The organism is Dyella flagellata (assembly GCF_030160275.1).
Classification (GTDB): Bacteria; Pseudomonadota; Gammaproteobacteria; order Xanthomonadales; family Rhodanobacteraceae; genus Dyella_B; species Dyella_B flagellata.
The window spans coordinates 57,672-115,342 of sequence record NZ_BSOA01000002.1 but is presented as its reverse complement, the minus strand read 5'-3'; the positions used below and the strand labels follow the sequence as shown (position 1 = coordinate 115,342).

Here is a 57,671-nt window from a genome sequence, read left to right as displayed (position 1 = left end):
TTTGCCATCACGTAGATGGGATGTTGCGCTAGCGCGCGTTCGGCATAGATGTCCACCAGGTTCACGATCGCGCCCCGAGTGGTGCGCAACGCTGGCAGCGCAGACTGAGCAAGGAAGAAGGGCGCTTGCGCATTGGCGGCGAACAGTTCGTTCCACTGGGTGGGCGTAGCCGTTTCCAATGGCGTGCGATAGAACGAGGAGGCATTGTTGATCAACGCATCGAGCTGGCCGTAGTGCGACAGCGTGGCATCGATCAGCCGCGGGAGTTGTGGCAGGTCGGCAAGGTCGGCCTGCAACACGATGGCGCTGTTCGCACGCTGCGCGCAAAGTTCAGCCGCGAGCGCATTCGCCTCGCTGGTGGAATGGCGACAGTGCAGGGCGAGGTCGAAATCCGCGGCATGCAGGGTACGGGCAATCACTGCGCCTACGCGTTTGGCGGCACCGGTGATTAAAGCGACTTTTCGCTGCTGAGATGGATTCATGTAACGGCCCCTGCACGTCGTTAATGCTCAATTTTGCCATGCCGTCGTTCCTCGCTCCTCAAACCCAAGCACGTCCATGTGCTTTCCCCGCGTACCGCCGAAGCCGGAAAGACGTCGCGCAAGGGTTGCAACGATAACAGTCAATGCAACCGCGTTGCCTCCACCTCTTGCGTGGCAACCACAGTGGCATCGTCACTCTCGGCCATGCCGAACTCGCTCTTCAACATGGCAATCGCCGTGGCCGCCACCTGCCGCGTGTCGTAATACGCATAGCCGCCCACGCCGATTGCACCGATCACCGGCATCCAGCGTGACAAGCCCTCGCCCAGCGCGCGCTGCGTCACCTTGACGCCGATCTGCTTGGCGACGCGTTCGATTACGCCATAGGACACGCGCCGGAAGATCAGGCGGTCGCCAAGTCGCACCACCAGGTCGCGGAAGGCTTGGGCGGAGGTGTGGCGGAACAGGCACCACAGCATTTGTTCGCGGCCCAGTTCCGCGTGCTTGCCGTAGGCAGCGGCGATGTCACTGACCAGCTGGGCCTGGATTTTCCAGATCGAAACCAGTTCCGGCAGGATGGTCAGCCAGCCCAGTGGGCCTGGCGGCAAGGCGAGTGTGGCGGCGGTAAGCGCGGCGCGCTGGGCGGCGCGATGCGCCAGCCGCCGTGCTTCGGTGTCCGGGTTGCCATGGCTATGCACCTTGCTGTCAGGGATCTGGCTGACGAAATCCAGGATCGCGCGGGTCACCCGGCTGCTGGCTTCGTCGTGCGTGACCACGGCAGGAAGGTTGCTGCTGCTGGGCTGCGTATCGTTGCGCTCGGTCATGCCGCGCTCCGTAGGGAACAAACAGACCCGGCGATCATAGTCCGCCGCGGTGCGGCACTGATGAGGGCGGCATGAACTGCCCGGCGGTATGACTTCTGGGAGGGTCGTTTCGATAGGATGGAAATGTTATAACATTTCGACATTCCCCTAACGCTAAACCGCCCCGGATTCCCTTGCGCATGAAAGTATCGCCACTTGCCCTTGGCCTCAGCCTGGCGTTGTTCGCTGCCGCCGGTCATGCCTCCACCGTGCTGACCGTGCCCGGTGCCGAAAAGCTGCCTGCCTCCAGCAGCTCGGCCGCCAACACGGAACAGCCGGGCGATAGTTCCACCGATCCGGATTCGCGCAACCGCCATGCGAACAAGGCCAAGCAGCTGGGCGAAGTGAACGTTACCGCTGCACTGGATGTGGCGCGCAACAATCTGTCCCCCGACACGGGCAGCAGTGAGTACGTGATCAGCGCGCAGGACATCCAGGCGCTGCCGCTGGGCGCTTCCGCCCCGCTGAACCAGATACTGCTGCAGGCCCCCGGCGTGGTGCAGGATTCCTATGGTCAATTGCACGTGCGCGGCGACCACGCCAACCTGCAGTACCGCATCAACGGCATCATGCTGCCCGAATCGATCGCCGGCTTCGGCCAGACCCTTGATCCCCACACGATCCAGAGCGTGAAGTTGCTCGACGGCGCCTTGCCGGCGCAATACGGCGAACGCACGGCCGCCGTGGTGGACATCACCACCAAGAGCGGCGCCGACCTCGGCAATGGCGGCGTGGTGGGCATCACTGGCGGTTCGTTCGGTACCGTCAATCCCTACGCCTCGTTGTGGGGCAGCAGCGGCAACTGGAGTTATTTCTTCAGCGGCAACTACCAGGAGAATAACGTCGGCATCGAGAATCCGACGCGCAGCCGCAACCCCATCCACGATCGCACCAACCAGGTGAAGGGCTTCGGCGATATCTCCTATCTGGTCAACAACGATACGCGCTTGAGCTTTCTGTTCGGCGTGACCAATAACCGTTTCCAGATTCCGAACAACCCGAGCCAGACCCCTAATTTCGGTTACCTGGATCAGACGGCCTTCAATTCCACCCTCTTGAATGAGCGTCAGAACGAACAGACGCGCTTCAGTACGCTGGCGCTACAGGGCAAGCTGGGCGCTACTTCGTACCAGGTTTCGCTGGGACAGCGTTACAGCGGCCTGCAGTATTACCCGGATGACATCGGTGACCTGATGTTCAATGGCGTCGCCGGCCAGATCACGCAGGGCGACCGTGCGTCCACTTTGCAGGCCGATTTCGCCACCCCATGGGGCGGTTCGCACACCTTGCGCTATGGCGTGTATTACGAATTCGATCGCGCTTTCACCCATACCAACTCGCTGGTATTTCCGACCAATCCGGACGGCAGCCAGGCCAGCACGGTGCCGTTCAATATCTTTACCGGCGATCGCATCCTGGCCAAGACCGCAGCGTTCTATTTGCAGGACGAGTGGGATATCAGCGATTCCTTCACCCTCAACTACGGCTTGCGTGGCGATCGCTACACGGCGTTCCGCGAAGAAAGCCAGCTGAGCCCGCGCGTCGGGCTGGTATGGCAGGCTACCGATAGCACCACCGTACACGCCGGTTACTCGCGCTATTTCACGCCTCCGCAAACGGAGTTGATCTCCAACGAAAACATCAATGCGTTTGCCAACACCACCAATGCGGTGAAGAACTACGGCAACAACACGCCGTTGACGGAGCGCTCCAACTATTTCGACGCAGGCGTGCAGCAGAATGTAGGCGATTGGACGTTCGGCCTGGATGCGTACTACCGCAAAGTGGAGCGACTGCAGGACCTGGGTCAGTTTGGCACGGCGCTGGTGTACTCCACCTTCAACTACAAGTACGGCCGGGTGCGCGGCACGGAATTCACCGCCTCTTACAACCACGGACCGCTGTCGGCTTACTTCAATGCCGCATACAGCCGTGCAATGGGCAAGGACGTGATAACCGGCCAGTACAACTTCGGAGTGGATGAGCTGGCGTACATCTCCGACAACTACATCCATCTCGATCACGATCAGAAGCTGGCTTCATCCGGTGGCGTGAGCTACGCGATCACCGACAACACCAAGGTGGGCGCCGACTATCTATTCGGTAGCGGTTTGCGCCAGGCAGGACTGGTGCCTAACGGCCTTTCGTTGCCGTACTACTTCCAGCTCAACCTCAATGTGGCGCACGACTTCAACTTCGACGGCTTCGGCAAGCTCCACACGCAGCTGGCGGTGATCAACGCGCTGGATCGTTCGTACCGGCTGCGCAGCGGTACCGGTGTGGGCGTGGGAGCGCCGCAGTACGGGCCGCGGCGTGGCGTGTATCTGACGCTGGAAAAGCCCTTCAGCTTCTAACCTCTAGGCAAGTGCGTAGGCTGGGATGACAATCCCAGCTTACATGGCCGATTCCGATGCTGGGATTGGCATCCCAGCCTATCCCTCAATGCGCTGCCGGTTGGCTGCCATCCTTGCGTAGAGCCAAGCCTTTCAGAATGTTCAACGCCTGCGACAAGGCATAGTCGCTGGTCGCCAGCTTGGCATTCTCCGCACTACCGTCATTGTTGATCCCGTCACCGCCGGTCGCTGCGATTTCATTGGCCAGGTGGTGCGGCAGGTCGGCCTCGGAACTGATCGGCACCTGCGAGTCGTCCACCTTGGTCACCGCCAGATCGGCCAGGGCGATGTCCGGTTTGATGCCTTCGGCTTGGATCGAAGTGCCGTTCGGTGTGTAGTAGCGCGCGGTGGTCAGCTTCACCGCGTGATCGGAATCGAGCGGCAGCACGGTCTGCACCACGCCTTTGCCGAAGGTGCGGCGGCCGACGATCAGGGCGCGATGATTGTCCTTGAGCGCGCCGGACACGATTTCCGCGGCGGAGGCGGTGCCGTTGTCGGCCAACAGCACCATCGGCGCGCCGTTCAACAGGTCGCCGGGATGAGCGCTGAAGGTGAGATTGGAATCAGGCAGGCGGCCGCGCGTAGTGACGATGGTGCCCGAATCGAGGAAGTCGTCGCTCACCGATACCGCCGCCGTCAGCAGGCCGCCAGGATTGGAGCGCAAGTCGAGAATCGCGCCCTTCTGCGCACCATTTTTCTCCAGCAGCGCGCCTAGCTTCTTTTCCAGGTCGCTGGCGGTGTCGTCCTGGAACTGGCTGATGCGGATGTAGGCATAGCCGGGCTCCAGCTCGCGCACCTTCACGCTGGTCATCGAGATGCGCTCACGGGTGAGCGTCATGGTCACCGGCTGTTCGGCCTTTTCGTGCAGGATGCCCAACGTGATCTTGCTGCCGGGGTTGCCGCGCAGGGCGTCGAACATGCTGTCGATATTGTCCGGCGTGATCACTTTGCCGTTCACGGCGGTGATCACGTCGCCGGGCTTGATGCCGGCGCGCGAGGCCGGCGTGTCGTCGATCGGCGATACGATCTTCAGCAGGCCGTTGTCCTCCATCACTTCGATGCCGAGGCCGCCGTACTGCCCGGTAGTGTCCTCGCTGAGTTCCTGCAGGCCGGACTTGTCGAGGTAGGCGCTGTGCGGATCGAGGCCGGCCAGCATGCCCTTGATCGCGTCGCTCATCAGGGTCTTGTTGTCGACTTTTTCGACGTAGGCCTGGCGAATGATCTGGTACACGTGGGCGAAGTTGCGCACATCGTCCATGTCCACCTGATCGGCCGGCGCCGCACTACTGGACGCCTTGGCCGGCGCGGCCGTGCTGGCGGCCGATGCCACCTCTGGCGTCGCCTGCGCATGCAGCAAGGGCGTCGCCAGCAGCAGGGCGAGCAGGCAGGGGTGGGGGAAACGCATGGGACAAAACTCCACAAGAAAGGATGTGACGGCTTCGTAGAGATCGTTGTCGGCCGTCGGGGATTCAAGCAAAGGATACGCCGAACCCGGTTGGAGATAGTTTTACTCGCTCTCGCTTCGGGCTTGTGAAAAAAACCTCAGACGATCGGCCGGGCGGCGTAGGCTGGGATGCCAATCCCGTGGGATTTAACGCCGCTGGCTTAACCAAGTGCGCGGATCCACCGGCTTGCCATTTTGCCGCAGCTCGAAATACACCCCGGTGCTGTCGCCGGTGCTGAGCATGGCGGTGCCCAAGGCTTCGCCGGCGTTCACATCGTCGCCCACCCCGTGCAACAGGGTTTCGTTGTTGCCGTACATGCTGAGCCAGCCGCTGCCGTGGCTCAGGATGATCAGCTGGCCGTAGCCACGCAGGAAGTGGGCGTACACCACCCGCCCGCGCGCCACCGCGTGGACTTCGGCGCCGCGCGGCGCCGCGATCAGCACGCCATTGCCGAACGTGTGCACCGGGCCGGGGGCCGGCCAGGGCAGGTTGCCGCGGATGTTGGCCAGCGCCTTGCCGCCCCCGCTCGGTACGGTGGGATTGGCGCGGGCCTTGCGCTCCGCTTCGCGGGTGGCTTCGTCGATCGCCTTCTGCAATTTCGCCAGCAGGTCGTTCAAGGACTGCTCGTTCTGCTTCATCGCCGCCAGCTTCTGGGCCTGGCTCTTGTACTGCGTGTCGATCTGGCTGGCCAGCTGCTGCTGTTGCTTGCGCTGCTGCTGCAGGGTGTCGGCCTGCTGCTGGCGCTGGGCTCGGGTGGCTTGCAGGGCCTGCTGCTCGGCGGTGATCTGGTTTTCCAGGTCCTGCAGCTTGGCCAGCTCGGTCATCAGCTGCTGTACCTTCTGCAGACGGTCCTGCTGGAAGTACTGCGAATAGGCCAGCGAGCGGGCGATGCGCGCGATGTCCTCGTCGCCCAGCAGCAGGCGCAAGTCGGAACCGTGGCCGACTTCATAGGTGGCACGCAGCAAGTCGGCGATCGCCGCGCGCTGATGGCTCAGATTCTGGTTGAGCGCCGATCGTTGCGTTTGCAACTGATCGAGTTGCTGCTGCTTGGCGGCGATCTGCGCATCGGTATCGCGCACTGCCCGGGAGGCGCTGGCGACTGCGTCCGATTGCTTGGCCAGCTCGGCATTGACGCTGTCTCGCTTGGCGGCGGTGTCGGCCTGCTCCTTGGCCAGCGCCTGCATCTTGCTGCGCAAGTCGGTCAGCTGTTGCTTGGCCTGGGCCTGTGCGGCTTCGGCTTTGCTGTCCTGAGCGGCTCTGAGGTCGGTGGGAAAGCCGGAAGAAAGGGCGATCGCCGTGGCGAGGACAGGAAAAAGGAGTAGGCGGGGAACGCGGCTGTGTGTCGGCATACGTGGATTATCTACGAGCTGGGCTATTCCCGCGAGACAGCGCAAACGGCGCCCCCATGCGCCTTGGCGGACACCGGCGCAGGACTGGTCTGTTAGCGCGCGCTGGTACGCCTGGAGGCAAAATTTCATTTGGACGTCTAGCCGGCTTTGACGCGACGCACAAGTTGTGCTTAAAGTCGGGTTGCAAGCCTTATTCGCATGCGTTTGCCGCTGATCCAGAGCGGCAGGCTTTTTGCGCCCTAGCGAGCCGGGAGGAATAGCAAACATGTCGTCGGTGTCACCGCGGTTGTACGACCCCAGTTTTGAACACGATAGCTGCGGCTTTGGTCTGGTCGCCCAGATCGACGGCCGTGCCAGCAAATGGGTAGTCGATACGGCGTTCGCGGCACTGGCCAAACTTTCCCACCGCGGCGGCGTGAATGCCGACGGTGTTACCGGCGACGGCTGCGGCGTGCTGATTCATCATCCGCATTCGTGGCTGCGTGCACTGGCCGTGCAAGCAGGCATCCCACTGGGCGAGCGCTTTGCCGCGGGCCTGGTCTTTCTTGAGTCGGCGGATTGCGAGGCGGCCAGGACACTTGAGCGCTATGTATCGGAAGAGCGCCTGCATGTAGCCGGCTGGCGCGATGTGGCGGTGAATGCGGAAGCCTGCGGTCCGATTGCCTCCGCGGCCAAGCCGCTGGTGCGGCAGATCTTCGTCAACGCTGCGGACGACATGGGCGATGCCGGCTTCGAACGCGCGCTGTTCCGTGCGCGCCGCCGTGCCGAGCACGCGCTGGCCAACGACGCGCAGTTCTATGTGGTGTCGCTTTCCTCCCAGGTGATCGGCTACAAGGCGATGGCGGCGCCGGGACGCCTGCGCGACGTGTTCGACGATCTGCGCCATCCTGCGCTGGCCGCTGACGCCGTCGTGTTCCATCAGCGCTTCTCCACCAACACGACGCCACAGTGGCGCCTGGCGCAGCCATTCCGCTTGCTGGCGCACAATGGCGAGATCAACACCATCCGCGCCAATCGCCGCTGGATGCAGACGCGCGCACAGGTGTGGCGCTCGCCGCAGGTGGATCTCTCCGACATCGGCCCATTCGTACGCCAAAGCGGCTCGGATTCGGAAAGCCTCGACAACGCGCTGGAGTTGCTGCTTGCCGGCGGGCTGGACATGCTCGCCGCCATGCGCGTGCTGGTGCCGCCGGCGTTCGCCGCACGCGAAGGCATCGACGAAGACCTGGCTGCCTTCTACGAATACTACGCACTGCATAGCGAGCCTTGGGATGGCCCGGCGGGACTGGTGATGTGCGATGGCCGCTACGCCGTGTGCACGCTCGACCGCAATGGCCTGCGTCCCGCGCGTTGGGCCTTGTCGGACGACAACCATCTGATCGTTGCTTCCGAAGCCGGCCTGTGGGATGTACCCAGCGCGCGCGTGATCGCCAAGGGCCGCCTCGCCCCAGGCGAGATGATCGCGGTGGACTTTCAGTCCCGTCGCCTGCTGTGCGACGCCGACATCGACGAAATCAACCGCAAGCGTGCGCCCTATCGAGACTGGCTGCGCGCCGGCGTGAGCTACCTGGAATCGGACCTGATCGATCCGTCGCTGGCCGCCGAGCCGCTGCCGACGGATGAATTGCACTGTTATCAAAAGCTCTACGGCCTCTCGCGCGAAGAGCGCGAGACCGTGCTGAAGGTGATTGCCGAGCTGGAAGCCGAAGCCACCGGCTCGATGGGCGACGACACGCCGATTGCCGCAATGTCGCGTCAGCTGCGTCCCCTGTTCGATCGCTTCCGCCAGGCCTTTGCCCAGGTGACCAATCCGCCGATCGATCCGTTGCGCGAAAAGCTGGTGATGTCGCTGGTGACCCAGATCGGTCCCGAAGGCAATGTCTTCGACCTCAAGCCCGAGAACGCCAAGCAACTGCTGATCAACTCGCCGGTGCTTTCGCAGCGCAAGCTGCGCCAGTTGGTGGCGATGCCGCAATACGCCAACGCCCCGCGCTTCGACCTGATGTATGCGCCGGAAGAGGGGCTGGAAGAGGCCTTGCGCCGCCTGTGCCGTGAGGTAGCGCAGGTGGTGCGCAATGGATGTGCGCTGGTGTTCCTCAGCGACCGCTATCCGCAGCGCGATCGGCTGCCGATTCATTCGTTGCTGGCGACCGGCGCGGTGCATGCGCACCTGATCGACGAAGGCCTGCGCTGCGATTGCAACATCATCGTGGAGACCGCCACGCCGCGCGATCCGCATCAATTCGCCTGCCTGATCGGCTACGGTGCCACCGCGATCTATCCGTGGCTGGCCTACCAGAGCCTGTTCGAGCTGGGCCGCGAAGGCCATATTGAAGGCGACCGGCTGGAAATCGGCCGCAGCTATCGCCGTGGCATCCGCAAGGGACTGTTGAAGATCCTGTCGAAAATGGGCATCTCCACCATTGCCGGTTATCGCGGTGCGCAGCTGTTCGAAATCTTGGGCCTGGCGCCGGAGGTGGTGGAGCTGTGCTTCCCGGGAACGCCCTCGCGCATCGGTGGTGCGAGCTTCGCCGACCTGGAGCAAGAACAGCGCCTGCTGGCGGCGGAAGCCTGGAACCAGGCGCAGTCGCTGCGAGCAGGCGGACTGTATAAATACGTGCACGGCGGCGAGTACCACATGTACAACCCCGACGTTATCGCCAGTCTGCAGAAGGCGGTGCGCACCGGCAATATGCGCGACTACCGCGAATATGCAGACCACGTCGATCACCGCCCGCCCTCCGCCTTGCGCGATCTGCTGGGCCTGAAGCCGTCGTCCTCGCCGATTCCGCTGGAGGAAGTCGAGCCGGTCGACACGATCCTCAAGCGCTTCGATTCCGCCGGCATGTCCTTGGGTGCGCTGTCGCCCGAAGCACACGAAGCGCTCGCGATCGCGATGAATCGCCTGGGCGCGCGCAGCAACTCCGGCGAAGGCGGGGAAGACCCCGCGCGCTACGGCACGGAGCGTGCATCGAAGATCAAGCAAGTGGCTTCCGGCCGCTTTGGCGTCACTCCGGCCTACCTGGTGAATGCCGAAGTGCTGCAGATCAAGATCGCGCAGGGCGCCAAGCCCGGCGAAGGCGGACAGCTGCCGGGCCACAAAGTGGACGCCACCATCGCCCGCTTGCGCTATGCCAAGCCCGGCATCGGCCTGATCTCGCCGCCGCCGCATCACGACATCTATTCCATCGAGGACCTGGCCGAACTGATCCACGACCTGAAGGAAGTGAATCCGGACGCCCTGATTTCGGTGAAGCTGGTCTCGCATGCAGGCGTTGGGACGGTCGCAGCAGGCGTGGTGAAAGCCGGTGCCGACTTGATCACCGTCAGCGGCCACGACGGCGGCACCGGCGCAAGCCCGCTCACTTCCATCAAGTATGCCGGCACGCCGTGGGAGCTAGGCTTGGCCGAAACGCAGCAAACCCTGCGCCGCAATGACCTGCGCGGCCGCGTACGCCTGCAGACCGATGGCGGCTTGAAGACCGGCCTGGATGTGGTGAAGGCCGCGCTGCTGGGCGCGGAAAGCTTCGGTTTCGGCACCGGCCCGATGGTGGCGTTGGGCTGCAAGTACCTGCGCATCTGCCACTTGAATAACTGCGCCACCGGAGTGGCAACCCAGCACCCGGTGCTGCGCAAGGATCACTTCATCGGCCTGCCCGAGATGGTGATGAACTACTTCAGCTTCGTCGCTCAAGACGTGCGTGCGCACCTGGCGCAGCTTGGCGTGCGCTCGCTGGGCGAGATCGTGGGGCGCACCGATCTGCTGGAGCAGTTGGAAGGCGTCACGCCAGTGCAGCACAAGCTCGATCTCACGCCGCTGATCGACGGTACGGGCTTGAGCGCAAGCAGTGATTTCGCCTGCGCGTTGCCACGCAACCCGATGCGTGACGAAGCCGAACTTGCCGCGCGCATTGCAGCCGACACCGCTACAGCGGTGGCCCGCCAGGCTGGCGGGACCTTCTCCTATCGCATTGCGAATACCGATCGCGCGATCGGCGCGCGTTTGTCGGGCGAGGTAGCGCGGCGGCATGGCGACCACGGCATGGACAGTCATCCGATCGAACTGAAGCTGGAGGGCGCGGCCGGCCAGAGCCTGGGTGCGTGGAACGCCGGCGGCGTGCACATCGAATTGATCGGTGAAGCCAACGACGGTGTCGGCAAGGGCATGGCGGGTGGACGCATCGTGGTGCGTCCGCCGGCGGATGCTCCCTATGCCAGCCAGGACGCGTCGATCATCGGCAACACCTGTTTGTATGGCGCCACCGATGGCGAACTCTACGCAGCGGGCCGCGCAGGCGAGCGTTTCGCCGTGCGCAATTCCGGCGCCATTGCCGTGGTGGAAGGCGCAGGCGATCACTGCTGCGAATACATGACCGGCGGCGTGGTTGCCGTGCTCGGCAAGGTTGGCCTCAACTTCGGCGCCGGCATGACCGGCGGCTTTGCCTACGTACTCGACATCGAGCGTGATTTCGTCGACTGCTACAACCATGAGCTGGTCGACATCCTGCGTATCTCACCCGAGGGGATGGAAAACTACATGCAGCACCTGCGGAAACTGGTGACCCGCCACGTTGAATTGACCGGCAGCGATTGGGGGCGGCAGATCCTGCGCGACTTCCGCGGCCTGCAATACAAATTCTGGCTGGTGAAACCCAAAGCCGCGAGCCTCGCCGTGCTGGCCGAAGAACTGCGGAGGGCGGCATGAGCGCGAAGCTATTCCAATTCCTCGACGTGCCACGGCAGCCGCCGCGCACCGTCCCCGTCGCGGTGCGCGTGCTGGGCTATGGTGAAATCGGCGGCGACTTCGCCTCGCCGCAGGCAGCTACGCAAGCGGAACGCTGCATCGATTGCGGCAACCCGTATTGCGAGCACGCTTGCCCGGTGCACAACTACATTCCCAACTGGCTGAAGCTGGTGCAGCAGGGGCGCATCCTGGAAGCGGCCACGCTGATGCACGAAACCAACCCGCTGCCGGAAATCTGCGGGCGCGTGTGTCCGCAGGACCGCCTGTGCGAAGGTGCCTGCACGCTGGAGCAGACCGAATTCGGCGCGGTGACCATCGGTAGCATCGAGCGCTGGGTAACCGACGAAGCCTTGCGCCAGGGCTGGCGCCCGGATCTTTCCAAGGTGCGCGAAACCGGCCATCGCGTAGCGGTGATTGGTGCGGGCCCTGCCGGCCTTGCCTGTGCCGATCGCCTGCGTCGTGAAGGCATTGCCGTGGACGTCTATGATCGTCAGCGCGAAATCGGCGGCCTGCTCACTTTCGGCATTCCTCCGTTCAAGCTGGACAAGGGTGTGGTGCGCACGCGTCGCGAAGTGCTTGAAGGCATGGGCGTGCGCTTTCTGCTCGGCAGGGAAGTAGGTCGTGATGTGGAATTCGGCGCCCTGCTCGAAGAATACGATGCTGTCTTCGTTGGCACCGGTGCCTACACTTTCGTCGACGGCCACCTGCCCGGACGCGAGTTGCTGGGCGTGCACGACGCGTTGCCGTTCCTGATTGCCAATACCGAGCGATTGCTGCGTGACGAGCCGGCGTCCGTGTTCGACTTCCAAGGCAAGCATGTCGTGGTGCTGGGCGGTGGCGATACCGGCATGGACTGCAACCGCACCGCGATACGTCTCGGCGCCGCATCCGTGACCTGCGTGTATCGTCGCGACGAAGCGAGCATGCCCGGTTCCGCCCGCGAGGTGAACTACAGCCGCGAAGAAGGCGTCAGCTTCCTTTTCCACCGCCAGCCGGTGGCCATTCTCGACAACGGCAACGGCCAAGTGCGCGGCGTGCGTGTGGTGGAAACGCAACTGGTGGATAGCGGCGATGGCCGTCCGCGACCGCAGAACGTTCCTGGTACCGAATCAGAGATCGTCGCGGACGTGGTAATCCAGTCGTTCGGCTTCCTGCCAAGCCCGCCGGATTGGTTGGCGGGGCACGGTGTGGAACTGGCCCGTTCCGGGAAGGTGGTGACCGGTGCCCACGGCCGGCTGCCGCATCAGACCAGCCACCCGAAAATTTTTGCCGGCGGCGACAACGTCCGTGGTGCGGACTTGGTCGTGCGCGCGGTGTATGACGGCCGTGAGGCCGGCAGAAGCATTGCCAGCATGCTGGCGAGTGCAACGGCAAAAGCAGTAGCTGCGGTCTAACGCGATCTGAGTAGGCTGGGATGCCAATCCCAGCATCGCTATGTATAGAGCACAAGCATGCTGGGATTGGCATCCCAGCCTACCCAGTTGGGCGGCATGCTCGTGCAGCCTGGGGTGTGACTTCTTCGAACCCATCCAGTTTCCGTCCGAACCGGGCGTCTAGCGGCGCAAAATATTGCGCCCGCACATAAGTCAGGGCTTCTGCCTGATTTCGATTATATTCAATGGCTTGGAGAGACTTTCTGGCCCCAAGAGGCCTTTCGTTCCGCCCTCTGGCGCGCGGGGCGCTGTTAATTTCTTGCGAAACCTGGTTACTATCCCTCTAAGCGCATTTTCTTGCGATGTAAATAAATGCGCGGGGAGTCAGCAGAGCCCTACCCATCCCCCACATCTGCTGCTGATAAAGAGGGAGTACCTAATATGCGTTTCAGAACGACACGGCTGCGCGACGCCATTGTCTTGACCTTGTTTGCAGGTAGCGCGGGTTTCGCGTTCGCGGCCAACGCGCAGGATTCATCGCCGTCCAGCAAGACGCTGGAGAAAGTGGTGGTGACCGGTTCCAGCATTCCGCGCACCGACCTGGAAACCGCTTCGCCGGTGCAGGTGATCACCGCCAAGGATCTGCAGGCGAGTGGCCTGCCGACGGTGGCCGATTACCTGCAGCGCCTCACCTCCGATGGCGCCGGCTCCATTCCATCCACCTTCGGTAACGGCTTTGCCAGTGGCGCCACCGGCGTTTCGCTGCGAGGCCTGGGCGCCGGCTCCACGCTGGTGCTGCTCAACGGCCGCCGCATGGCGTCGTTCGGCCTGGCCGATGACGGCCAGAAAGTGTTCACCGACCTCAGCACCATTCCGATGGAAGCGGTGGAGCGCATCGAAGTGCTGAAGGATGGCGCTTCGGCCATCTATGGTTCCGACGCCATCGCCGGCGTGGTGAACATCATCTTGAAGACCGACTTCACCGGTGCGGTGGCGAAGGTTTCGGCGGGCGTTTCCGGAAATGGCGACGGCAATCGCTACAAGGCGTCGCTGACTGCCGGTACTGGCGACCTCAACAAGGACCGCTACAACATCCTGTTCGACATCGAAGGCATGAAGGACGATGCGATCCTCGCCACCGATCGCAGCGATCGCAAGTGGATCGGTACCGGCGACCTGCGCCCGTGGGGCTACAGCGCGACCGGCAGCCAGTTCCTTGGCGGCGCGATCACCAGTGGTGGCACGGCTGCCGGCAGCTCGCAGACGGGTGCGGTGCGCGATCCGAACACGCTTCTCTATCATTCGCTGCCCGGTTGCGCACAATTCTCCAACATCTCGCAGGCCGGCGGCGGTGGCGGCTGCTTATGGGATACGGCGAAGTACCGCTGGATCACGCCCAGCGATCGTTCGGTCAGCCTGTTTGTGCGCGGCACCTTCAAGGTTACCGACAGCACGCAGCTGTATAGCGAATTCGGTTACTCCAACAAGGTGTCGAAGTTCCAGACCACGCCCTCGGGCGTGTCCGGCGCGTGGGGCTATCCGGGCGGCGCGATGAATGCGAGCAGTGGTGCGGGCGCCGTGGTACTGGGGCCGGCGGATCCGGACAATCCGTATCAAGGATCGTCGGCGCGTCTGCGCTATACCTCTTGGGACGTGGGTCCGCGGGTAACGCGTACGGACAATGATTTCTACCGCTTCCTGGTCGGCGTGAAGGGCAACTGGGGCGAGTGGGATTACGATGCCGCGTACATGCATTCGGGCACCGACCTCACCAGCTCACGTTGGGGCTATCTGCGCTACAGCGCGGTGCGTGATGCACTCACCAATCCCAACAGCCCGTTCGGCTATTGGCGCATCGGCGCGAACGCGGGTCTCAACAACCCGGGCATCTATGGCTACATCTCGCCGACGTTGCATGCCACGGCCAGCAGCCAGCTCGACTCGATCGATGCGAAAGTGACGCGCACCTTGTTCGATTTGCCGGGCGGTCCGCTGGGCTTGGCGCTTGGTACCGAATACCGCCGCACGGCCGTGTCGCTCACTCCGACCTCGTATACCGATCAGGGCGATGTCATCGGCCTGGGTTACTCCTCCTATAAGGGTGCGCAATCCGTAGCCGCCGGTTACTTTGAATTGGATGCGCCGGTGCTCAGCAATCTGGAGCTTTCTGCGGCGGGCCGAGTGGACAGCTACAAGGAAGGCGCCACGGCCGTCACGCCGAAGTTCGGCGTGAAATGGTCGGTGACTCCTTGGCTGGCGTTGCGTGGTTCGTTCGCGGGCGGTTTCCGTGCGCCGAATCCGGCCGAGACCAATGGTCACCTGGCCGCGTTCACCAATGCCTCCGATCCAGTGCGTTGTCCTGGCGGCAAGCCGTTGCCGGGAGCCTCGCAGATCGACTGCCTGGAAACCATCGGCATCATCACGCTGCCCAATGCCCATCTGAAGCCGGAGCGTTCGCGTAGTTATACCGGAGGCTTCGTGCTAGCGCCGTCGGCCAATACCTCGCTGACCGTCGACTACTGGCGTATCCGTCGCACCGACGAAATCAACCAGAGCACGGCTGCTTCGGCGATCGCAGCGGGCAATGTGATCCGTTCGGATAACAATCTGCCGGGTATTCCCAACAGCGGTACCTTGCTGGCGGCGGAAGGCACCTACATCAACTCCGCGGCGACGTCGGTGCGCGGCATCGATATGGACTTCACGCAACGCTTCGACCTGGGCACGTACGGCCTGTTGAATTTTGACTTGAATGCGACGCGTCTGATCTCGTATGCGCGCCAGGACGCCAGCGGCACCGTGCAGTACGCGGGTACTCACGGCAACTGCGATACCACCAACTGCATCGGCACGCCGCGTCACCGTGCGCAGCTCAGTGCCGACTGGGATTTCCGCAACTTCTCGCTCGGCGCGATCGTGAACTATCGCAGCGCGTTCAAGAACGTGCCCCAGGCGGGGGCAGCGTGCAACAGCGCGTTTGCCGACGGTACGGACGCACCGGCGCATTGCCGTATCCCATCGTTCACCACGCTGGACCTGTCGGCCCGTTATCGCTTCGCCGACAACTTCGAAGTGTTCGGCTCGATCCAGAATGTCACCGACGAAATCGCCCCGCTGGACCCGGTGACCTACGGCGCGATGAACTACAACCCGCTGGACTCCAGCGGCGCGATCGGCCGTTACTTCACGGTGGGGGCGAAATACAAGTTCTTCTGAGTTCGCGCTAGCTCTGTAAGTAAAGCCAAACGGCGCGCCGGGTCATCGGCGCGTCGTTTTTTCTTGCGTCCCTACCTTGGATCTGACGGGTCGTTGACGGCCGTTAAGGCTAGGACCACGTGGCTCAGGAAAGTCCGACTAAGAGACCAACAGGTTCATAACGCTAGGAGGACGTTGGATTTCCCATAAGTCCTTGTGCAATGCGGAATTAGCGTTCCGACCTCAGGTACTACGTCATCGCAAGATATTACGTGATGTTAAGGACTTGTCTGATTGATTGAGTCTGTGGAAGACTCCGCCGCTGTGTCCCCACACGCCCAACTTTCCCCTACCCGCAACATCCCCTAGTTGGGCGAATCACAATCAGTTGTACCTCGGAGGGTATGAAAAATGACTCGTAATAAGCTTGCGCTCGCGTTGGCGGGCCTGTTGTTTGCCCCGGTTGCGGGCACTGCTTTCGCGCAAAACGCCCCTGCTGCCGACCAAGGCCAGAACACCAAGCAGTTGCAGACCATCACCGTGACGGGTTCGGCTCTGCCGCGCGTCGATACGGAAACGCCCTCGCCGGTGACCGTGATTTCGGCGCAGCAGATCGCGCGCAGCGGTTTCACCACCATTTCCGATGTCGTTCGCTCCATCTCCGCGGACAACTCCGGCTCGATCCCCAACGCTTTCACCGGCGGTTTTGCGGCTGGTTCTTCGGGCGTGGCGCTGCGCGGCCTGACCGTGAACTCCACCCTGGTGCTGATCGATGGCCAGCGCGCTGCCAGCTATGGGCTGTCCGATGACGGCCAGCGTTCCTTCGTCGACCTCAACACCATTCCGATCGCTGCGGTCGAGCGCATCGAAGTGCTGAAGGACGGCGCTTCGTCGCTGTACGGCGCCGATGCGATCGCCGGCGTGGTCAACATCATCCTGCGTCCCAGCTTCAAGGGCATCGAGGGCACGGCCGACATCGGCAACTCGCAGCATGGCGGCGGCTTCACCAAGAAGGCCACCTTCATGATCGGCGGTGGCGACCTGGAGAAGGACGGCCACAACGCCTACGTCAGCGTGCAGTACGAGAAGGACAACCCGATCTGGACGCGTCAGCGCGGCTTCCCCTACAACACCGACAACCTCAGCTCGATCGGTGGCCCGAATCCGGAAACGCCGTCCAACTTCACCGGCTCCACGGTCGGCTCGATCACCAATCCGGCCACCGGCCTGGTGCAGCCGCTGCGTGGCTGCACGCCGAACACCACGCTCGTCAACAACGATCCGGCTAACCCCGGCAGCTACTGCTACCAGAGCCTGGTCAACCAGTACACCCAGATCCAGCCGAGCATGGAGCAGGGCGGCATCTACGGTCGTTTCACGGTAAAGCTCAACGACACCACCAAGGCCTATATTTCTGCGAGCTACATGCAGGACAAGACCTTGACGGTCCTGACGCCGGAACAGATCCAGAACACCATTCCGGTCAACACCAACAACATCACGTTGCCGGTGGGTAACCCGTCCAACCCGTTCGCTGCGCCGGCGCCGATCAACTACGCCTTCGGCGATATCCCGCGTGGCACCAACTACACCAATCACAACATGCGTTTGGTGGGCGGCGTCCAGGGCATCATCGGTGACTGGAACTACAACACCACCGCGGTCATCAACCACACCTCGCTTGATTCGAACCAGTTCGGTTACATCAACTACCAGGCGCTGATCAACTCGATCAACAACGGCAGCTACAACTTCGCCAATCCGTCGGCGAATTCTTCCGCCGTGCGCGCGTCGCTCGCACCTGGTTATGACAAGACCTCCACTTCCGACCTGGATTCGCTGGACTTCAACGCCAGCCGCAGCCTGTTCGACCTGCCGGGCGGCCCGGCCGGCCTGGCTGTGGGTGCGTCGGTTCGCCACGAAGCGCAGAACGACCCGACCCTCAACCCGAACTCCGAGTTCGAGGGCCTGGGCAATGCCACCACCAAGGGCAGCCGCGACGTTGCCGGCATGTATGGCGAACTCGATCTGCCGCTGCTCGAATCGCTGGAAGCCGACGTTTCCGGCCGCTTCGACCATTACTCCGACGTGGGCAACAACTTCTCGCCGAAGATCGGCCTGAAGTGGAAGCCGCTGGACTGGGTGGCGATCCGTGGCACGTATTCGAAGGGCTTCCGTGCGCCGAGCTTCGCGGAAAACGGCTCCAGCTCCGCGCAAGGTTTCGTTACCAAGACCCCGCCGGCGAGCTTCGGCCTGCTGCACGGCGGTGATGCCTACAGCACGTCGCCTTACGCGATCTCCGAGTACACCCAGGCCAATCGCAGCATCAAGCCGGAAAAGGCGAGCAACTTCACCTTTGGCGTGGTGGTGCAGCCGACGAGCTGGTTGAACGCTTCGGTGGACTACTACAACATCCGCAAGAGCAACGTCATCACCGCACCGGACTTTGGCAGCGCGCTCAACGCTTACTTTGCCAACGGTGGCACCGTGCCGGGCGTGACGATCACGCCGGATTTGGCCGATCCGCTGCACCCGGCTGCGCTGGCACGTCCGGCGTTGCTCACGGGTGAGTACATCAATGCCAACTCGCTCAAGACCACCGGCGTGGATGTGGATGTTCAGGGCCATTGGAACTTCGGCAGCTTGAAGTACATCTCCGAGCTGCAGGGTACGCAGATCTTCCAGTGGAAGATGACGCTGCCGGGCGGCATCGTGCAGAGCTACGTCGGTACGCAGGGTCCGTTCAACCTGTCGTCCGGCGCAGGTACGCCGCGCACCAAGGGCTCGTGGTCCAACACCGTCATGTACGGTCCGGTGACCGTGACCGGTACGCTGTACTACACCAGCGGCTACCAGGAAACGGCTCTTGACGTCGGCGTCGGCCCGGGCAACTGCCTGGCCCTCAACGGCGCCGGTACGGCGTTCCTGCCGGCGAGCTGCCACGTGGGCTCGTTCTACGACTTCGACCTCACCGGTAGCTACGACATCAACGAGCACATCGCTGTGACCGCTTCGCTGATGAACGCGTTCGATCGCAAGGCGCCGTTCGATCCGGCCAACTACGCTGCCAACAACTACAACCCGACCTATTCGCAGTCGGGTGCTGTCGGCCGCTTCTGGAACCTCGGCGTGAAGGTGAAGTTCTAAAAACCGAGTCCGTAATGCATGGCGTTAACACGTCGTGCATTACGTAGCATTCGGTGTTGTCTCCGATAACGGCGCGTCGCTCGACGCGCCGTTATTTTTGCGCGGGCAAAAAGTTAGCCGACTGTTGCAGCGCATTATTTCGCTTCAAGGTTAAGTGAAAACGCAAAATATTGCGTAAAACTCCCGGGCGAGTGTAATCGATTAAATACCCGGATTGGCAAGGACGTGCGATCCATCAGGCGATCCGTCGTGCGCTGCTGCGCCGCCAGAATCGCAAATTATTGCAGATGTTAAATACTTGTCCATGACACCCCAGTGTGGTAGACCGCGCTTGGGATCTGGAGGGATTCCCACACAACTTGTCATCCAGCGGATCGATTGGACTACTCACAAGCGGTTACACCACTAACGGTTAAACCTTGGAGGGGTTCCAAATGAAACGTAATCAACTTGCGCTCGCGCTTGCAGGTTTGCTGTTGGCACCTGCCACCGGAGCGGTTTTCGCACAAAACACTGTCCCGCAAGACCAAGCCACCGCGCCTCAGCAGCAGCAAGGCCAAGCCAAGCAACTACAGACCATTACCGTCACAGGTTCTGCATTGCCGCGCGTCGACACCGAAACACCATCGCCAGTGACGGTGATTACCGCACAGGACATTGCACGTACGGGTTTTACCAACGTATCCGATGTGGTGCGTGCGATTTCCGCTGACAACAGCGGCACCATCCCACCCGCGTTCTATGCCGGTTTCGCGACGGGTTCTTCGGGTGTCGCGCTGCGCGGCCTGACCGTGAACTCCACCCTGGTATTGGTCGATGGCAAGCGTGCAGCAAGCTATCCGCTGGTGGACGACGGCATCCGTTCGTTCGTTGACCTGCAGACGCTACCGCTGGCCGCCATCGAGCGCATTGAAGTACTGAAAGACGGTGCTTCATCGATCTACGGCTCCGACGCGATCGCCGGCGTGGTCAACATCATCCTCAAGCCCAGCTTCCAGGGCGTGGAGGGCTCGGCCGAAATCGGCAATTCCCAACACGGTGGCGGCTTCCACAAACACGCATCGTTAGTGGGCGGTATCGGTGATCTGAACACGGATCACTACAACGCCTATTTCAGCGCGGAATGGGAGCAGGATCAGGCGATCAAGTTGAGTGATCGCAGTTTCCCCTTCAACAGCACGAACCTTACCTCTCTGGGTGGTCCGGATCTGCGCATCGGCAATCCTGCGAACTTCAACGGTTCCTCGGTTGCCGTTCTGCAACCGGCCGGGCCGGCACCAGGCGGCGCCACCACGGGACCCTACGAGCCAATAGGTGGTTCATGCACCGGCGGTACGCAGGCGATGACATCGGCCGCGGGCACGTATTGCGCAGAAGATGCCGCTTATACCTATGGGCATGCGCAGCAGTACTCGAACAAAGATGGCCTGTATGGCCGCTTCACTTACAAGTTCAACGACACCACCAAGGCTTATGCCGCGGTGAGCTATTACCAGTCCGTGGTGCATGAGCTTGGTACGCCGCCGCAGATCCAATCCAGCGTACCGAACAACACCGACAACATACAGTTGCCGCCTGGCAACCCGTCCAATCCATACCCGGGCCAGTACGCGTACATCAACTATTTGTTCAGCGATATTCCGGGCGGAACCAACGTCGATACGCATAACCTGCGTGCCGTACTCGACCTGCAAGGTACCCTCGGTGACTGGAACTATGAAGCGTCGCTGGTCGGCAACCACGTGTGGATGGGCTACGAGAACCTGGGCTTTCTGAGCTATCAGCCGTTGCTCGCCGCCATTGCAAACGGCACGTACAACTTCGCCAATCCTTCGGCAAACAGTGCGGCCATCCGCAATACGATTGCGCCACCGGATATCGCGGCCAATCACTCGGACATGGATGCGCTGGACTTGTCCGTAAACCGCCAGCTGTTTGACTTGCCTGGTGGCCCAACGGGCTTCGCCGCCGGTGTCCAGGTCCGTCATGAAGCGCAACTGCAGGAGCAGCTCAATCCGGGCGGTATCTATCAAGGCCTGGGCAACACCTTCATTACCGGCCAGCGCAACGTGAGCGGTATTTACTCCGAATTCGATGCGCCGCTACTGGAAAGCCTCGAAGTCGACGTTTCCGGACGCTTCGACCATTACCCGCATATCGCCAACAACTTCTCGCCGAAGGTCGGCCTGAAGTGGAAGCCGCTGGATTGGGTGGCGCTGCGTGCCACTTACTCGAAGGGTTTCCGTGCTCCGCAGTTTGGTGAAGGGCCCGGCAGCTTCAGTGCGGGCTTCGTCGCCAATTCGGTCGCGGGGCAGGGCGCCCCGGCGTCGTTCCTGGCAGCGCACGGCAACTCCAATTACGTGACTGTCCCCTATGCGCTGGAAGAAGGCAGTTCCGGTAATCCCGCCCTGAAGCCGGAGAAATCGCGGAGCTTCACCTTTGGTGTAGTGGTGCAGCCGATCAGCTGGTTCAACGCCTCGATCGACTACTACAACATCAGAAAGAGCAATGTGATCGTGCCGGCGAACCCGGGTGTTGCGTTGTTGAACTATTACAACAACGGTACGGTATTGCCGGGCTACACGATGACCTTCGATGTACCCGATCCGGCCCATCCCGCTGCGCCGCTGCGTCCGATTTTCGTAGGCGCCGATTACGTCAATGGCAATTGGCTGAAGACGACGGGTGTGGATCTGGACATGCAGGTGCACTTCACGTTCAGCAATGGCATCCAGTACATCAGCGAACTGCAGGGCACGCAGATCTTCCAGTGGAAACAGGATTCCGCCGGACAGATCCAGAGCTACGTAGGTACGCAAGGTCCGTTCAACCTGTCTTCCGGTGCGGGTACGCCCCGTACTCGTGGCAACTGGGCGAACACCGTCATATGGGGGCCGCTCAGCCTGACGGGCACCATCTACTTCGTCAGCAAGGAGTATGAATCGGCGCAGGACGTCACCGGTACCACGGCATGCTTCGATGCATTAGGCCCCAACGGTGGCCCGTTGGCAGGCAACTGTACGATGTCTTCGTTCACCTACGGCAACCTCGTGGGCAGCTACAAGTTGAACGACCACATCACGCTTACGGCCTCGGTGGACAACGTTACCGATCGCAAGCCGCCGATTGCTCCGCTTAACTATGCGGCCAACTTCTACAACCCGACCTACGACTTCGCCGGCATCATCGGCCGCTTCTGGAACGTCGGGGTGAAGGTGAAGTTCTAGGTTCGCTTCCAGAAGGTACTTCAGGCGCGCCGCTCAAGCGGCGCGCCTTTTTATATGCCGAGACGGCCTATGCACAGGCATGGGCAATGCCGCTATGACGCGTGCGGTATACGGTAGGCTGTGCCTGCTGAGCGGTGTGACCGGCTGTCACGGCTATCATCGGTTTATTGACTCGACTTATCGACAAGGGGAAAAGCAACATGCGGATGGGCCTTGCCGCCAATGCGCTTCATCACGACCAGGACGACGCGGCGCTGTTTCGCTGGCTGCGTGCCTGTGAGCAGGGTATTGGCGAGTTGAAGCTCAGCCTGCACGCCGTTGGGCGCACCCATGCCGCGATCGAGCGCAGCGGTTGTCTTGCCGGCTATCCCGGTTTGTTGCGCTATCCCTACGGCCGCGAGGGCGGCCTGATGAAGCTGGTGGCCGAAGTAGTAGGCATGCATGCGCCCGAGCGCACGCTCGACGGCGCGATCTACCTTATCGATCCGGTCGATCCTTCCTCCGTTTTTCCAGAGGCCGTGGCGTTGAAGCGGCAATGCGTGATTCATCAGAAGCCCTTCGTCTCCACCGTGGCGTCGGCGCGGGACTGGATCGAGATGGAGCGCATTCAAGCGGGTTTGGCGCCCGATCCCGGCGCCAATGATCTGCATGTACTGGAAAAGCAGACCATTGCCTTGATCGCGCACGATGCGATGAAGCCACAAATGATGGCGTACGCGGCCGATCACTTCGACGTGCTCGCGCGGTTCGCCCAACGGGTGGCCACGGGCACCACCGGCCAGCAGTTGAACGAGCTGGCATGGAGCCGCGGCTGGCCCCAGGGCGAGCAATGGGTGCAGCGTTACCAGAGCGGCCCGATGGGCGGCGACGCACAGATTGCCGACCTGGTGCTGGAGCGGCGTTGCCAGCGCGCAATCTTTTTTGAAGATCCGCATGTGGCGCGGCAGCACGAAGCGGACATTCAATTGCTGGAACGTGCGGTGACCACGGTGACAGATGAAACCGTGTGCATGACGTCGCCGCGGGTGGCTGCGCGCTGGGCGGATGCGCTGCGCAAGCGCGCGGCGCTTTGTAGGCTGGGATGACAATCCTGAGGTATCCCCACGTTTTTCCTCTACCTGCATACGTGCCCCAAATGCCGTCATTCCCGCGAAAGCGGGAATCCATTTTCAGGATGCATCAGAGCGAGATGGATTCCCGCTTTCGCGGGAATGACGGCCCGTTTCTTTGGATGTTAGCGGGCTAAAACGCAGCTGCCTGATTTTTACGGGATCCAAGAACAAAAAACGTGGGGATACCTCAGGATGACAATCCCAGCATCGCGTAGGTAATGCAAGGCAATGCTGGGATTATCATCCCAGCCTACCGGTGGCCACCTTTGAGGTAGTCTTTACGCCATGTGCCTGATCGCTTTCGCCTGGCAAACCCACCCTCGCTGGCGCCTGCTGCTGGCCGGCAACCGTGATGAATTCCATGCGCGCCCCAGCGCACCGCTATCGCGCTGGACGGACATGCCGGTCATAGGCGGACGGGATCTCGAAGCGGGTGGCACCTGGTTGGGCGTCACGCCAACGGGGCGATGCTGTGTCGTGACCAATGTGCGCGATCCCAATGATCCGCAGCAGGGTGTATCGCGTGGTCTGCTGGCCACGGATTATCTAGTGGGCGCTGACGATGCGACACGCCACGCCGCCAAGCTGCTGCCCTCGGCGCCCGGCTACCGTCCGTTCAATCTGCTCACGTTCGATGGTGAATACGGTTTCTATATCGGCAATCGCCCTTCCTCCAAGGCGCAGCCGATCGAACCGGGCGTGCACGGTTTATCCAACGCCGACTTCAATACACCGTGGCCGAAGACGCATCGCTTGATGCAGCGCCTGCAGACGTGGCTGGACGCCGGTCACGAAGTGGATTTCGCGCCGCTGTTCAACGCCCTGGCCGACGAGCATCAGGCGCCGGACGAGTTGCTACCGGATACTGGAGTGGGTTTGGAGCGCGAACGCTGGCTGTCTTCCGCGTTCATTCGGGGCGAAAGCTATGGCACACGGGCTTGCACCATCGTGGCGATCGACCATGACGGCAAGGGGCTGATTGTCGAGCGGCGATTCGGGCCGAACGGCCGTTTCGAGGGCGAGAGCGAACTGTCGTTGTAACTTCGTGGCCGTCATTCCCGCGAAAGCGGGAATCCATCTTCACTTTTGCATTAGAGCAAAAATGGGTTCCCGCTTTCGCGGGAATGACGGTCATGAGGATTACGGGAACTGCCCATCCAGGTAATACCAGCGGCCCTGTTCGCGTACGAAGCGGCTGATCTCATGCATGCGCTGCGCCTTGCCGCCGCCGTAGCGCAGGCGCGCCACGAACTCCACCGTGGCGTTTTCGCCGTCTTGCTTGTGCTGCTTTACGTCCAGTCCCAGCCACGTGGGGGCAGGGTGTTGCGCCGCCAGTTTCAGGCTGGCCGGGCGGGTGCTGGGATGCCAGGTGGCCAGCAGATAATCCTCGCGCTGCAGCACGTAGGCGCTATAGCGTGAGCGCATCAAGGCTTCGGCGGTTGCTGCAATGCCGCCTTCGTGCAGCGGGCCGCAACAGCGCGTGTAACCGCTGTGATTGCCGCAGGGGCAGGGCGTGAAGGTGTCGACAGCTTGCAAAACTCGAATCCTGCAACGGGTATCGCATCCATCCTGCGCTCATCACGCACAAATGCAAGAGGTAGTGCGAAAAGTCATGCATGGACGGCGCTTCGGATCGCTTAAAGTCATAGCGCTGCCGGGAGAGCAGCTTTCCCCTCATCGAATGCAGCGGTCGTCAGGGTATGGGCGGCCGAAAGCGGCGGAGATTTTTTGCATGCAACCGATTCGCACCTTGTTCTCATTGACGGCTCTGGCCATGGGCCTGATGGCGGCTTGCGCCCACGCGCAGACCGCACCGATGACGCCCGATATTCCCGCCAGTTTCACGGCGCCCACCGGGGCCAATGACTACGTCAAGCGCGTGGTGATGATCCCGATGCGCGACGGCGTGAAGCTGCACACCGTGATCGTGATACCGAAGGGTGCGCATAACGCGCCGATCCTGCTTACACGCACGCCCTACAACGCGGACAAGCGCAGCGAGCGCGAAAACGCCCCGCACATGCTCGACCTGCTGCCGGAGAGCGACGAGGAGTTCGTGCAGGCCGGCTACATCCGCGTGTTCCAGGACATCCGCGGCAAGTACGGTTCCGAAGGCCCTTACGTGATGACCTTGCCGTTGCGCGGCTCGCTCAACAGCGGCAAGGTGGACGAATCCACCGATGCCTACGACACCATCGGTTGGTTGTCGAAGAACCTGCCCGAGTCGAATGGCAAGGTCGGCATGATTGGTTCCTCGTACGAAGGCTTCACGGTGGTGATGGCCCTGGTCAATCCGAATCCGGCGCTGAAAGTGGCCGCACCGGAAAGCCCGATGGTGGACGGCTGGATGGGCGACGACTGGTTCCATTATGGCGCTTACCGCCAGACCAACTTCGATTACATCACCGGCCAGACCACCCAGCGTGGCATGGGCTACCGCATCCCGCGCGAGGCTTACGACGACTACACCACCTTCCTGCGCGCCGGCTCGGCGGGCGATTATGCGCGCGCCAACGGGCTGGACGGCCTGCCGTTCTGGCGCAAGATCCATGAAAACTCGGCCTATACGCAGTTCTGGTCGGCGCAGGCGCTGGACAAGGTGATGGCGCAGCAGCCGCTGAAAGTGCCCACCATGTGGCTGCAGGGCTTGTGGGATCAGGAAGACATGTACGGTGCCATCCATAGCTACGAAGCGATGGAGCCCAAAGACAGCAGCAACACCATGAACTACCTGGTGATGGGCCCGTGGTTCCACAGTCAGGTGAACGTCAACGGCAGCACACTCGGCCCCTTGAAATGGGCCGGCGACACGGCCTTGCAGTTCCGCCGAGACGTGCTGCTGCCGTTCTTCAGCCAATACCTCAAGGACGGTGCACCCAAAGCAAACACGCCGCCGGTGTTGATCTACAACACCGCTGAAAACCATTGGGACCGGTTCACGCATTGGCCGCTGTCCTGCGCGCACGGCTGCGATTCCACCTCCAGGCCGCTGTATCTGCTGGCCGATGGGCGCGTTGCGTTTGAAGCACCGAAGGCCAGCGACGCGAAGTACGACGAGTACACTTCCGATCCGGCCAAGCCGGTACCGTATGAGCCTCGTCCGGTGGTGGATACGGATCGCGACGCTTGGCGACGTTGGCTGCTCAACGACCAGCGTTTCGTCGATGACCGTCCGGATGTGCTCACCTATGTAAGCGCTCCGCTAAGTTCGCCGCTGCGCGTAAGCGGCGCGCCGCAAGTGAACCTGGTGGCTTCCACCAGCGGCACGGACAGTGACTGGGTGGTGAAGGTCATCGATGTCTATCCCGACACGGTGCCGTCCAACCCGAGCATGGGTGGCTACGAGCTGCCGATCTCGCTGGATATCTTCCGCGGCCGCTATCGCACCAGTTTCGAGCACCCGCATGCCATCGAGGCGAACGCACCACTGGCTTACAGCTTCCGCCTGCCCACGGTGAACCACGTGTTCGAGCCGGGCCACCGCATCATGGTGCAAGTGCAGTCCAGCCTGTTCCCGCTGTACGACCGCAATCCGCAGACCTTCGTGCCGAATATCTTCGATGCCAAGCCGGCGGATTACGTGAAAGCGACGCAGCGCGTATGGCATACGCCGGATCATGCGAGCTTTGTGAGTTTGCCGGTGGTGTCATCACCCTGACGTTTGGGTGCTTGCTTTACCCCCTCTCCCTCGGGAGAGGGGAGGCTTTACACGGGTCGACCGCTTAATACCCGGGCCGGCAGCATAAGCAGTGCTTTCAGAAACGCAAACACCGCATTCACCGTGATACCTAGCAAACGCAATGGCAGCAACAACAGCCATACGATGGGATACAGCACCAGCGCCAGCAGCGCCAGGGGCCAGCAAACTACCAGCAACACCAGCCAAAGCAGAAAACCGGCCATGGGCGCTACCTCCTGTGAATCGGACGGCTAGACTGTAACGCAGCCCAAGCTTGCGGCGTACATGACTACCAGCATGCTGTGTAGGCTGGGATGACAATCCCAGCATCGCGATGCTGGATGCATGGCAATGCTGGGATTGTCATCCCAGCCTACGATTGCCATCCCAGCCTATGCCATGGGATTTACGCCAAACAGCAGGCTGTGCAGCCAGAACGCGAATAGCACCCAAAGCATGATACCTGCTACGACAGCTATCACCGTGCCTTTCACGCCTCCCGGCGGATAGACCGTGCCCAGGCGCCGGTCGCGGCGTCGCGAGGCTGCAAACAGCACGATTGCCCATAGCAGGAAGGCGCCGAACAGCACCACGTCGTGCAGCATGCCGTTGGCCAGCAGGTGGCCGAAGGCCCAGGTTTTTACCGCCAGCACCTGCGGATGATGCAGCTTGGCCTTGATCATGTTGTTCGGCACGCGCGCAGCGGGAAACAGGATCAGGGCGATCAGCATAAGCAGGCCATTGAGATGGCGCAGCCACATCGGCGGTACGTACAGCAACACCGGATGGCGTCGCGCCATGGCGAAACCGACGATGATCAGCACCAGACCGACGGCGGCGAGGATGGAGTAGATCGCCTTCCAGCGGTTCAGACCGATGCGTTCGATCTGGCGGGTGCGCCAGTCGTCGGCGACGATGCGGATGGAATGCAGGCCGATGAACAGGATCAGGCCGAGGATCAGCACGGACATGGTGGGGACCTCAAGAAGGATGAAGTACGCCTTGCGAAAACACCTCGTAGAGGGATGACAATCCCAGCTGCGTTCACGTCACGTGTTGCTGGGATTGTCGTCCCAGCCTACGCGACGTCAATTTCCCAGCAATTGCACCCGCGCGACAAGTGCCAATGTCCCTGCGTCCAGCGTAACGCGTCCGGTCGACGCCGTCGGCAGCCACGCATCGCCGGGTTGCATGCGCCCATCGGCCGTATCGACATGCCCGCGCGCGCAGTAAATCAGCACCACGGCATCATCGACCACCTGCCGGCCCGGATCTTCCCAGGTTACCAGCTCGCCGCGCGCTTTCGCCCTTCGCAGCATCAGGTTGAAATCACGCGTAGGCCCGCCGTGCAGCGCAATCGTCACCTTGGCCTCGCCGGGAAAGGCAAAGGGCGCAAAAGGCGCATCGAGCGCATGGTTGCGGCCATCGTCCAGTGTCATCGTAAACCCTGCACCTTGCAGCAGCGCGATGTAACGATCCACCCCCTCGAACGAAGAAAACGGCGCGGCGCTGTCCACCTCGGCCACGCTGACGCGCCAGGCGAAATCTTCCATGCCGGCGCCGGCCGGATGGACAGCCAGTTCGCGCGTACGCCCCATGCCGTTCTTCCACGGCACGGCCGGACAGTCGCGCAGGCGGATGATGCTCATGCGTTACGCTCGATTACTCGTTGGAACGGGGGCAAGGCTTTAAGCATCTGGCTGCCGTATTGCCGCGTGATGACGCGCCGGTCCAGCAGCACGATGCGGCCGCGATCGGTCTCGCTGCGGATCAGTCGGCCGCAGTATTGGATCAGCAGGCGAGTGGCCTCCGGCACGGCCACTTCCATGAAAGGATTGCGTCCACGCGATTCCAGCCATTCGGCGTAGGTGGCACCGACGGGATCGGTTGGCACAGCGAACGGCAGCTGCGTGATCACCACCGTTTCGCACAGCTTGCCGGGAAGGTCCAGGCCTTCACCGAACGAGGCGAGGCCGAACAGCGTGCTGCCTTTGCCGGCTTCAATCGCCGCCACGTGTTCGGCGATCAATTGCGTTTTGCCCAGCGAACCTTGTGCGCGCACCCTGCGCACTTTGTCGATCGGCAGGCGCTGCAGCACGCGCTCCAGTTTGGCGCGCGAGGTGAACAACACCAGGTTGCCGGCCTCCCAGTCCAGGTTTTCCGCCAGCCAGTCGGTGATTTCCTGCGAGTGCTGTTCGCGCGCATCGGGCAAGGCGGACACGGCCGGTATTTCCAGGCGTGCTTGCGCGCCAAGATCGAAAGGTGAAGGCAGGCTTACCGTCACTGCCTCGTCCGGCAAGCCCACGGCATCGGCGAAACCGCGGAAGTTGCCGCCTACGCTGAGGGTGGCGGAAGTCATCACTACGGCGCTTGCGTTGTCCCACAGGATATTGCGCAGCAAGGCGCCGGCGGAAACGGCTGAAGCGTGACAAACCAGCTGTTGATCATTCGCCAGCGTAACCCAGCGCGCCAGTGGCGGCGCGTGTTCCGGGTCGTCGCTGGACCAGGCACGCCAAGTGCGCACCTGGCGATCGATACGCTCCAGCGCCATGCCCAGCTCGCGCGACAAGGCCTCCTGGGTGGGGCCGCCCTCGCTCATCTCGGTGACGGCACGGCGCACCGTCGTCAGCCAGCGCTGTATCTCGGCGGTGGCTACATAAAGTTCGGTGGCGTGATGCACCCAGTTATCCGGCAACTGCCCCAGCGAGCCGCGATACATAGGCTCGGTTTCTCCAGGATCGGGCAGCCACGACTGGCGGATTTCCTTTTCCAGCGCTTCCAGCGCATCGCTGAGCTGCTGCAGTTTTTCATCGCCGGCATCGAGCGCGAGCTTGCCGATCACTTCCTTGTCGGTAAGCGAATAGGCGGCATGCACCTGCCGGCCCAGCCGGCTGAGTTGCCGTATGGCCGTAGTGAGAGGCACTTCGGCGGCGCCGCGGTCGATCGTCTTGCCCGGCATGTGATGCGCTTCATCGAACACGTACAAGGTGTCGTCCGGCTTGGGCAGGAAGACGCCACCCCAGCTTTCATCGCCGCTGGACAGGGTGAGGTCGGCGAGCACCAGGTCCTGGTTGGCGACGATGATGTCCGCGTCCGCCACGGCGCGGCGCGCGGCAAAGAACGGACAGGCCATGAATTGCGCGCAGCGCCGGCCGGTGCAACCTCCGGCGCTGGTAGTGATCATGGCGCGCAGCATGTCGCTGGGTGTTTCCGGAGACGCATCCATGTCGCCGTTCCACTGATGATGGTCGAACGCGTCGATAAGCTTGCGCAACACTTGCTTGTCGCGTTCGGCCGGCGGCTTGCTCCAAATGGCAAGGTCTGCGTCCAGGCCCAGGCCCAGCTGCGGGTTCTCGCCCAGGCCGCCGGCGGCCATGCGCAGGTCGCGCGGGCATAGATAGCGGCCGCGTCCCTTGGCCAGCGCCACTTTCATCTCGCGGCCGTTGAGTTTCAGATACAGCGGAATGTCGCGCTCCACCAGCTGCTCTTGCAAGGCAACGGTGGCAGTGGCGATCAGCAATTTCTTCTTCTGCGCCTGTGCCGCCTCGACCCCGGCAATCAGGTAAGCCATGGATTTGCCGGTGCCCGTGGGCGCTTCGATCACCGCGGCACCGCCGCTTTGCGCCAGCGCCTTGGCTACTTCGGCGATCATGCGCGTTTGCGCCGAGCGCGCACGAAAGCCGGGCAAACCGTCTTTCACGCGCGCATAGGTGTCGCGAATACTGTCCTTGATGGCATCAGTGAGCATGGACTTCCTGCTGCGTGATGCTCAACGCCACCGCTTCGGCCACCCGAATGCCATCGACGCCGGCCGAAAGAATGCCGCCCGCATAGCCCGCGCCTTCGCCGGCGGGAAACAGGCCGCGCGTGTTGAGGCTTTGCAGGTCGTCGTCGTTGCGCCGGATGCGCACGGGCGACGAAGTGCGTGTTTCCACGCCGGTAAAAATCGCATCCGGCCGCGCGAAACCCTTGATCTTGCGATCGAACGCGGGCATCGCCTCGCGGATCGCTTCGATGGCGTAATCCGGCAATGCGGAAGACAAATCCGTCAGATGCACACCGGGTTTGTACGAGGGCTGCACTTCACCGAAGGCCGTCGATGCTCTTCCAGCAAGAAAATCGCCGATCAGCTGTCCCGGCGCATCGTAGGTGCCGCCGCCAAGCTCGAACGCGCGGCTTTCCAGCTGACGCTGCAAGGCGATGCCGGCAAGCGGGCTGCCGCTGTCGTCGTATGGAACAAAATCACTGGGCTCGATGCCGACCACGATCGCCGCATTGGCATTGCGCTCGTTGCGCGAATACTGGCTCATGCCGTTGGTTACCACGCGTCCCGGTTCGCTGGTGGCCGCCACCACCGTGCCGCCCGGACACATGCAGAAGCTGTACACCGAGCGGCCATTGCGGCAGTGATGCACCAGCTTGTAGTCCGCTGCGCCCAGCAACGGATGGCCCGCTTGTGAACCGAAGCGATCGCGGTCGATCAAGGATTGTGGATGTTCAACGCGGAAGCCGATCGAAAAAGGCTTGGCTTCCAGGTACACGCCACGCTTGTGCAGTACTTCTACTGTGTCGCGTGCACTATGGCCGAGCGCGAGCACTACATGATCGGTACGAATCTGCTCGCCGCTTGCCAGCATGACACCGCGAACCTGGCGCACGCCTTGGGCATCGGTTTCGACCAGCAGGTCATCCACGCGCTGCTCAAAGCGCACTTCTCCGCCCAGCGCTTCGATGTTGTTGCGCATGTTCTCGACCATCGTCACCAGGCGGAAGGTGCCGATGTGCGGCTTGCTCACGTAGATGATTTCTTCCGGCGCGCCGGCCTTCACGAATTCGGTGAGCACCTTGCGGCCGTAGTGCCGGGGATCGGAAATCTGGCTGTACAGCTTGCCGTCGGAAAACGTGCCCGCGCCACCCTCGCCGAACTGCACGTTCGACTCCGGATGCAGGTTGCGCTTGCGCCACAGGTCCCAGGTGTCCTTGGTGCGCTCGCGCACCGCCTTGCCGCGCTCCAGGATGATCGGCTTGAAACCCATCTGCGCCAGCACCAGGCCGGCAAACAGGCCGCAAGGCCCCATGCCGATCACCACGGGGCGGTGTTCCAATCCCGCCGGGGCTTTGGCCACGTAGCTGTATTCCGAATCCGGCGTGGGGCGTACGTGCGGATCGCCGGCGAAGCGCGCCAACAGCTTGGCCTCGTCGGTAACGTCCACGTCCAGCGTGTAGATCAGCTGGATCGCTCCGCGCTTGCGGGCGTCGTAGCCGCGGCGGAACACGCTGTAGCCCCGAATGGCCGGCGCGCCGACGTGCAGCCTGGCGCGTATGGCGGCGGCCAGGGCTTCCTCGGCGTGGTCCAGGGGGAGCTTGATGTCGGTCAGTCGCAGCATGCGGGGCAGGGTGGGCGGAACGGCAGGCTATTGTCGCAAAGCTCGCGCTTTCGTGCCGCTTCTGACGCCATTCCCTGTTCAGAGCCCTCGAGAGGCCACATTCGAGCCGGCCATTTAGTCTTTGCTAAACCGCCGCATTGGCAACGGAACCTAATCTGGTACCGCACCAACCGCTTCGCTGGGGCGGGGTGTGATGTGTGATCGCCGAGCACCCAGGCGTCTGGGGTTGGCACCGGATACCGCTAGGACACAGGTTATCGAACATCTCTTAGCTTCCCTGCTGTCGGTAATTTGTCCGCTTTTCCGACGTGTTTTGTAGGCGTCGGATGGCATTCAAACGATTTTTGCAGCTTTAGCTTTCCTGACGAGAGAACCGTGAGGAGGAGGCGCAGGCTGTTGGCGATTTTGGTAACTGGGTCTCAGACGTGTTTCGGTGCGGTCGAGGTGCCCCCCTTTTGAATGGGGCCTCGATTGCTCGAAGGTCAAAGCGCGAACTGAGCTTAGTCGTTCTGACTGCGGCAGATTCATTGCCTAGTTTGGCCCTACATGTCGCAACAAAGGAGGTATCCGATGAATGCTAAAACTTCTGCCCTTGTAGAAACATCAAGCCATGCACAGCACCCACCCGTTCAAGGCAGTCTAGCGGCTGAAGAGGCCACTAGGTTTTTGATGAGGCTTGCCACAGATGCGGAAGGGCGCGAGCGTTTTGCTTTCGACAAGGAAGCATTTATGGAAGAGTCGAAAATGAGTGAAGATACTAAGCATCTGCTTCGTGCTCCAAACGCGAACCTCCTATTGCAGATGTTGCATGAGCCAACTGCACCAATGAAAATGATCGTCATGTTAGAAATTGAGATGCTGACGAATCTCTGAGCGTGTATCGAGGTTCGCCATGGACTCGTGACGAGCCTCTTTTTCCATTGCAATATGCATGAGGTCTTAGTATGAAAAAAGGCTCATTGGCAGTGGTTGGGACCGGGATTCAGGCACCCGGGCAGATAACACTTGAAACGAAGGATTACCTTGCAAAAGCAGACAAGGTCTTTTATCTAGTGCCAGATCCGTTCGCAAGTCGATATATTCGTGACATTAATCCGGACGCCGAAGATCTCTATCATTTTTACGTGCCGGGTCAGCCACGCAAAGTTACCTACGAAAACATGGTTGATACTATTCTGGCTGAGGTTAGGAAAAATAAGCGCGTTTGCGCAGCCTTCTACGGTCATCCTGGCGTTTTCGCATACCCAACGCATAAGTCCGTATACCTTGCCCGAAAGGAAGGGTATCGTGCGGTAATGCTATCCGGTGTTTCTTCTGAAGACTGCATGATCTCCGATTTGGGGCTGGATCCATCTATAGGTTGCCACAGCTACGAGGCAACCAGCTTCCTAGTGCGACCCGTGCCGATCTTCCCGTCATGCATGTTGATCTTGTGGCAAATCGGCGTAATAGGTGATTTATGCTTTACTCCAAAGGAAGCTGAAACCTCGCCTGCAATGGAGATACTTACGGAGCGTCTCCTTCAGTTTTACCCGGAAAATCAAGAAGTAATTGTTTATGAGGCATCCTTTTCACCTGTTTGGGGGCCAAGAGCGGATGCCATGCCCTTGAAAGACCTGCCTCGAGCGGTGGTTTCTGGTATTTCTACGTTAGTCATTCCCCCCGTTGCCTCTGAATCTATAGATCAGGCAATGATTGATCGTCTCGGTATCAATCGCGAATGGATGGGCAAAATCCCCCATTCATCGCTTGAAACCCGTCATACAGCTCCCGGCGCCACAACGGCTGCTCATAGGTAATTGTATTGCGCGTGCCACAGCGTGAGAGGTGTTCGCTGCGGATGCCTCTCACAGCTAAATCGAGCAAGTTAATGGGTATGAGGAAACGGTATTGCAATATAGCGCCCCCCATGCTGCTATCGAATTCCGTTCCAGGCAAGACTTTGGTGGCCAGTTCATGCTTGAGCTTCGGCCGCCACCTGCCGCAACGTCTGCTCGAACAGCTCCGGCGGCTGCCCGCCCTGGATCAGGTACTTCCCGTTGATGATCACCGAAGGCACGGCACGGATGCCCTGCGTTTGGTAGAAATGCTCTTGCTCGCGCACTTCCTCCGCATAGCGATTGTCCGCGAGCACCTTCAACGCTTCGGCCGTATCCAGCCCAACCTCACCGGCTACTCGCGCCAGCACTTCATGCGAGCTGACGTTCTCACCCTTGGTGAAATACGCCTCCAGCAAGGCCAGCTTCAGAGCAGGCTGCTGACCCTGGAGTTCCGCCCAATGCAGCAAGCGATGCGCATCGAAGGTGTTGTAGATGCGGCTGCGCTTGCCCATGTCGAAAGTGAAGCCCAGGCTGGCCCCACGCTGGCGGATGCCTTCCTGGTTCTTCGCCATCTGCTCCGGCGTACTGCCGTATTTGCGCGCCAAGTGTTCGGCGACTTCCTCGCCCTCCGGCACCATCTGCGGATTCAGCTCGAACGGCTGGAAATGCAGCTCGGCCACCACCTCACCGTCCAGCCGCTCAAGCGCCTGCTGCAGGGATTTCAGGCCAATGGCGCACCAGGGGCAGACGACGTCGGAGACGAAGTCGATTATGAGGTGGGTTGCCGTTTTCACGTACTTTCCTGGCTGAGGGGCGGGAGTCCCTACCCATTTGGGCGATGGTTCGCCAAATCAATGGGTACGCCAGGGCTTTTTAGTGCAGTAAATAGGGGGAGCGGTAAGTCCCACTCCCCCGAAAACCAGCAATGACAAATCACGGGCCGAATTTGTACCTTGCCTCCAGTGAGAAGGTGCGTCCGTAGACGTCATAGTTGTATTTGTTATACGGGGCTGACGACGTACCAGGGTAGCTAGTGTCAACAGGGGGCATCGCATTGAGCAGGTTGTTTACGATGAAAGACACATCGAGCTTGGCCAGCGGTTTGTACGAAACGCTGGCGTTGTACGTCAGCCATGCCGGCAACGTTCCTTCACCTGCCTTGGTGTAGGGACTGGACGCGTTTAGCGTTGCCAGATAATTGGGGGACTTGCCAAATCGAGATGCGTAGAGGGTAGCGCCCCACTTTCCGCGTCGCCAGGTCAGTGATGCCGCGAGCTTGGTCTTGAAGTCGGTGCTCCAGTATGGCGATCGAAGCAGGTCGATGTAGGGATCGCCGACATAAGGTTGACGCTTGTGCTGCAAGATGTTGGTGTAGTTCAGGGTTGGGCTGAACTCACCCAGAAATCCAGCGGAAAACACGTAATTGAAATTGACGTTTACCGTATCCAGGATTTCATTGGCAACGTTCACCTTGGGTGTCTGGATCTCGGCCAATTCGCCCTTGGCGTTGCGGATGATCTTGCTGATAGCCGATTGGCAGCTGGGCGAAGAAATATCAAGTTGACCAAGCCGGCAAGCTGTTTCCTGCAATAGAAGTTTATCCCTGGCCTCGATGTCGACCTCGTCCTTGATATTCCAGTGATAGAAATCCACGCCAAGGGCCATTCGCGATATCGGAGACAGCACGAGACCCGCGCTCCAGTTGGTAGCGGAAATGGGCTTGAGTTTGGGGTTGCCCGACTGCAATCCCTTGACCGGTGCGCCGTTGTACTTGGCGGGGCAGCTGATTGACGCGACAGCGGGGTCATAGCCCAATAGTGCGCAGTTATAGTAATCAGTGGGGTTGGCGTAGTAACTGCTGTTACCGGTGAACTGATCGGCTAACGTAGGTGCCTTGAAGGCGGTGCCATAACGGGCGCGCAGCAATAGCAAATCGCCAAAGGGCCGGTATTCCAAGCCAACACTGTAGGTAGGTTTGCTAATCGTGCTGCCGGCTACTTTGTAGGCGTCGTAACGAGCCGATGCGCTCATGGTTAGCTCGGATAGCAGCGGTAGGCGCCATTCATTCGCCACGGCAAAACGAGAGCGATGACCAGCGCCCTGCACAGCGCTCTGACCCCAGACTTCGCCCGTCAGCAAACGGTGATCCGGCGAATAGTCCCAGCCCTCGTTGGCCCCTTCAGCCAACACCGCCACGCCTGCGTCGCCACCAGACATGTGGAAAAGCGCAGAGTTGGTCAGTGTCAGGCGACCAATGTTCTGCCAGGTTTTCGCATTGCTTGTGAGATAGCCGGTAAAGCTATTGAAGTCAGCATTGGAAATGGGTGTGTAGAACGCTGCATAGTCAGGCCGGAAAGTGCTGAAACCATTGCCATCAGGGTCAGGGCCCAGGTCGGGTCCCAGGACACGGGTTGTGAAGAAATTCTCCATCGCATTCGTGAAGCGGGCGAAGGGTCGTTGCGTCAGCTTGTCCTCGCCATGCATGACGCTGATGTCGTATTCCCAGTCAGAGGCGCCAAGTATCCCCTTTGAGCCCAGTGTCAGGGTGTAATTGCGTTCGTAGCTCTTGGACATGATGTGTTGGTAGCCACCGACTTCCTCTGGGCTGAAGCTCTTCTGGAAGTTGATGAAGTCGTCCAGGTCGGGGTCGTAGATGTAGGTATATTTGCTGGATGAGCCCCACCACATAGTGCTTGCACCGTTGCTCCATTTTTCCCGGTCGAAGTTGTAGCTGAAGTCTCCGTACAGTTGCGTGGTATCGCTCAGATCGTAGGTGGCTCGGGTATAGATATTGGCCGTTTTGCTATCGCCCGAAAGCGTAGAGGTGCCAGGGGCATAGAACGAGCCGCAGTAGTCACCCTGTCCAGGTCGATGTTGCAAGCCTTCGGTGCCCCCGAATTGTCCTGTGGTGAGTGCGCAACGATTGGGGTCGAGCATGTAATAGCTGTTACGTAGTTCGCTGTTATAAATGAGGTAGTCGCGACCGGATAGAGCCGGCGATGCGCCGTTCTCAAAGTTATGCGAGGTCCACGAACGATCGGCTGACCAGATGGGCTGGGAGCTTTCGATCTGGGCACCGGCGGTGATATTGAATTTGCCGAAGCTGAAGGTATCGGCAAAACTGATGTGGCGGTTGGCGTTGCCGCCTAACCCATTCCATCCGTAGCGTGCATCGATAATCGGCGCATCTACTTTCTTCTTCATGATGATGTTTATTACGCCGGCAATGGCATCTGAGCCGTACAGCGTGGACTGGCCGCCCGGAAGAAATTCGATGCGATCGACCAGGTCGGTGGGGATGGTGTTCAGATTGTTGATGACCTCCGTGCTGTCGTACAGCACAGGAAAATTGTTCATTGGTCTTCCATCAACGAGAAGTTTTACATAGCCGGGGTTGAGTCCAAAGAAACTGGCCGTCTTGGCTCCAGGTGTGAAGCTGTTGGTGTTCTGAGCGTTCTGAACGCTCCCGGTGGCAAAGGATAGGTGTTGAAGAGCCTGTGCGACCGTAGCAAAGCCTTCTGCCTTCAGCTGCTCGGAGGTGACGGAGGTTGTGGGCGTGAACGTTTCAAGCTGTGTCTGCGGTATCAACGAGCCGGTGACCGTTATCGCATCCAATTTCTTCTTTTGACTGCTATCGCCATTTGCCGCTGCGCTGTCCTGAGCGAATGCATTGGCGCATCCACCTGTACATGCTAGCGCCAGCAACGTGCGCTTGAAGACTTGTCCTGCTTTCAAGTTGCAGCCTCCCTGAACTTGCCATCGCACCTATTGGCTTGGCGGACGGTCTATGAAAGAACGCGGCGACGCTTCGCTCTGCCACGCGTGGCATGCGCAACATCGGTCGCGGATTTACGGCTCAAATCCCGGAGAAAATTCCGTTCGGAACCGCAGACAACAAATTAGCGAGTTGCGCGCTGGCAACAATCGGGGGATGCGCCGCAAAGGCGTGGGGCGTTTTCGTGACGCGCGCTGTGGCGCGTAGGGTGTGCGCTTACTGCGCTGTACTACGGACAAGTACGAAGATGCGAAGGGGTTTTGCCGGTGCTGCCAAGGGCACGGCTTGCCGCATGCAGGGCGATTGTTTCGCCCTGCATGGGGACAGATTTACTGCTTGCCGATGAAGTCCTGCTTGCCAATATTCGTACCGGCTTCGCGCAGGATGTTGTACGCGGTGGTGCAATGGAAGAACATGTTCGGAATCACGTAGTGCAGCAGATAGGCCTGGCCTTCGAAGTGCAATTCGCCGTTGCGCGTCTTCAGCGTGATCGCACGCGTTTCGCTGCCGTCGACCTGTTCGGGCTTGAAGCTCTTGATGTAGTCGATGGCACGTTCGAGGCGTGAATGCAATTCGTCGAACGAGGTTTCATTGTCTTCGAATTTCAGTGGATCGACATCGGCGAGGCGGGCACAGCAGTTCTTGGCCATGTCGGTGGCAATCTGCACCTGCTTGACCAGCGGCAGCATGTCGGGAATCAGGCGGGTCTGCAGCATCACGGAACCTTCCACGCCTTTTTCCTTGGCGTGTTTTTCCCCGAGTTTGAGCACGTGATGGAGATTGGTCAACGCACGCACGAACACCGGCACGGAAGCTTGGTACATGGAAAGACTCATGGGGATGACTCCGAGTGATGAGTGGGGAGGGAATCGTGGGTGACCACGTCGGCGACGGTCGGGAAGTCGCCGTGCAGCGATGCAGGTGGTTGTTTTTCCGCCGCATGCACGGGATGCAGGTGGCGGATCGCATAGGCGGCAATAACGGTGGCTATCGCCAGCAGCAGCGCCGCCAGCACGAAGGCGATGCCGGGCAGGTGCATGGGCGCGTGATCGCTGATGAACAACCCGAACAGGTTGGCGAACAGCGCCGGCCCGAAGATGCCGGCCAGGCTGGCGAGGCTGGTCAGCGCACCCTGCAGGCGACCTTGCTCATGCGGATCCACCTGGTGGGTCATCAGGGCTTGCGAGGGCGGGCCGGCCAGGCCGCCCAGGGCAAGCAGCGGGATACCCAGCAGGAACATCCAGCCCACGGGGGCGAAGCCGAATACCAGGTAGCCGGCTACCGCCAGCGGTATGCCCAGCATGATCATGCGTCGCTCACCAAGTTTCGGCATCAGGCGGCGCACCAGTCCAGCCTGTACGACGCCGGTGCAAAGGCCGACCAAGGCGAGCGTGCCGCCCACCGCTTCGGGGCCCCAGCCATAGCGGTAATCGGCGTAGAGCACATAGGTGGAGTTGAGCGAGAACTGGGCCAGGGTGATCATGAAATACACCGTGGCCAGCGCAAACACCTGCGGATAGCGGCGCAGCAGCACCAGCGCGCCAAACGGGTTCGCATGACGCCAATCAAAACGCTTGCTGCGACGCTCCAGAGGCAGCGACTCCGGCAGCACGAAATAGCCGTAGCAGAAATTGATCAGCGATAGCGCGGCGGCCACCCAGAACGGCAAGCGGATGCTGATATGGCCAAGCAGGCCGCCCAGCGCAGGTCCGGTGATGAAGCCGATCGCGAATGCCGCGCCGAGTGCGCCGTACGAAGCTGCGCGCTTTTCCTTTGGCACGATGTCGGCGATGTAGGCGTTGGCGGTCGAGAAGCTTGCCGCGCATATGCCCGATACCACGCGGCCGACGAACAGCAGCCACACGGTTGGCGCCAGCGCGATCACGATGAAATCGACGCCCAGGCCGAAGCTGGAAATCAGGATGACCGTGCGGCGGCCGAAGCGATCCGACAGCGTGCCTTGCACTGGCGAGAAGATGAACTGCATCAGCATGAAGGTGGTGCTGATCGCGCCCACCCATACGGCTGCCTGCGCCAGGCTGCCGCCACTCAACTGCACAATCAGGTGCGGCAACACCGGGATGATGATGCCGAAGGCCAGCATGTCCACCATCACCGTCACGAAGATGAAGGCGAACGCAGCGGTGTGGCGGGAGGAGCGAACGGTCGAGGCTGAGTCCATGCGAAGAGCGCGGATAGCTAGGCGGCGGATGGGCCAAAGTCGCAAAGATAGCCGATGCGGCCTGGCTTGGCATGGGCTGGAAGGTGCAGGAAATGTCGCGGGGGGGGCGAATCCGCGACTCAACGCGGCGGCTGCATCAGTTCCTGCGGGCTCAGGTAGCCGTGGTGATGGCGGTCCAGCCGGTGGAATTCACGCCGCAGGTTGTCCTGCCACTCCTTCAAGGTCACTGGTTTGCCGCGCCCGCCGGGCAGCTCTTCCGGCTCCAGTACGCCGTCGTGGTTGAGGTCGCGCCGGTAGAAGCCCTGGCTCATATAGGCGACGTATTCGGCCTCGCTGATGCGCCCATCCCCGTTGCTGTCCATGGCCTGGAACAGGCCGGCCGCCGTGCTTTGCGCAAGCGCGGCCAAAGGCAGCCCCAGCAGCAGTAAGGCCAGGGCCGAGCGCATCAGCGGCGGCCGCCGTGGATGCCGATGAAATCCAGGAATTCGGCGCGGGTGCGGGCGTCGTCGCGGAACGAGCCCAGCATCTGGCTGGTGATCATCGACACGCCGCGCTTGTGCACGCCGCGCGTGGTCATGCATTCGTGGCTGGCATCGATCACCACCGCCACGCCGGCCGGGTTGAGGTTGTCATGAATGCAGCGCGCGATTTCCGCGGTCATCTTTTCCTGTACTTGAAAGCGGCGCGCGTAAGCATCCACCACGCGTGCCAGCTTGCTGATGCCCACGACACGGTTGGTAGGCAGGTAGCCCACATGGGCGCGACCGATGATCGGCGCCATGTGGTGTTCGCAATGGCTTTCGAATTCGATGTCGCGCAGCACCACCATCTCGTCGTAGCCGGCCACCTCCTCGAAGGTGCGGCGCAGGTATTCGCCCGGATCGGTCTGGTAGCCGCTGAACCAGTCACGATAGGCCTTCACCACGCGGCGTGGCGTATCGAGCAGGCCTTCGCGCTGCGGATCGTCACCAGCCCAGCGCAGCAGTGTACGCACTGCTTCTTCGGCTTGTTCGCGGGTGACTTCGGTGGGCTCGTGCTCGCTCATGCGGCTTCCTGGGTACGGGTTCAGGCCTGCAATTGTAACGCTCGCGTCAAGAGGTGCTTCGATTCATTTTGTATAAGTGCATTGGCAATCTGGGTCTAGGCATCAATCCCACTTCTACGCGGGTTTACACATGCTGGGATTGACATCCCAGCCTACATGCCGCCCACGCGGCATGGATCAAGGCCCCCTGTGCTAGGGTTCCGGGCCTGCCTGCATCCCCGCCAGGACCCATCTCCATGACTCGATCCATCAACCGCGATACCCGGCTTTGCATGTCCCTGTCCGGCCGGCCGGGCAACTTCGGTACGCGCTTCCAGAATTTTCTGTACGAAGCGTTGGATCTGAACTACGTCTACAAGGCATTCACCACGCGTGACTTGCCGGCCGCCATCGGCGGCATTCGTGCCCTGGGCATCCGCGGCTGCGCGATCTCGATGCCGTTCAAGGAGGCCTGCATGGCGCTGGTCGACAGCATCGACGAGTCGGCTGCGGCGATCGCTTCCATCAACACCATCGTCAACGACGACGGGCATCTGCGCGCCTACAACACCGATTACATCGCTGTGCGCAGCTTGATCGAACAGCATGGTCTGGCCACGGATATGCCGCTGGCCCTGCGCGGCAGCGGCGGCATGGCGAAGGCGGTGGCCTGTGCGTTTCGCGATGCCGGTTTTCGGCACGGGCACATCGTGGCGCGGAACGAGGCCACCGGGCGTCAACTGGCCGAAGTGAGCGGGTTTGCCTGGAGGGCCGACATGGCAGACTTGCGAGCCGATTTGCTGATCAACGTGACGCCGATCGGCATGGAGGGGCCCGAACAAGACCAGCTTGCGTTCGAGCGTGATGCGGTGGAGCGTGCGCGAGCGGCGTTCGACGTAGTGGCGCTGCCGCCGCAAACCCCGCTGATCAAGCTGGCGCGGTCATTGGGCAAACCGGTGATTACCGGCGCCGATGTGATCGTGCTGCAAGCTGTGGAGCAATTCGTGCTTTATACGGGCGTGCGGCCGGATGAAGCGCTGATTGCACGGGCGGCAGCGCATGCGTTGAGTTTTTGACGATCGCGAGTGGAAAATTACTCCTCCACCGCTTCCTCATCGCTACTCGCCGATTCGCCCAATAGCTGCTGCGCTTGCTCACCCGGCAGCGTCTCCACATCACGCAATTTGCGCTCGATCGCACGCGTCCGCACGGCCGTGCTGTCGATATGCTTGCTGGCCTCGTCCAGCTTCTTGCGCACCATTTTCAGCACGTCGCCGAACTTGCCGAATTCGTTCTTCACCGCGCCGAGCAATTGCCACACTTCGCTGCTGCGCTGCTGGATCGCCAGCGTGCGGAAGCCCATCTGCAGGCTGTTGAGGATGGCCGAGAGCGTGGTGGGCCCGGCCACAATGATCCGCTGCTCGCGCTGTAGGCTGTCGAACAGGCCGGGGCGGCGAATGATTTCCGCATACAAGCCTTCGGTGGGCAGGAACAGGATGGCGAAATCGGTGGTGGCCGGTGGCGCGATGTATTTGCCGCGGATGCTCTTGGCTTCGTCGCGTATACGGCGCTCCAGCGCGAGGGAGGCGCGTTCCATAGCCTCCACATCTGCCTGTTGCTGGGCATCGAGCAGGCGTTCGTAATCCTCGCGCGGGAATTTCGCGTCGATCGGCAGCCATACCTGGCTGTCGCGATCGCCACCGGGCAGGCGGATGGCGAATTCCACGCGTTCGTCCGAACCCGGCGCTGTCGCCACGTTGGCGGCGTATTGCTCGGGCGTGAGCATTTGCTCCAGCAACGCGGCCAGTTGCATTTCGCCAAGGATGCCGCGCGTCTTCACGTTGCTGAGCACGCGCTTGAGATCGCCGACGCCGCTGGCCAGCGACTGCATCTCGCCCAGGCCGCGCTGGACGGCCTCCAGCCGCTCCGATACCAGCTTGAACGACTGGCCTAGCCGCGTTTCCAGCGTCGCTTGCAGTTTTTCGTCCACCGTGGCGCGCATCTGTTCCAGCTTGGCGGCATTGTCCTGCTGGATCGCGGCAAGCTTGGTTTCCAGGGTGGTGCGCACTTCACCGAGGCGCTTTTCATTGTCGGCGGCCAGCGTGCCCAGCTGCTGCTTTTGCTGGTCGCCGAGCTGCTTGAGCGTGCCGGCAAGTTCCTCACGGCCACGCCGTGATTCCTCGATCAGGCGTTGCGAGAGGGTCTGCAGGCCGGTGTCCGTACGCTCGGTAAGCGCATCCAGGCGCTGCCCGAATTGCACCAGTGCCTGGCTCAATTCGCTGCGGCCGGCACGTTGTTCCTGGGCCAATGCCTCGCGTAGATGGCGGAGGTCGTCTTTCAGGCTATCCAGGCGCGCCTGCAGGCCGGCGTCGCCGCGGCCGCGCAGCAGCACAAACACCTGCAGCACCAACAGGACAACCAGCAGGGCCAGCGAGATTTCGATCAGGGGCATGGGCGCTTCCAAGGCTATAAGCGCACAGTTTACGCGCAGCCGTATCAATCGCTGAGATCGGCCCGGCGGAGTAGCATCCGCGCAACGCCATTGATCGGTGGAAAGCCCGCATGAACCCATCCAATGCCAGGGCAAGGCCGCTGGCCGCGCTGATCGCCCTGGTTGCCTGGTCTGGCGTCCTGTTGCAGTTGTATCTCTCACTGCGGCTGACCGGTTCGATGGGCATGAGCACGGCGTGGGGGCTGGCGATCTACCTTGGCTACCTGACCGTGCTCACCAACATCCTGGTGGCGGTGGCCGCCAGTTCGCTGCTGGTTTGGCCGGACTCGGCCGGCGGAGGCTTCTTCGCGCGGCCGACGGTGCTTGGCGGGGTGACGGCCAGCATTGCCTTCGTGGGAGTGGCGTATTTCGTGCTACTGAGGCACGCGTGGAATCCGCAGGGCCTGCAACTGCTTGCGGATGTGCTGATGCACTACGTCGTTCCGCTATTGGTGGTGATCTATAGCGCTATTGCGCTACGGCGTACGAGTTTGCGCCGGACGGCGCCACTTTGGTGGAGCTTGTATCCGGTGGGCTATTTCATCTATGTGCTAGTGCGCGGCTTGTTCATGGGGCATTACCCGTACCGCTTCATCAATGCATCGGAGCTTGGTTACGCACTGGTCTTGCGCCACGCCGTGGTGTTGTGGGTGGCGTTTCTGGGCTTGTCGTACGGGTTGATGTGGTTGTGGCGCAGGCTGGGCTGAATATCTCCTCACAGCCGTCATCCCCGCGAAAGCGGGGACCCATTTTGATCTAATGCAAAAAAAGAAGATGGATTCCCGCGTTCGCGGGAATGACGGCCATGAGGATTACGATACCCGGCAGAACACCGCCTTGAGATAGCGGCTTTCCGGCACATCGGTGCGCACAGGGTGGTCGGCGCCGGCCCCGCGCACTTCCAGGATCTGGATTTCGCGTCCCGCATTGAGCGCCACGCGGCGCAGCATTTCCAGGAAGTCCGCCTCGCTGACCAGGCCGGTGCAGGAGCACGTCAGCAGCAAGCCGCCAGGCGGAATCACGTCCAGCGCCAGGCGATTCATCGCGAAATATTTCTTCAGCGCATCGATCACCTTGCTGCGATCGCGCGTGAGCTTGGCCGGATCGAGAATCACTGCATCGTAGCGCTCGCCGCGCGCTACCGCCTGACGCAACCATTCGAAGATGTCGGCCTGCTCGAAGCGAATGGGCAAGGCGTTCGCTTGCGCATTGGCGCGCGCGATCTCCAGAATGCCCGCGTCCATGTCCACACCGACCGCTTCGCTCGCACCACCGGCCATCGCATGCACGGCGAAGCCACCGGCATTGCAGCACAGGTCCAGCACGCGCCGGCCGCGCGCCAGCTCGGCGAAGCGGCGGCGGTTCTCACGCTGGTCGGCAAAAAAGCCGGTCTTGTGCCCGTAGCCCGGCGCTGCATGAAAGCGCAGGCCGTGCTCATGCACTTCCACCGGCGCAGGTGCTTCGGCGGCCCGGCAATCGAAGGATTCCTGCTTCTGCACGTGGCTTTCCGCGAACCAGTACAGCCGCGCACCGGGGAATTGGCGCAGCAAGGCCGCGTGAATGGCGTCGCGGAATTTCCACATGCCGGCAGCGAAATACTCCACCACCAGGATGTCGTCGTAGCGGTCCACGATCAGCCCGGAAAGCCCATCGCCTTCGCTGTGCACCACACGCCAGGCATCGGTCACGCTGTCCAGTTGCAGCAGTTCCCGCCGCAGTTGAACGGCGCGGTCGATGCGTGCAGCTATCCAATCCGCATCGATCGTTTCATGCGCGTCGCCGGTGAGCAGGCGCAGCGCGATGCGAGCATGCCCGTTCCAGAAGCCGCGCCCGACAAAGCGATCCTTCGCATCGACGACATCCACCACGCTGCCCGGCGGAAGGCGGGTTTCGGGTTTGTGCACCTGCGCCGACCACACCCAGGGGTGGCCGGGCGTGCGGTCGGATTTGAGGCGGATGACGGGCAGTGCGAAGGGGGCATTCATCCGCTAATGATAGCGGGTTATGCGAAAAGGCTCAGGCAGCAGCGAGTTTGAGCCTGCTGACCCGCTGCAGGTTGACGTGTTTTCTGGCTACCCATAAATCATGGGCATCCTGCATGGTCAGCCAGCTTTCGGGGGAGCGGCCGATGGCCTTGGATAGACGCAACGCCATCTCAGGGGTCACCCGGCTGGTGCCTTTCAAAATGCGACTCAGTGTCGACGGTGCGACATCGAGCTTTTCAGCCAGCTCACGACCACTGATCCCATTGGGCTCAAGATAGACCTCGGTGATGAACTCGCCGGGATGCGGAGGATTGTACATAGCCATCAGTGATAGTCCTCGTAATCCAGAACGTGGGCATTGCCATTTTGAAATTCGAAGGTCAGCCGCCAATTGCCATTGACCCAAACTGCCCAGCGTCCACGCATCGCACCCTTGAGCGAATGCAGCCGGTAACCGGGGATATCCATATCTTCAATGGACTGCGCAGTGTCCAGGGCGGTCAATTGCATGCGAAGCCGCTTGGCGTGACTTGCCTGCACTCCCGACGTATTGCCGGTCTCAAACAGCCTGCGCAGTCCTTTGTGCCGGAATGATTTGATCATCGCGGCGCCATGGTAGCGTGTTGCGTATTGCGCAACAAGCGTCAATGCATGGGCTGGCTCAGCGCAACTTGAGAATCAACCATGACAACAGTGCCAGCAGGTTCAGCCCCAGATGCGACGCGGAAGGGCCGCCAACGGCCAGCAGCAAGCCCTGGTTGCCGAAATGCCAGGTCAATTCCGGACGTGGCGGCAGGTGCAGCACCAGGGCCACATTGACGCATGCGCCGCAATAAAAGGCATAGCTGAAAATCGGCGTGGCGATCAGCGGCAGCTGCAACAGCTGGGAGATGCTTGAGAAGCGAATGCCGCGCTCGCTGTTTTCCAGCAACAGTACGCCGGCCACCAGGGTGAAGGTGTATAGCGCAAAAGCGATCAGCTGGATTACCGCCGCATGCAAGGGGCCCGATCCCAGCAAGCGCGGAAGCACCGTGGCCATGCCATAGAAACCGCCGGCCACTTCCAGGATACCGATCAGGCGAAACAGAATTTGACGCATGCAACACCCCAGGGAAAAAATTATTCGAGTTCGTCCGCCTGCTCGTGCAGGTCGATGATGTGCTGTTCCCACCAGCGCGGTTCGGCGGCGAATGGAAATGCCGCCGGGAAAGCCGGGTCCTGCCAGCGTGCCGCGATCCAGCCTGCATAATGCACTTGCCGCATGGCGCGCAGCGCGGGGATCAGCACCAGTTCCGCGTGATCGAAGTCACGCATCGAAAGATAACCTTCCAGCAGCGCTTCCATCGCGCGCTCGTCGTGGGCCAGCATCCAGAGATCCTGCACTGCCGGCCCCATGCGCGCATCGTCGAGATCGACGAAATGCGGGCCGGCATCGGTCCACAGCACATTGCCCGGGTGGCAGTCGCCGTGCAGGCGCAGCTTGCGTACCGGCCCTACGGCGTCGAAGCGCGCTGCGACCAGTAGATCCATGCGCTCGATCGCTTGACGATAGCGATCATGCAAGCTGGTCGGCAGCAGCGGGGAAGCCAGCACAGCGCGTACCGGCTGGGCTATCAAGGTATCGCGATCGAGGCTGCCACGATAAGCGAATGTGGCACGCGCACCGACACTGTGCATGCGTGCAATCAGCCGCCCGAGCCATTCCAGCTGATCGGCCGATTCCAGCGACGGCGCCCGGCCGCCATGACGCGGCGACAGGGCGTAACGAAAACCATCGTGGTGGAGCAGGGTGCGGTCCGCGAACGGCAGCGGGGCGACGACCGGCAGTTCGGCTTCGGCCAATTCCCGCGCGAACGCGTGCTCTTCCAGGATCGCCGCGTCGCTCCAGCGTCCGGGGCGATAGAACTTGGCGATTACCGGCCGCGCCTCTTCCAAGCCGACCTGCCAGACGCGGTTTTCATAGCTGTTCAACGCGAGCAGGCGGCCATCCGGCCACAGGCCGCAAGCGGTGATTGCATCAAGTACCAGGTCCGGCGTGAGGCGCGCGTAAGGTGTTTCGTTGGGCATGCTCAACGAGTGCCCACCGCCGTCGCTGGCACTACCGCCATGGTCAGGCGCGAGATGCACACCAGCTTGCCTTGTTCATCCTCGATGCGGATTTCCCATACTTGCGTGGATCGCCCGAGGTGCAGTGGGCGCGCCGTGCCCGTTACCGTGCCGCTGGTGACACCGCGGACGTGGTTGGCATTGATGTCCAGCCCGACCGCGCGCTCTTTGGCCGGATCGAGCGTGAGCATCGCCGCGGTGCTGCCGAGCGTTTCGGCCAGCGCCACCGAGGCGCCGCCATGCAGCAGCCCATAGGGCTGCTGCGTGCGCTGGTCTACCGGCATCGTGCCTTGCAGCCAGTCGTCACCGGTGGCGGTGAGTTGGATGCCCAGCGCCTCCATCAGGGTGCTGCGGCTCCAGCCGTTCAGGCGTTCGAGGCTGGTGTCCTGTTTCCAGATGGCCATGCTGTATTGAGATCCGATGAGAAGCCCGCATTGTCCGCCGACCACCCCAGCGGCGACAATGCGCCCCGTGTTTACCGTAAACCTTACCAACGGGCGCCGTTTCGACGTGCAGCCGGGCGAAACCGTGCTGGAAGCCGCGCAGCGCGCCGGCATTGCCTTGCCGTATTCGTGCCGCGCCGGCGTATGCGGCAGCTGCAAGGCCTCGCTGATCGAAGGCCATTGCCACTATCCGCGCAATCCGCCGGCCGCACTGGATGCGCGGGACCGCGTGCAGCACGCGGTGTTGCTGTGCCAGGCCGTTCCGCTCGACAACCTGCTGGTGCAGGCGCGTGAAGTGACGTCGGTGGAAGATATCGTGCGCCGCCAGCTGGAGGTGCAGGTAAGCCGCAAATGGCAGCTCGCGCCCGACGTGATCGGCCTGCACTTGCAGCCTGCATCGAGCGACATGCGCCTGAACTGGCTACCGGGGCAATACCTGGACGTGCTGCTGGACGAAGGGCGCCGCCGTCCGTTTTCCATCGCGAACGGACCGCAGGCCGATGGCACGATCGAATTGCACATACGTCATGTCGCCGGTGGCGGCTTCACCTCCTGGGTGAGCGACGTGCTGAAGGTGGGCGACCGGCTGCGCATCGAGGGGCCGCTGGGTACGTTCGTGGCGCGCGAAGACTCGGAACGGCCGATGATCTTCATGGCCGGCGGCACCGGCTTTGCGCCGGTGAAGGCGATCCTGGAGCATTTCATGGCGCTGGGCACACGGCGCTCGATCGACCTGTATTGGGGCGCGCGTAACGCCGCGGATCTGTATCTGCGTGCGCATGCCGAGCAATGGGCGGCGACGGCGCATGCCCTGCGTTTCCAAGCCGTACTGTCCGATCCGGAGCAGGCGGGTCTGGCGGGTTTGCGCACCGGCCTGGTGCACGAAGCGGTGCTGGAAGACCACCAGGACCTGGCCGGCCACGACGTCTACATGAGCGGACCGCCGGCGATGGTGGATGCCGGACGCAAGCTGTTCGTGGATGCCGGCTTGCCCGAGGATCGCCTGTATTTCGACTCGTTCGAATACGCGCCGGATGTGCTGGCGCAGATTCTTGCGGGACGAGCCGGCATCGCGGTGGAAGGGTAGGCTGGGATGGCAATCCCAGCATCGCGATGCCTGGTGACTGGCAATGCTGGGATTGTCATCCCAGCCCACGGCGTCAATTCTTGCCTTTGGCTACCGGCAACTGCGCCTGCTGCCAGGCCAGCACGCCACCGCCTAGCGTATAGACGCGCGTAAATCCCGCCTTGATCAGCCGCTGGGCGGCACTGTCCGACTGGCGGCCTTCCTTGTCCATCACCACTACCGGCAGCTCGCGCGCCTTGGCCAGATCCTTGTGCTCCGGGTCGAACTGGCTGAGCGCGACGTGCTTGGCGCCGGGCACGTGCATCTTTTCGAAATCGGCGCTCGCCGACAGATCGATCAGCAGCGGATTGTCGCGGTTGATCAGCTGGGTGAGGCCGGCCGGGGTCAGTTCCTTGTACTTGCGCAGCAAGACCATCACCTGGGTGACGAGCAGGGCGACCACCAGCCCCACGAACAGCAGGGCTAGCACCAGATGGTTGCTCACGAACTGGGGCAGTTTGTGCAGGAAGTCGTTCATGGGTCCACCGGGCGCAAGGGGCTTGAGGTAAACGGTGGATTATAGGGCAGTGGCCCTACTGATTGAGATTGGGTATCCCCGTCTCCAGCCACCACTTGTTCTTGTCCGGGTCATAGCGCCATACCTGGTGGTCGACGATGGTGCGCACGGCCTGGGTGTGCAGGTTGGTCAAGCCGATGCTGACGGTCTGGCGTACTTCATTCTCGCCGGCGGGGACTGGGCCGTTGCCGTCGTCGTAATCGTTCACTTGCACCTGCTTGAAATGGTCGCGATCCAGATCGGTGATGGGGTGGGCCGCGCGCACCTTGGGGTCGACGAACGCCTCGGCCACCTCGAAACCGTCCCAGCGCACCGCGTTCGCATAGGCGATCATGGTGTGGGCGAGCGCGTCGTTACGCCGGTCGGTAGCGCAGCCGGACAGCAACAACACGGTCGACAGCAAGATCGGGCCGAGGATACGGCGCATGGGAATTCCCTCCTTAAGACGGCTCATTCTGCCGCAGCCGCGCGGCGCTTCGCTACGAACTGTGCCTCAAGCGCGGCGGCCGGCTTCCCGTCCTGGCCGGGCACCTGGCAAGCCACGCTAATGCGTGCCCGATTGCGCGAAGCAAGCGTGGCAAAGAAGGTTTCCCAGTCCGCCCCTTCGGCGCGCTGCGCCTCGGCGTGGAAATCGCTCCATACCGGGTCGAGATAGCGCACGCTGGATACGCCCACGTATACGTCGCAATCCTCGCCACGCTGGCGCAGGGCCAGCTCCACCAAGCCCCAACCGGCCAGCGTCATCAAGCTGGTCAGGCTGCCGCCGAAGGCGCAGCCCTTGTCGTTTACGTTCGGCGCCAGTGGGCAGTTCAGCACCAGCCGTTCGCCGTCGTAGCCGCCCAATTCCAGACCCATGGTGCGGGTGAGCGGAATGCTTTCGCGGATGAAGCTCACCAGGGCCTGCGCGGCGGTGAGGGGATCGGATGGAGTCATCAGGCTTGTGGCGTGGGGAGGGGCGACAAGTGTAGAGGCTACACTCCGCCCCATGCCGCCCTCTCATTCCCCGCCCAAGCTCGCGGGCTACACCGTGGTCATCACCCGCCCCGCCGGCACCGGCAGCTCGCTGGCCAAAAGGGTGCGGGCGCTGGGCGGTGTGCCACTGCTATTGCCCGGCCTTTCCTTGCGCGGTGCCACCGATGCGCAGCATGCGACGGCGCAATGGTGCGAAGCCCAGCATGACGACGTGCTGATCTTCACCAGCCCCGCAGCCGTGCGTTACGCACTGTTGCTCGCTCCATTGGGCAAAGCCCATGGGATGGTCGTCGCCGTAGGCCAGGGCACCGCACGTGCCCTGCATCGGCACGGCATCACTGCGCAGTGGCCCGTCTCCCGCCAAGACAGCGAAGGCGTGCTGTTGCTGCCACCGCTGCAGCAGCCGCGCGGCAAGCGGGTTGCCCTGATCTCCGCGCCGGGCGGACGCGGCCTGATCCAACAGCAGCTCCTGCAACGTGGCGCGCAGCTGCGCGAAGTGCACGTGTACCAGCGTGCAGCTTCCAGGTTGACCCGGCGCCACCAGGAGGCCGTGCAGCAACTGCCTGCCAGGGCTTGTGTGTTGTTCTCCAGCGCCGAAGCCCTGCAAAACCTCCAGGGCCAGTTGCCGGCTGCAGCCTGGGAGCGGCTGTGCCAGGCCATCGCCATAGTCAGCAGCGAGCGGATCGGGGAGGTGGCCCAAGCTGCTGGATTTAGGCGCATCCATCGTGCGGCGTCAGCCAACCAGGCGGACTTGCTGGCGGCCGCTTGCGCCGTCCATTCACCGCGCGACAACGCGTAGGCTGGGATGACAATCCCAGCATCGGGAGGACGCCAGAGCGCTGGGATTGTCATCCCAGCCTACGCCCGCGAACAGACGGGGCGGTGATGCCTGCGCTGTGCTGTTAGCATGCGCGCATGAGCCAGGACGATCTCACCTCCGACGTACGCAGTAACCGACCCACAGCACCGGCTCGCCCGGGGGGCGGAGCTGCCGCACTGGGCCTGCTGCTGGCCTTGATCGCCATCGTCGGCGTGGGCTACGTAGCCTGGCGGCAGTGGCAATTGCTACATATCAACGCCCAGGCGTTGCGCACCACGGCCACGCTGGAAGAGCGGGTCAATGGCATGGAGCACCAGCTCTCGGGCACTGCCAGCCAGGGCAACCTGCTGCTGCAGCGCTTGAACGATGCCGACCAGGTCAACCGCTCCTTGCGCGAGGAGCTGCTGTCGCAAGACCAGCGCATGCGCGATCTGGAAGAAGCCGTCGGCAAGCTGTCCGAAAAGACCCTCTCCGGGCAGGACGCCATGCGCCTGGATGAAACCGAGTCGCTGTTGCGCATGGGGGCCGAGCGCTACAACCTGTTCCATGATGCACAAGGCGCTGCGCAGGCCTTCGCCCTCGCCGGCCAGACCTTGGCGGGCGTGAACGACAACACCTTCAAGGGCGTCCAGCAGAACATCGATGCCGAGCATGAAGCGCTGGTGAAAAGCCAGTCGGCCGATCCGCAGCAGGCGCTCGATAGCGTGGCGCAACTGCGCAACGATCTTCCCAGTCTGGCCTTGAAGCCGCTGGACGAACCGATGGCGGAGCAAAACGGTGGCGTGTGGGCGCGTATCAAGCGTGCTCTCTATGGTGTCATCCAGATCAAGCGCGACAACGGCGCGCCGGTCGATATCGCCGATGCGCGCATCGCGCGCGAACTGGTGGCGTTGGACCTCGCACAGGCTCAGGCTGCTTTGTTGGCATGGGATGACGAAGCCGGCAGCGCCGCATTGAAGCGCGCCGATGCTGGGCTCGCGGCACAGTTCGATGCGCAATCGCCCTCCGTACAGCAGGCCCATCAGCGCATCGCAGCCTTGCTGGCCCAGCTCAAGCCGGCCGCGCCGGTGAAGCTGGGTACGGCGCTGGCCGAGTTGCGCAATCTGCGCGCCGTGCATGCACTCAAGCCAAATGCCGATAACACCGCGCCATCCAACGGGGCCAAGCCATGAAGTTGTGGCGCTGGATCCTGGCGTTGGTGATCGTCGCCGCGCTGGCCGCGTTCGGCTGGCATTGGGTGGCGGAAGATCCTGGCTACGTGCTGGTGCGTTTGCGTGGCTACACCGCGCAAACCAGCGTGCTGGCTGCGGTGGTGATGCTGTTGCTGGCGTGGGCTTTGCTCGGCCTGCTTTGGCGCGTGGCGCGTTGGCCATTCGGGGCGTTCTCGCGCCGCCATCGACGCATGAGTCAGCAACGGCTGGCCGATGGCCTGGTCGCGTTGATGGAAGGCCGCCATGGCGATGCCGAGCGCGAATTGCATCGCGCGTCGCGCCTCGATACCTTGCGTGGCCCAGCGCTGCTCGCTGCTGCCGAAGCCGCTTCGCGGCGTGGTGAACATGGCCGTGCGCTGGAGGCATTGAATCAAGCCGCGCAAGTCGCGCCACGCGCGGCACGTGTATTGCGTGCACGGGTATTGCGTCGCGATGGCAAACCTGCCGAAGCGCTTGCCCTGCTTACGCCCGAAGCCGATAGCGGCAGCCTTAGTCCTGGCGGCTGGCGAGAACTGGTGCTGGCCGCACTGGCCGCAGGCGACACCCGTCGTGCACGCAGTGCCTTGGAGCCGCTGCAGAAAAGCGGCGTGATGAGCGCTCGCGCTTACGCCTCGCTCGAAGCACTGGTGCTGGTGGCGAGCATCCAAGCAGCCGGCGATGGCGCCGTGCTCAATACGCTGTGGTCGCAATTGCCCAAGGCGCAGCGCCGTGCGCCAGCCGTAGTCGATGCGTATGCGCGCAGGGCGGCGAGCTACGGACTCGTGCTGCCGGCGATGGACGAAGTGGAGTCCGCCTTGCGCCGCGAATGGTCGTCGCAACTGGTGGAAACCTATGGTGCGCTGGCGGGCAACGATCTGGAGGCACGCCTGCGCCGCGCCGAAGGCTGGCTCGATACTCATCCCAATGACGCCAGCCTGCTGCTGGCCTTGGGACGCATGTCGGTACGCCTCGCATTGTGGGTCAAGGCGCGACAGTATCTGGAGCGCTCGCTGGCCCTGACGCCCAGTGCAAGTGCGTGGGAAAGCCTGGGCGATACCTACATGGGCATGGACGATGCGACGCTCGCGCAGCGTTGCTATCGCAATGCGATAGCGATGGTCCGCGGCGAAAGCCCGCAATTGCTGCCAGAAGATGGCATGGTGGGCGGGCGGCTGGATACGCGGCCGATCGCCATCGAGGAGCGTGACCTGCATGGGATGCCGCGCCTGAAGGATTAGGGATGCTCTGAACCGCAGCGCGTAGGCTGGGATGCCAATCCCAGCTTTCCACACAGCATCCCGATGCTGGGATTGTCATCCCAGCCTACTCGCTTACGCCGCTGTGGCCTTTGGGCACACCCGCTACAATCCCGTAGATGGATGTCTCCCACCTGATCGATTCGCTCAACGATGCGCAGCGCGAAGCCGTCTGCGCAGCGCCCGGCCACTACCTGATCCTTGCCGGCGCGGGCTCCGGCAAAACCCGCGTGTTGACCAACCGCATCGGTTGGCTGAACCAGGTGGACCGCGTACCGCCGTGGGCGATCCTTGCCGTCACCTTCACCAACAAGGCCGCGGGGGAAATGCGCGCGCGCCTGGACAACCTGATCCCGGGCGGCACGCAGGGTCTCACCGTAGGCACGTTTCACGGCATTGCGCATCGCCTGTTGCGCCGTCATTGGCGTGAAGCCGGCTTGCCGGAGAGTTTCCAGATCCTCGACGCCGACGACCAGCAGCGCCTGGTCAAGCGCGTGGTCGCCGGCCTCGGCCTGGACGAGGCACGCTTCCCGCCGCGCCAGGCCGCCTGGCAAATCAACAGCTGGAAAGACGAAGGCAAGCGTCCGGAAAACATCGAGCACCACCAGCATCCGGTCACGCGCACCCTGGTGCAGATCTACCAGGCCTATGAAGACGCCTGCCGGCGTGCCGGCCTGGTGGATTTCGCCGAACTGCTGCTGCGCGCACACGAGCTATGGCTGAAGCAGCCAGCCGTGCTGGAGCATTACCAGCAACGCTGGCGCTATTTGCTGATCGACGAATTCCAGGACACCAACGCCCTGCAGTACGCATGGATCCGCGTGCTGGCCGGTTCGTCCGGCCAGGTGTTTGTAGTGGGTGACGACGACCAGGCGATTTACGGCTGGCGCGGCGCCAAAGTGGAAAACGTGCAGCAATTCCTGCGCGACTTCCCGGGTGCGCGCACGATCAAGCTCGAACAGAACTACCGCTCCACCTCCACCATCCTCAAAGCTGCCAACAGCGTTATCGAACGCAACGGCAATCGGCTCGGCAAGCAATTGTGGACGGCAGGTGAGGAGGGCGAGCGCATTGCGGTGTACGCCGCCTACAACGAACAGGATGAAGCGCGCTTCGTGATCGAGCGCATCCGCGAATACATTGCCGAGCATGGCGATGCGAAAGACTGCGCGATCCTCTATCGCTCCAACGCGCAATCGCGCAACTTCGAAGAACAGCTGATCCAGCACGATGTTCCGTACCGCGTCTACGGTGGCCTGCGTTTCTTCGAGCGCGCGGAAATCAAAGACGCGCTTTCCTATCTGCGCCTCACCGCCAACCGCCACGACGACGCTGCATTCGAGCGCACTGTGAACACGCCGCCGCGCGGGATCGGCGATCGCACCCTGGACGTGCTGCGCCGGCGCGCGCGCAGCGAGGGCCTGTCGATGTGGGAAGCGGCGTTGGGCGAATTGACCAGCGGCGTGGAGCTGGCCGGACGCGCGAAGAATGCGGTGAAAGGCTTTTTCGCCATGATCGACGAGATGGCCCGTGCTTTTGCGTCTTCCTTGTCGGCAGAAGGTGGAAGTGCATTGTCCCTTGCCGAGCAGATCGATCACGCCATCATCCAATCGGGACTGCGCGACTTCTACGAAAAAGACAGTCGCGGCAATGCCGAGTCGCGGGTGGAGAACCTGGACGAACTGGTCAACGTCGCCAGCCGTTTCGAACTCACGCCAGACGATATCGAGGCGGGCTTGAGCGAGCTGTCCGCGTTTCTTTCGCATGCCGCGCTGGAAGCCGGCGAAGGCCAGGGCGAATCCTGGGACAACTGCGTGCAGCTGATGACGTTGCACTCGGCCAAGGGCCTGGAATTTCCGCTGGTGTTCTTGGTCGGCGTGGAAGAAGGCCTGTTTCCCAGCCAGCGTTCCGTCGAGGACGAAGGTCGCCTGGAAGAAGAGCGCCGCCTTGCCTATGTCGGCATCACGCGCGCGCGCCAGCGCCTGGTCATCACGCATGCCGAGTCACGCCGTATGCACGGCACCGAGATGTTGTCGCGCCCCTCGCGCTTCCTCGCCGAAATACCGCCTTCCTTGCTCGATGAAGTACGCCCGCGCGTACAAGTGAGCCGCCCCCTGTATGCAGGCCGCTTTGCCGAACCGGCGCCGTCGCTACAGGAGGATATGCCGGTCAAGCTGGGCCAGCGCGTGAGCCATCCGAGTTTTGGCGAAGGCGTAGTGGTGAGCGCGGAAGGCAGCGGCGCGCATACGCGCCTGCAGGTGAATTTCGAAGGCGCCGGCAGCAAGTGGCTGGTGGCCGCTTACGCCAATCTCAAGCCCTTGTAGGGATGGCGCAGCGATGATTGAGCGTCCCATCCGCGAATCACGCCGCGAACTCGGCTTCTTCCAGCAGCAGTTGCGAGAGGTCTATCGAAACCTGCCCTGGAGCCATCGCCTGCTCAGCGGCCTGTCCCTGGCGGTGCAGTCGCTGGCGGCCGCCAGCCTCGGCTATGGCCTAGGGCTTCTGCTGCACACCCAGCAGGCCTTCTGGGGTGCGTTGACGGCCATCGCGGTCACCCAACAGAACTATCTGGACACGCGCAACTCCTCGCGCGACCAGGTGATCGGTGCTGCCATCGGCGCGTCGATCGCGATGATCGCTTCCTCCCTGGTGCAGGACAATTACCTCGTCTATGCCATCACCATGGCCATCTCCATCGTGTTGTGCTGGTGCTTCAACATCGGCAACGCAGGCAGGCTCAGCGCGACCACCGTGACCATCGTGATGCTGGTGCCGCATACCGGCCCGTTCTGGACGATTGCGCTGACGCGCCTGGGTGAAGTCACCCTGGGCATCGGCAGCGCGCTGCTGGTGACCGGATTGGCTCACCAGCTTGAGAAGCGCTGGCTGGAGAAACCGTAGGCTGGGATGACAATCCCAGCACTGCCATGCTTGCGCCCGCGCGATCGGGATTGGCATCCCAGCCTACATCGCCCTACTGGTTCCAATCGGTGTCGGAGAGGCTCGGCCAACCCTGGTCCGTCCACTGCGGCACCCAATACCTGCCGTTGTCCGAAGCCGGCGTGTAGCCGCTACCCGGCACCACATAGAAGGTGTTGTTGCGCCAGACATTGTTGAGGCTGCTGTGCCAGTAGGCATCGCTGTCATAGCCGATATACAAGGCGCTGTTGGTTGGCATTATATCGGTGCCATACACGTTGCCGGTAAACGTGTCATTGGTATTGCCGTCACCGAGTCCGCCAAAATCCACCGTGTTGTGCCAACCGGAAACATAGTTGTTGGTCACGCTCACGTGGTCGTAGCCCTGGGTGGAGTACTGCAGTGCTATGCCTTCGTTGTTGGCTTCCGACACGATGGTGTTGTGGTTGATGGTGAGATAGCTCACGCCGTCGCCATCGTTGGACAAGATGCCATCGGTGTGATCGATGCCACCGCCATCCTGGCGGGCGTCGTGAATATAGGAATCGCTGATCGTGACCGGCTGCGTCTGGCTGGAAAGGCCGATTTGCGCCCCGGCCGCCAAGCCCCAGAAATCGGAGTGGTCGACCGAAAACGCGCCGGCACTATA

46 protein-coding genes (2 of these 46 cut by a window edge) are annotated in these 57,671 nt (G+C 61.9%); 19 read left to right on the top strand and 27 right to left on the bottom strand.

Going from position 1 to position 57,671, the window contains the following annotated elements; genetic code table 11:
• Positions 1 to 482, bottom strand: the 5' portion of a protein-coding gene (locus tag QQJ96_RS00810; protein ID WP_284329992.1) for a pteridine reductase. Its footprint begins 265 nt before the window's first position; only the first 482 of its 747 coding nucleotides appear in the window; its start codon is at positions 480 to 482; its stop codon lies off the left edge, out of view.
• Positions 483 to 622: 140 nt separating this feature from the next.
• Positions 623 to 1,306 (bottom strand): hypothetical protein, encoded by a 684-nt coding sequence (locus QQJ96_RS00805; RefSeq protein WP_284329991.1) that lies wholly within the window; start codon positions 1,304 to 1,306, stop codon positions 623 to 625.
• Positions 1,307 to 1,485: 179 nt separating this feature from the next.
• Here QQJ96_RS00805 and QQJ96_RS00800 point away from each other — a divergent pair, with 179 nt between their 5' ends.
• Entirely contained in the window at positions 1,486 to 3,699 is a 2,214-nt protein-coding gene (locus QQJ96_RS00800; protein WP_284329990.1) for a TonB-dependent receptor, read from the top strand.
• 85 nt (positions 3,700 to 3,784) lie between these two features.
• Here the strand turns inward: QQJ96_RS00800 and QQJ96_RS00795 are convergent, their stop codons facing one another.
• Together QQJ96_RS00795 and QQJ96_RS00790 are read right to left on the bottom strand one after the other, a co-directional pair.
• Entirely contained in the window at positions 3,785 to 5,143 is a 1,359-nt protein-coding gene (locus tag QQJ96_RS00795; protein WP_284329989.1) for a S41 family peptidase, read from the bottom strand.
• A 186-nt stretch (positions 5,144 to 5,329) separates the two neighbouring features.
• Entirely contained in the window at positions 5,330 to 6,532 is a 1,203-nt protein-coding gene (locus QQJ96_RS00790) for a murein hydrolase activator EnvC family protein (protein WP_284329988.1), read from the bottom strand.
• A 265-nt stretch (positions 6,533 to 6,797) separates the two neighbouring features.
• Here QQJ96_RS00790 and gltB point away from each other — a divergent pair, with 265 nt between their 5' ends.
• From gltB to QQJ96_RS00755, 7 genes are all read left to right on the top strand, one after another.
• Positions 6,798 to 11,237 (top strand): glutamate synthase large subunit, encoded by a 4,440-nt coding sequence (gene gltB / locus QQJ96_RS00785; RefSeq protein ID WP_284329987.1) that lies wholly within the window; start codon positions 6,798 to 6,800, stop codon positions 11,235 to 11,237.
• Positions 11,234 to 12,670: an FAD-dependent oxidoreductase gene (locus QQJ96_RS00780; RefSeq protein ID WP_284329986.1), complete on the top strand. Its 1,437-nt coding sequence runs from the start codon at positions 11,234 to 11,236 to the stop codon at positions 12,668 to 12,670. Before gltB ends, QQJ96_RS00780 begins: the two co-directional genes overlap by 4 nt.
• A 420-nt stretch (positions 12,671 to 13,090) precedes the next feature.
• Positions 13,091 to 15,865, top strand: coding sequence for a TonB-dependent receptor (locus QQJ96_RS00775; RefSeq protein WP_284329985.1), 2,775 nt, complete (start codon positions 13,091 to 13,093; stop codon positions 15,863 to 15,865).
• A gap of 390 nt (positions 15,866 to 16,255) precedes the next feature.
• Positions 16,256 to 18,991, top strand: coding sequence for a TonB-dependent receptor (locus QQJ96_RS00770; protein ID WP_284329984.1), 2,736 nt, complete (start codon positions 16,256 to 16,258; stop codon positions 18,989 to 18,991).
• 434 nt (positions 18,992 to 19,425) lie between these two features.
• Positions 19,426 to 22,218, top strand: coding sequence for a TonB-dependent receptor (locus tag QQJ96_RS00765; RefSeq protein WP_284329982.1), 2,793 nt, complete (start codon positions 19,426 to 19,428; stop codon positions 22,216 to 22,218).
• 200 nt (positions 22,219 to 22,418) lie between these two features.
• The gene (locus QQJ96_RS00760) at positions 22,419 to 23,303 is read left to right on the top strand and encodes a methylglyoxal synthase (protein ID WP_284329981.1); all 885 of its coding nucleotides are present in this window, start codon (positions 22,419 to 22,421) and stop codon (positions 23,301 to 23,303) included.
• Positions 23,304 to 23,615: 312 nt separating this feature from the next.
• Positions 23,616 to 24,371, top strand: coding sequence for an NRDE family protein (locus tag QQJ96_RS00755; protein WP_284329980.1), 756 nt, complete (start codon positions 23,616 to 23,618; stop codon positions 24,369 to 24,371).
• Positions 24,372 to 24,470: 99 nt separating this feature from the next.
• Here QQJ96_RS00755 and QQJ96_RS00750 read toward each other — a convergent pair whose 3' ends face one another.
• A complete protein-coding gene (locus QQJ96_RS00750; RefSeq protein ID WP_284329979.1) occupies positions 24,471 to 24,866 on the bottom strand; it encodes a YchJ family protein in 396 nt (131 codons plus the stop codon).
• Between the two features lie 196 nt (positions 24,867 to 25,062).
• Between QQJ96_RS00750 and QQJ96_RS00745 the strand changes: the two genes are divergently transcribed.
• Positions 25,063 to 26,988, top strand: coding sequence for a CocE/NonD family hydrolase (locus QQJ96_RS00745; RefSeq protein WP_284329978.1), 1,926 nt, complete (start codon positions 25,063 to 25,065; stop codon positions 26,986 to 26,988).
• 47 nt (positions 26,989 to 27,035) lie between these two features.
• On the opposite strand, the gene QQJ96_RS00740 is transcribed toward QQJ96_RS00745, so the two are convergent.
• The 5 genes from QQJ96_RS00740 to QQJ96_RS00720 all read right to left on the bottom strand — a co-directional run bounded on the left by QQJ96_RS00740 (position 27,036) and on the right by QQJ96_RS00720 (position 32,396).
• Positions 27,036 to 27,233 (bottom strand): hypothetical protein, encoded by a 198-nt coding sequence (locus QQJ96_RS00740; protein WP_284329977.1) that lies wholly within the window; start codon positions 27,231 to 27,233, stop codon positions 27,036 to 27,038.
• A gap of 168 nt (positions 27,234 to 27,401) precedes the next feature.
• On the bottom strand, positions 27,402 to 27,980 hold the full coding sequence (locus tag QQJ96_RS00735) for an NnrU family protein (RefSeq protein ID WP_284329976.1): 579 nt from the start codon (positions 27,978 to 27,980) through the stop codon (positions 27,402 to 27,404).
• A 117-nt stretch (positions 27,981 to 28,097) separates the two neighbouring features.
• Entirely contained in the window at positions 28,098 to 28,658 is a 561-nt protein-coding gene (locus tag QQJ96_RS00730; RefSeq protein WP_284329975.1) for a HutD/Ves family protein, read from the bottom strand.
• Complete coding sequence (gene dinG / locus QQJ96_RS00725; RefSeq protein WP_284329973.1) at positions 28,655 to 30,757, bottom strand: ATP-dependent DNA helicase DinG; 2,103 nt, start codon at positions 30,755 to 30,757, stop codon at positions 28,655 to 28,657. The genes QQJ96_RS00730 and dinG overlap by 4 nt, the downstream gene beginning before the upstream one ends.
• Positions 30,747 to 32,396 (bottom strand): NAD(P)/FAD-dependent oxidoreductase, encoded by a 1,650-nt coding sequence (locus tag QQJ96_RS00720; protein ID WP_284329972.1) that lies wholly within the window; start codon positions 32,394 to 32,396, stop codon positions 30,747 to 30,749. The genes dinG and QQJ96_RS00720 overlap by 11 nt, the downstream gene beginning before the upstream one ends.
• Before the next feature lie 570 nt (positions 32,397 to 32,966).
• On the opposite strand from QQJ96_RS00720, the gene QQJ96_RS00715 reads away from it, so the two are divergent.
• Together QQJ96_RS00715 and QQJ96_RS00710 are read left to right on the top strand one after the other, a co-directional pair.
• A complete protein-coding gene (locus tag QQJ96_RS00715; RefSeq protein ID WP_284329971.1) occupies positions 32,967 to 33,269 on the top strand; it encodes a hypothetical protein in 303 nt (100 codons plus the stop codon).
• A gap of 71 nt (positions 33,270 to 33,340) precedes the next feature.
• Positions 33,341 to 34,195 carry an SAM-dependent methyltransferase gene (locus tag QQJ96_RS00710; RefSeq protein WP_284329970.1) on the top strand — a complete coding sequence of 285 codons (855 nt, stop codon included), beginning with the start codon at positions 33,341 to 33,343 and terminating at the stop codon, positions 34,193 to 34,195.
• Between the two features lie 155 nt (positions 34,196 to 34,350).
• Here the strand turns inward: QQJ96_RS00710 and QQJ96_RS00705 are convergent, their stop codons facing one another.
• The 6 genes from QQJ96_RS00705 to folE all read right to left on the bottom strand — a co-directional run bounded on the left by QQJ96_RS00705 (position 34,351) and on the right by folE (position 41,218).
• A complete protein-coding gene (locus QQJ96_RS00705; protein ID WP_284329968.1) occupies positions 34,351 to 35,010 on the bottom strand; it encodes a DsbA family oxidoreductase in 660 nt (219 codons plus the stop codon).
• 139 nt (positions 35,011 to 35,149) lie between these two features.
• Complete coding sequence (locus QQJ96_RS00700) at positions 35,150 to 37,951, bottom strand: TonB-dependent receptor domain-containing protein (RefSeq protein WP_284329966.1); 2,802 nt, start codon at positions 37,949 to 37,951, stop codon at positions 35,150 to 35,152.
• Between the two features lie 369 nt (positions 37,952 to 38,320).
• On the bottom strand, positions 38,321 to 38,827 hold the full coding sequence (locus tag QQJ96_RS00695; RefSeq protein ID WP_284329965.1) for a DUF1993 domain-containing protein: 507 nt from the start codon (positions 38,825 to 38,827) through the stop codon (positions 38,321 to 38,323).
• On the bottom strand, positions 38,824 to 40,173 hold the full coding sequence (locus QQJ96_RS00690) for a TCR/Tet family MFS transporter (RefSeq protein ID WP_284329964.1): 1,350 nt from the start codon (positions 40,171 to 40,173) through the stop codon (positions 38,824 to 38,826). The genes QQJ96_RS00695 and QQJ96_RS00690 overlap by 4 nt, the downstream gene beginning before the upstream one ends.
• Before the next feature lie 119 nt (positions 40,174 to 40,292).
• Entirely contained in the window at positions 40,293 to 40,619 is a 327-nt protein-coding gene (locus QQJ96_RS00685) for an EF-hand domain-containing protein (protein WP_284329963.1), read from the bottom strand.
• Positions 40,619 to 41,218 (bottom strand): GTP cyclohydrolase I FolE, encoded by a 600-nt coding sequence (gene folE, locus QQJ96_RS00680; protein WP_284329961.1) that lies wholly within the window; start codon positions 41,216 to 41,218, stop codon positions 40,619 to 40,621. The genes QQJ96_RS00685 and folE overlap by 1 nt, the downstream gene beginning before the upstream one ends.
• Before the next feature lie 236 nt (positions 41,219 to 41,454).
• Here folE and QQJ96_RS00675 point away from each other — a divergent pair, with 236 nt between their 5' ends.
• Positions 41,455 to 42,273 (top strand): shikimate 5-dehydrogenase, encoded by an 819-nt coding sequence (locus tag QQJ96_RS00675; protein ID WP_284329960.1) that lies wholly within the window; start codon positions 41,455 to 41,457, stop codon positions 42,271 to 42,273.
• 17 nt (positions 42,274 to 42,290) lie between these two features.
• Here the strand turns inward: QQJ96_RS00675 and QQJ96_RS00670 are convergent, their stop codons facing one another.
• Positions 42,291 to 43,649, bottom strand: coding sequence for a DNA recombination protein RmuC (locus QQJ96_RS00670; protein WP_284329959.1), 1,359 nt, complete (start codon positions 43,647 to 43,649; stop codon positions 42,291 to 42,293).
• 110 nt (positions 43,650 to 43,759) lie between these two features.
• Between QQJ96_RS00670 and QQJ96_RS00665 the strand changes: the two genes are divergently transcribed.
• Positions 43,760 to 44,395: a Pr6Pr family membrane protein gene (locus QQJ96_RS00665; RefSeq protein WP_284329958.1), complete on the top strand. Its 636-nt coding sequence runs from the start codon at positions 43,760 to 43,762 to the stop codon at positions 44,393 to 44,395.
• A 105-nt stretch (positions 44,396 to 44,500) separates the two neighbouring features.
• Here QQJ96_RS00665 and QQJ96_RS00660 read toward each other — a convergent pair whose 3' ends face one another.
• The 6 genes from QQJ96_RS00660 to QQJ96_RS00635 are packed head-to-tail and all read right to left on the bottom strand — an operon-like array spanning position 44,501 to position 48,183.
• Positions 44,501 to 45,673, bottom strand: a complete 1,173-nt coding sequence (locus QQJ96_RS00660) for a class I SAM-dependent rRNA methyltransferase (RefSeq protein WP_284329957.1) — start codon at positions 45,671 to 45,673, stop codon at positions 44,501 to 44,503.
• Positions 45,674 to 45,704: 31 nt separating this feature from the next.
• Positions 45,705 to 45,998 (bottom strand): HigA family addiction module antitoxin, encoded by a 294-nt coding sequence (locus QQJ96_RS00655; RefSeq protein ID WP_284329956.1) that lies wholly within the window; start codon positions 45,996 to 45,998, stop codon positions 45,705 to 45,707.
• A complete protein-coding gene (locus QQJ96_RS00650) occupies positions 45,998 to 46,276 on the bottom strand; it encodes a type II toxin-antitoxin system RelE/ParE family toxin (RefSeq protein ID WP_284329955.1) in 279 nt (92 codons plus the stop codon). Before QQJ96_RS00650 ends, QQJ96_RS00655 begins: the two co-directional genes overlap by 1 nt.
• Positions 46,277 to 46,334: 58 nt before the next feature.
• Positions 46,335 to 46,772 (bottom strand): hypothetical protein, encoded by a 438-nt coding sequence (locus tag QQJ96_RS00645; RefSeq protein WP_284329954.1) that lies wholly within the window; start codon positions 46,770 to 46,772, stop codon positions 46,335 to 46,337.
• A 20-nt stretch (positions 46,773 to 46,792) separates the two neighbouring features.
• Positions 46,793 to 47,740: a serine/threonine protein kinase gene (locus QQJ96_RS00640; RefSeq protein WP_284330116.1), complete on the bottom strand. Its 948-nt coding sequence runs from the start codon at positions 47,738 to 47,740 to the stop codon at positions 46,793 to 46,795.
• A gap of 2 nt (positions 47,741 to 47,742) precedes the next feature.
• Entirely contained in the window at positions 47,743 to 48,183 is a 441-nt protein-coding gene (locus QQJ96_RS00635; protein WP_284329953.1) for a hotdog fold thioesterase, read from the bottom strand.
• Between the two features lie 58 nt (positions 48,184 to 48,241).
• Between QQJ96_RS00635 and QQJ96_RS00630 the strand changes: the two genes are divergently transcribed.
• On the top strand, positions 48,242 to 49,309 hold the full coding sequence (locus QQJ96_RS00630) for a 2Fe-2S iron-sulfur cluster-binding protein (RefSeq protein WP_284329952.1): 1,068 nt from the start codon (positions 48,242 to 48,244) through the stop codon (positions 49,307 to 49,309).
• Between the two features lie 73 nt (positions 49,310 to 49,382).
• On the opposite strand, the gene QQJ96_RS00625 is transcribed toward QQJ96_RS00630, so the two are convergent.
• The 3 genes from QQJ96_RS00625 to QQJ96_RS00615 are packed head-to-tail and all read right to left on the bottom strand — an operon-like array spanning position 49,383 to position 50,798.
• Positions 49,383 to 49,826: a rhodanese-like domain-containing protein gene (locus QQJ96_RS00625; protein ID WP_284329951.1), complete on the bottom strand. Its 444-nt coding sequence runs from the start codon at positions 49,824 to 49,826 to the stop codon at positions 49,383 to 49,385.
• A 55-nt stretch (positions 49,827 to 49,881) separates the two neighbouring features.
• Positions 49,882 to 50,292, bottom strand: coding sequence for a hypothetical protein (locus tag QQJ96_RS00620; RefSeq protein ID WP_284329950.1), 411 nt, complete (start codon positions 50,290 to 50,292; stop codon positions 49,882 to 49,884).
• A gap of 23 nt (positions 50,293 to 50,315) precedes the next feature.
• Positions 50,316 to 50,798 carry a YiiD C-terminal domain-containing protein gene (locus QQJ96_RS00615; protein ID WP_284329949.1) on the bottom strand — a complete coding sequence of 161 codons (483 nt, stop codon included), beginning with the start codon at positions 50,796 to 50,798 and terminating at the stop codon, positions 50,316 to 50,318.
• 52 nt (positions 50,799 to 50,850) lie between these two features.
• Between QQJ96_RS00615 and QQJ96_RS00610 the strand changes: the two genes are divergently transcribed.
• From QQJ96_RS00610 to QQJ96_RS00590, 5 genes are all read left to right on the top strand, one after another.
• Positions 50,851 to 51,636, top strand: coding sequence for a uroporphyrinogen-III synthase (locus QQJ96_RS00610; RefSeq protein ID WP_284329948.1), 786 nt, complete (start codon positions 50,851 to 50,853; stop codon positions 51,634 to 51,636).
• A 116-nt stretch (positions 51,637 to 51,752) separates the two neighbouring features.
• Positions 51,753 to 52,829, top strand: a complete 1,077-nt coding sequence (locus QQJ96_RS00605) for a uroporphyrinogen-III C-methyltransferase (RefSeq protein WP_284329947.1) — start codon at positions 51,753 to 51,755, stop codon at positions 52,827 to 52,829.
• A complete protein-coding gene (locus tag QQJ96_RS00600; RefSeq protein ID WP_284329946.1) occupies positions 52,826 to 54,085 on the top strand; it encodes a heme biosynthesis HemY N-terminal domain-containing protein in 1,260 nt (419 codons plus the stop codon). Before QQJ96_RS00605 ends, QQJ96_RS00600 begins: the two co-directional genes overlap by 4 nt.
• Positions 54,086 to 54,222: 137 nt before the next feature.
• The gene (uvrD, locus tag QQJ96_RS00595) at positions 54,223 to 56,427 is read left to right on the top strand and encodes a DNA helicase II (protein ID WP_284329944.1); all 2,205 of its coding nucleotides are present in this window, start codon (positions 54,223 to 54,225) and stop codon (positions 56,425 to 56,427) included.
• A gap of 13 nt (positions 56,428 to 56,440) precedes the next feature.
• Positions 56,441 to 57,004 carry an FUSC family protein gene (locus QQJ96_RS00590; protein ID WP_284329943.1) on the top strand — a complete coding sequence of 188 codons (564 nt, stop codon included), beginning with the start codon at positions 56,441 to 56,443 and terminating at the stop codon, positions 57,002 to 57,004.
• Positions 57,005 to 57,077: 73 nt separating this feature from the next.
• Here the strand turns inward: QQJ96_RS00590 and QQJ96_RS00585 are convergent, their stop codons facing one another.
• On the bottom strand, positions 57,078 to 57,671 hold the 3' portion of the coding sequence (locus QQJ96_RS00585) for a hypothetical protein (RefSeq protein ID WP_284329942.1). 501 nt of this gene lie beyond the right edge of the window; only the last 594 of its 1,095 coding nucleotides appear in the window; its start codon lies off the right edge, out of view — the gene reads right to left on this strand; the stop codon is at positions 57,078 to 57,080.

Bases quoted from the DNA above. Each gene is read 5' to 3' on its own strand.
- QQJ96_RS00760 (WP_284329981.1), top strand. From the start codon at position 22,419: ATGCGGATGGGCCTTGCCGCCAATGCGCTTCATCACGACCAGGACGAC.
- QQJ96_RS00590 (WP_284329943.1), top strand. From the start codon at position 56,441: ATGATTGAGCGTCCCATCCGCGAATCACGCCGCGAACTCGGCTTCTTC.
- QQJ96_RS00630 (WP_284329952.1), top strand. From the start codon at position 48,242: ATGCGCCCCGTGTTTACCGTAAACCTTACCAACGGGCGCCGTTTCGAC.
- QQJ96_RS00735 (WP_284329976.1), bottom strand. From the start codon at position 27,980: ATGTCCGTGCTGATCCTCGGCCTGATCCTGTTCATCGGCCTGCATTCC.
- QQJ96_RS00660 (WP_284329957.1), bottom strand. From the start codon at position 45,673: ATGAATGCCCCCTTCGCACTGCCCGTCATCCGCCTCAAATCCGACCGC.
- QQJ96_RS00745 (WP_284329978.1), top strand. From the start codon at position 25,063: ATGCAACCGATTCGCACCTTGTTCTCATTGACGGCTCTGGCCATGGGC.
- QQJ96_RS00765 (WP_284329982.1), top strand. From the start codon at position 19,426: ATGAAACGTAATCAACTTGCGCTCGCGCTTGCAGGTTTGCTGTTGGCA.
- QQJ96_RS00715 (WP_284329971.1), top strand. From the start codon at position 32,967: ATGAATGCTAAAACTTCTGCCCTTGTAGAAACATCAAGCCATGCACAG.
- QQJ96_RS00665 (WP_284329958.1), top strand. From the start codon at position 43,760: ATGAACCCATCCAATGCCAGGGCAAGGCCGCTGGCCGCGCTGATCGCC.
- QQJ96_RS00790 (WP_284329988.1), bottom strand. From the start codon at position 6,532: ATGCCGACACACAGCCGCGTTCCCCGCCTACTCCTTTTTCCTGTCCTC.
- QQJ96_RS00655 (WP_284329956.1), bottom strand. From the start codon at position 45,998: ATGGCTATGTACAATCCTCCGCATCCCGGCGAGTTCATCACCGAGGTC.
- QQJ96_RS00675 (WP_284329960.1), top strand. From the start codon at position 41,455: ATGACTCGATCCATCAACCGCGATACCCGGCTTTGCATGTCCCTGTCC.
- QQJ96_RS00730 (WP_284329975.1), bottom strand. From the start codon at position 28,658: ATGAGCATCATCCGCCTGCGCGACTGTCCGGCCGTGCCGTGGAAGAAC.
- QQJ96_RS00610 (WP_284329948.1), top strand. From the start codon at position 50,851: ATGCCGCCCTCTCATTCCCCGCCCAAGCTCGCGGGCTACACCGTGGTC.
- QQJ96_RS00800 (WP_284329990.1), top strand. From the start codon at position 1,486: ATGAAAGTATCGCCACTTGCCCTTGGCCTCAGCCTGGCGTTGTTCGCT.
- QQJ96_RS00635 (WP_284329953.1), bottom strand. From the start codon at position 48,183: ATGGCCATCTGGAAACAGGACACCAGCCTCGAACGCCTGAACGGCTGG.
- QQJ96_RS00755 (WP_284329980.1), top strand. From the start codon at position 23,616: ATGTGCCTGATCGCTTTCGCCTGGCAAACCCACCCTCGCTGGCGCCTG.
- QQJ96_RS00770 (WP_284329984.1), top strand. From the start codon at position 16,256: ATGACTCGTAATAAGCTTGCGCTCGCGTTGGCGGGCCTGTTGTTTGCC.
- folE (WP_284329961.1), bottom strand. From the start codon at position 41,218: ATGAGCGAGCACGAGCCCACCGAAGTCACCCGCGAACAAGCCGAAGAA.
- QQJ96_RS00740 (WP_284329977.1), bottom strand. From the start codon at position 27,233: ATGGCCGGTTTTCTGCTTTGGCTGGTGTTGCTGGTAGTTTGCTGGCCC.
- QQJ96_RS00615 (WP_284329949.1), bottom strand. From the start codon at position 50,798: ATGACTCCATCCGATCCCCTCACCGCCGCGCAGGCCCTGGTGAGCTTC.
- QQJ96_RS00710 (WP_284329970.1), top strand. From the start codon at position 33,341: ATGAAAAAAGGCTCATTGGCAGTGGTTGGGACCGGGATTCAGGCACCC.
- QQJ96_RS00670 (WP_284329959.1), bottom strand. From the start codon at position 43,649: ATGCCCCTGATCGAAATCTCGCTGGCCCTGCTGGTTGTCCTGTTGGTG.
- QQJ96_RS00780 (WP_284329986.1), top strand. From the start codon at position 11,234: ATGAGCGCGAAGCTATTCCAATTCCTCGACGTGCCACGGCAGCCGCCG.
- QQJ96_RS00645 (WP_284329954.1), bottom strand. From the start codon at position 46,772: ATGCGTCAAATTCTGTTTCGCCTGATCGGTATCCTGGAAGTGGCCGGC.
- QQJ96_RS00650 (WP_284329955.1), bottom strand. From the start codon at position 46,276: ATGATCAAATCATTCCGGCACAAAGGACTGCGCAGGCTGTTTGAGACC.
- uvrD (WP_284329944.1), top strand. From the start codon at position 54,223: ATGGATGTCTCCCACCTGATCGATTCGCTCAACGATGCGCAGCGCGAA.
- QQJ96_RS00690 (WP_284329964.1), bottom strand. From the start codon at position 40,173: ATGGACTCAGCCTCGACCGTTCGCTCCTCCCGCCACACCGCTGCGTTC.
- QQJ96_RS00695 (WP_284329965.1), bottom strand. From the start codon at position 38,827: ATGAGTCTTTCCATGTACCAAGCTTCCGTGCCGGTGTTCGTGCGTGCG.
- QQJ96_RS00620 (WP_284329950.1), bottom strand. From the start codon at position 50,292: ATGCGCCGTATCCTCGGCCCGATCTTGCTGTCGACCGTGTTGTTGCTG.
- QQJ96_RS00605 (WP_284329947.1), top strand. From the start codon at position 51,753: ATGAGCCAGGACGATCTCACCTCCGACGTACGCAGTAACCGACCCACA.
- QQJ96_RS00775 (WP_284329985.1), top strand. From the start codon at position 13,091: ATGCGTTTCAGAACGACACGGCTGCGCGACGCCATTGTCTTGACCTTG.
- QQJ96_RS00720 (WP_284329972.1), bottom strand. From the start codon at position 32,396: ATGCTGCGACTGACCGACATCAAGCTCCCCCTGGACCACGCCGAGGAA.
- gltB (WP_284329987.1), top strand. From the start codon at position 6,798: ATGTCGTCGGTGTCACCGCGGTTGTACGACCCCAGTTTTGAACACGAT.
- dinG (WP_284329973.1), bottom strand. From the start codon at position 30,757: ATGCTCACTGATGCCATCAAGGACAGTATTCGCGACACCTATGCGCGC.
- QQJ96_RS00640 (WP_284330116.1), bottom strand. From the start codon at position 47,740: ATGCCCAACGAAACACCTTACGCGCGCCTCACGCCGGACCTGGTACTT.
- QQJ96_RS00795 (WP_284329989.1), bottom strand. From the start codon at position 5,143: ATGCGTTTCCCCCACCCCTGCCTGCTCGCCCTGCTGCTGGCGACGCCC.
- QQJ96_RS00600 (WP_284329946.1), top strand. From the start codon at position 52,826: ATGAAGTTGTGGCGCTGGATCCTGGCGTTGGTGATCGTCGCCGCGCTG.
- QQJ96_RS00805 (WP_284329991.1), bottom strand. From the start codon at position 1,306: ATGACCGAGCGCAACGATACGCAGCCCAGCAGCAGCAACCTTCCTGCC.
- QQJ96_RS00625 (WP_284329951.1), bottom strand. From the start codon at position 49,826: ATGAACGACTTCCTGCACAAACTGCCCCAGTTCGTGAGCAACCATCTG.
- QQJ96_RS00685 (WP_284329963.1), bottom strand. From the start codon at position 40,619: ATGCGCTCGGCCCTGGCCTTACTGCTGCTGGGGCTGCCTTTGGCCGCG.